We start from the raw sequence: 57,376 nt of genomic DNA on the forward strand, positions 1-57,376 counted from the left end.
GAAAATGATCGCCATCAAGGCCGCCCCTTGTGCGGCGCGAGTAGATGATCAGGCCTTCGTCATAGGCCATCTCCACCAGGTCGGAATGGGCATTCAATTCCTTTGGCAAGGGCTGCATGGTCTGCCGGTCCGCCACCAGTTCGAACGCCAGCAACAAGCCTTCCCCCCGCACATCGCCAATGAAGCCGTAGCGCTGCATCAGATTGGCGAGCCGTCCCTTGAGCACGCTGCCGACACGCGCAGCGTTGCCCATCAGGTCTCCGGTTTCAATTTCCTCGAGCACCGCCAGTCCTGCAGCGCAGGCCAGCGGATTGCCCGCATAGGTATGGCCGTGCAGAAACCCCCCGGCATCCAGCACCGGATCGATCAGCCGGTCATGTGCGATCATCGCGCCCAGGGGGGCGTAGCCGGCGCCGAAGCCTTTCGAGATGGCAATGATATCGGGCTCGACACCCCAATGATCCGCGCCATAGAACCTGCCGGTGCGGCCGCCGCCTGACATCACTTCGTCATGGATCAGCAGGATTCCATAGCGGTCGCAGATCTCGCGCACCGCCTGCATGTAGCCCGCAGGCGGCATCAGCGCGCCCGTGGACGCGCCGCCGATCGGCTCCTGGATAAAGGCGAGCACGGATTGCGGACCTTCCTCGATGATCCTGGCTTCCAGCATCGCAGCATAATACGCGCCGGTGGCAGGATCATCGATGGCCAGACCATCGAGATAGGCCCGCGGCGCCGGGATCTTCGGCATCGCCTGCAGCATCGGCTCGAACGGTGCCGACAACGGGTCATAGCCGGTCAGCGCCAGGGCGCCGAGCGTGGAGCCGTGATAGCTGGGGTGGCGGGAAATCACCTTCCAGCGTGTCCCCTGCCCGACGGTGACGGCATATTGCCGCGCCAGCTTGATCGCGCTCTCGACAGCTTCCGACCCGCCGGAAACGAAGAAGACTTTCTCCATCCCTTCGGGCGAAAGCGCCGCCACCTTGGCTGCAAGACGTTCGCTCGGCTCGGTTTCAAAATGCAGCCGATAGCCGAAGGTCGATTTTTCCATCTGCCGTCGCATCGCATCAAGCACGCGAGGATTGGAGTGACCGATATTGCTGACCATGGCGCCGGACGATCCGTCAAGATAACGCTTGCCGTCAACATCCCACATATAGACGCCACGCGCTTCCGCCAGCGTCGGACGACGGTTGCGGGTCTGATAGAACAAGTGACTCTTGGGCTTCACGAACCAACCTCCAACGGCAAGGCTGCGCAGTCTTTCGGACGGAAGGTCAGGGCAACCTGAGCACCCGCCGCAAACGGATGATCCTCGATCATGTTGATTGCCTGCATCTGATGGTCGCCGACACGCAGAAAATAGCGGGCCGATTGGCCCTGATAGTCGACATTCTCGACCGTTGCGTTGACGGAAAGCATGCCATCGGGCGCTGTTCCGGCCGGTCTCAGCAGCAGTTTCTCTGCACGGATGACCAGCTTGACCGGACCCGCTGCCGAAATCTTCGGCGCCCGTTTCTGCGCGATGATGATGCGGGGGAAATCCGCAAGGTCGAGGGCGATTTCACCGCCGGAAATATCTGTGCATTGAGCGGCCAGCAGATTTGACGCGCCAAGGAACTGGGCCACGAACTCGCTTGCAGGCGTGTTGTAGACCTCTTCTGGCGCGCCGACCTGTTCGACCCGGCCTTTCGACATGACGATGATCTGATCCGACATTGCCAGCGCTTCGGTCTGGTCGTGGGTGACAAACACCGTGGTGACGCCGATGCGCTGCTGAATCCGCTTGAGTTCAACCCGCATGTCCTCGCGCAGATTGGCGTCAAGCGCCGACAAGGGCTCGTCCAGCAACAAGACATCAGGCTCGATGACGATGGCGCGGGCCAGCGCGATGCGCTGCTGCTGACCGCCGGAGAGTTCTTTCGGATAGCGGGCGCCGAGATCGGGCAATTGCACCAGGTCCAGGGCTTCGGCCACCTTGCGCCGAGCGTCTTCCTTGCCGACATTGCGGTAGTTGAGGCCGAAAGCGACGTTCTCGGCAACCGTCTTGTGCGGGAACAGGGCGTAGTTCTGAAACACCAGGCCGAGATTGCGCTTGTGGATCGGCACGTCATTGACGCGCTTGCCCTTGATGGCAATTTCGCCCTCGGTGGGATCGAGCAGGCCGGCGATCATCCGCAAGGTCGTCGTCTTGCCACAGCCCGACGGGCCCAGCAGGGTGACGAAACTGCCGTCCTCGATATCGAGCGACATCGGATGCACCGCGGTGAAATTCCCAAAGCGCTTGACGATTTGGGTCAGGGAAACTGCGCTCACGCTCTCGTGCCTCCGGTTGAGAAAACTTCCGGCCCCGTCCCGACGACGGGGCCGGCGCCAGGCTTAGTAGCCCTTCTGGACGCGGCCGAATTCCTTCGACCATTCCGCTTCGTTGCCATTCCAGTAGCCCGGATCGGCAAAGGTCAGACCCGCAAGCGTGCCGGTGGCGTCAAATGCCGGCAGTTTCGGGATCTTGGCGCCAAGGTCGACCTTGGTCGGATCAAGCGCCGGCGGATAGCTCTGGCCTTCCGCCACCGCAATCGAGGTGTCCTTGTCGAGCATGAAGTTGAGCAGTTCTTCGCAGGCCGCCATCGGGCTGCCGCGGAGCACGAACAGGCATTCCTGCCAGCCAAAGCTGCTCGGCGGATCGTAGTAACCGATGTCGTGGCCCTGTTCCTGCAGCGCATAGATGCGGCCGGACCAGCCTTCTGTGACGTAGATCTCTTCCTCGGCCATCAGACTCATCAGTTCAGCCCCCGAAGCCCAGTATTTGAGCGCCAGGTCCCGGTGCTTGCGCACGGCATCCCAGGCTGCATCGAGATCCTGGATGTCATTGGGGTCCTGACCTGTCTGCAGCGCCGCGTACCACATCCGGGTGCGCCAGTCGCTCCAGCCGCCGATCTTGCCCTTGTACTTCTCGTCGATGAGAATCTTGGCACCCTTTTCCTTCATCTCCTCATCGCTGATGTGCTTGCGATTGTAGGCAAGTCCGGTGGTGCCATAGTCGTAGGGAGCGGCCGACAGGCTGTCCGGCGTGATCGACTTGAAGGCGTTCATCAGCGCCGGCATGACATTGGCCATGTTCGGAATGTTGGCGATGTTGAGTTCGCTGGTCAGATCGAAGCTGGCGTAGCGGGCGTAATCGAACACGCCGGAAAGGTGGGCGATGTTGTATTCGCCCGGCTGGCTGGCCCGCACCAGGGCGAGGTATTCGTCGCCGCCCGGGAAGGTGCCGTCAATGACCTTGATGCCGGTCTTTTCGGTATAGGGATCGAAGGCATGCTTGCGGAAGGCTTCCGAGACAACGCCGCCCCAGCCGTCAAAGCGGACCTGGGTGACATCACCGGCTGCCAGGGCCTGGCGGGCGAACGGCATCTGCAGGCCGTAGGCAGCGCCCGCGGCGCCGAGAAGGCCGAAAAACTTGCGGCGGCTGATGTCGCCGTTCTGGAACCGCTCGCGCAGTCGTTCATAACGTTTGGTATCGTCCATCTGTGTTCTCCATCTTGGGGTTCAGGACCTTGAGCGGTTCATACGCCGCTTCTTCTTGCGAGTATTCGAGCCACGGCTACCCCGATGAGCGGCAGCCCGACCGTCAGCACGATGATCACCGTGCCAAGAGCATTGATCTCCGGAGAGATCGAATTGCGAAGCATCGAGAATATCTGCGTCGGCACGGTTTCGATGCCGCCCGGCTTCCAGAACAAGGTCCCGGTGATATCGTCGAAGCTGATGGTGAAGGCGAACAAGCCGCCCGCCGCCACGGCCGGCATCAGCAGCGGCAATGTGACGGAGAAGAAGGTCTGCATCGGCGAGGCCCCGAGGCTCAGCGCCGCCTCCTCGACATCGCGGCGGATGCTGACCAGCCGCGCCTGCACCACCAGAATGACGAAGGGCAGCGTGAAGATGACGTGACCGGCCAACAGCAGCGTGAAGCTCTTGCCGATGTTGAGAAAATTGAGAAACAGCAGCAACGCCACCGCCAGCACCACTTCCGGCACCAGGATCGGCGCGATCAGCAGGGTGGTGATCAGATTGCGGCCGGGGATCTTGTACCGCACCAGCGCCAGGCTGGCGAGCACGCCAAGCACGGTCGAGATGGTGGCGGTCATCAATCCGAGCACGATCGAGGTGCGGAACGCGCGCAAGATCGCGTCGTTGTTCCACAGAGCCTCGAACCAGCGGGTCGACAGGCCCGTCATCGGGAAGCTGCCAAACTGGTTGGCATTGAATGACAACAGCACCACCACCACGATCGGCAGGAACATGAACAGATAGACCAGGATCGTGTAGGTGCGGATCAGACTCCAGCCCATCAGCCAAGCCCCTTCGCCAGTTGCGCCATGCCGAGGTAGCGGTTGTAGATCAGCACCAGTACCCCGAGCACGATCAGCAGGAGCAGCGACAGCGCCGAACCGAGCGGCCAGTTGAGCTGGCGGATGATGGCTTCATAGACGAGGTTGGCGAACATGGCGTCAGGTGGTCCGCCGAGAATCACCGGCGTGATGTAGGTGCCTGCGGCCAGCACGAAACACAGCAACCCGCCCGCAGCCAGACCCGGCAGCGACAGCGGCAGCGTCACCTGCAGGAACCCCTGCCAGCGGGTGGCCCCCAGCGACGACGCGGCGTCTTCGAGATTGGTGTCGATGCCATCGAGACTGACGAAGATGTTGAGCACCATGAACGGCAGCAAGAAGTGCACCAGCCCAAGGATCACGGTGGTCTGATTGTAGAGCATCTGGATCGGCTCATCGATAAGGCCGACATGGATCATGGCCGAGTTGAGCGCGCCGGAGACGCCGAGAATGTTGATCCAGCTCATGGTGCGGATGATGTAGCTGATCCAGAACGGCAGCATCAAAAGCAGCAACAGGATCATCTTGTTGCCTTTGGAGCGGGAGATGAAATAGGCCGCCGGATAGCCCAGAAGCGCGCAGGCAACGGTGGTGATGGCGGCAATCTTGAGGGTGTTGAGCAGAATGTCGCGATAGAACCGGTCCGTCAGCACTTCCGTCCAGTTGTCGAGATAAAAGCCCGGAGTGTCGGCGCCGACAGCACTTTTGAGCCAGAATGAATAGACGACAATGAACATCAACGGCACGATCAGCAGCAGGCTGATCGCCGTCAGCGCCGGTGTCAGCAGAATCCACGGCTGCCGCGCCTCGCGTTGTTCGATACTCATTGTTGTCACGCTCCCCCGCGCTTTTGTTGTCTCATGATGCGAAACCCCACGTCATTGAGCAAATAGATAATTGATATCCACGCCATTGATGATATCAATAATGAATGAGCAGCCTGACACCGCCCGAACGACTTGCGCGTGATCTCGACTGGAATCTGCTGCGCACTTTCCTGGTGCTGGCCGAGTCCCGGTCGGTCACCGAAGCTGCTGAACGGATGTCGTTGAAACAGCCCACCGTCTCCAGCGCCTTGAAGCGGCTGGAAGACAGGCTCGGCAAACGGCTCATCAACCGCAAGCCTGGAAAGTTCGAGCTCACCGCTGCCGGACGAATGCTCTATGATGAAGCCATCGACATTCACGGTGCCATCCTCCGTCTCGGAACCGCCATAAGGGATGTCGAGGATGAGGTCAGCGGTCATGTCCGTATCGTCATGGCCAGCCATGTCGTCAGCCCGCTTGTCGATACGACGCTCAACCGTTTCCACAAAAATCACCCCCGCGCCACATTGTCGATCGAGGCCATGGCCAGCCGTGCCGCTTTGACTGCAGTGGCCGCACGCCGGGCCTCGCTTGCCATCTGCCTGGTGATGGACCGCAGCCCGCAGCTTGAATACCGGCGTCTCTTCCGCGAGTATTTTGGCTTGTTCTGCGGTCCGACCCACCCGCTGTTCGGCAAGAAAGCCGTCTCCATCACCGATCTCGCCGGCCATTCCTCCGTCAGCTTCGTCACCGACCAGATGGGGGATGCGCTCCGTGCTGTCGCTGAGATGCGCGCCGAAGCGCAACTCGATTCACGCATCGTCGGCACCTCGCCCAATCTGGAGGAAGTCCGGCGGATGATCATGGCCGGCCTCGGCATTGGTCCGCTGCCGCTGCATGTCGTGCGCGAGGATGTCGAGCGGGGACGGCTCTGGCGTTTGCCGCCTTATGACTCACCGCCGGCAATTGACGTGCACGTTGTTTGGAATCCGCACGCCAAGCCAAACCGGGCTGAAACAGCGATGCTGGCCGGTCTGATCAATGCGATCGAAACCACGCCGATGGAGCGCCGCATTTACAGCTGAGCCTCGAGGGGTAAACCAGCCGCAGGACTGGCGGGATGGTCACAGCGCTGTCAGCCGGCAAATGCGGCAAAGCGTGCACCGAGCTGACGAATGGTGGCCACATCGGCATTGGCGAAAGCAACCCGCAGGTAACGCTCCAAACCTTTGCCGAAGAACGAGCCGGGAATGGTCAAGACACCTGACTCGCATGCCAGCCTGTGGGCGGCGTCATGGGCACTGAGATCGGCAAACGGATGCCGGATGAAGGCGAAATAGGCGCCAAGGGCTGAAATCTCCCATTCCGGTGCGCTGCCCATCACTTCGGTCAGTGCGGAAGCCCGTGCGGCGATCTCGATTGCATTGGCCCGGCGCCAGTCGACGAGGCTCGGAATTGCCGTGGCAAGGGCCGCTTGCGGTGGCCGGGGTGCGCAGATCTGCAAATTGTCCATCACCTTGGCGATCTGGGCAACGACAGCCTCCCCCGCCGCAACCGCGCCGACACGATGGCCGGGAATGCAGAAGGATTTGGAGAAGCTGTAGAGACCGATCAGATTGTCCTGCCAACCAGCGACGGAGAACAGGTCATGCGGTGGCCCGGCATCAAGCGGCAGAAAATCGCGATAGGTCTCATCGATGATCAACCAGATACCACGCGCACGGCACAGCTCGAAAAGGTCGCGCAGCAGACCGGCAGGATAGGTGGCGCCGGTTGGATTGTTGGGTGTGACCACCGCCAGCGCACGCACCTCGGCTGTTATCATGGCTTCGACCGCGGCCGGTGTCGGCAGAAAGCCGTCTTCAGCATGGCAGTCCACATATCCGATCTTGACGCCGGACATCGCCAATGTGGTCTCGTGATTGAAATAGCACGGATTGGTCAACAGCACGGCGTCACCAGGCCCGGCAACCGCCATCATCGACACCATGAAGGCCTGGTTGCAGCCCGAGGTGATGTGGATGTTGGCCGGTTCGACGCCGGCCGCGTAGAGGCTGCTCATCCAGTCTGCATAGGCTGCGCGCAAACCCGGTTCGCCTTCAATCTCGCCGTATCCGGCCATGGACACCGAACTTGAAGCTTCACCAAGCCAATTGAGCATATCAGGGTGCGGCGGGTATCCGGGCACGGCCTGCGACAGGTCGATCAGCGGACCATGACGGCCATCATACTCGCGCTTCCAGGCCTGCACTTCGGGGATCGGCGGCGCGGCAAGTGTCTCAACCAGAGGATTTATACGGGCGATCGGCATGATGGATGCTTTCAAGGATCCGTGACTTCGACCGGATCGGTTTCGGTTTGCTGTACTGTCTACACCTGTTGCGCCCGGCGAATGGTTCGCCGCGCCGCAATCAGTCGCTCGGCCTTGGCGTCGTCTTCCTCAAGGCTGGAATACAACCAGTCGATAAAGGCGTCGACAGCCGGCGTTGAGCGCAGATCATTGCTGCAGGCGACGTAAAATGCGTGAACGGCGGGAACCGCAAGCTTGAACGGCACGATAACCTGTCCTTTGGTCAACAGGCTCGCCGCTGTCAAGGTGTCGCCGAGGGCAATGCCGTGGCCAAGCACCGCAGCTTCAAGCGCCAGTCGGACATCGGAGAAGTAGTGCTGCTGGCCACCGGTGATGCCGCGCACATCCACTGCGGTCAGCCAGATGTGCCATTCATGTCCCCCGTCGCCGTGCAGGATGGTGTGCTCTGCGAGGTCCCTGGCGGAACGGATTGGCCGATTGTTGACCAGCGAGGGGCTGGCGATCGGGAACAGGTCGAAATGCGACCAGAGCTTGAGCCAGCAATCCGTCCAGCTGCCATCGCCATAGAGTATGGAGATATCCACATCGGAAGAGTGGATCATCGCAGGATCATTGCCGGCAGTGAAGGTCAGCCGGATTTCCGGATAACGGGCGGTGAAACTCGCCAGCCGCGGCATCAGCCACAGCGATAGAAGGGCTGAAACACAACTGATCGACAGGGAACCAGATTTGGCTGGCCGCGTCATCCGGGCGGTGGCGGCAGCAATTTCCTGAAACGCTGATGTCACAGAAGGTAACAGATCAGCGCCATGTTCGGTCAATGTCAATCGCTGGCCGCTGCGATTGAAAAGCTTGACTTTCAGTGACGCTTCCAGGGCCTTGATCTGATGGCTTATGGCGCCGTGAGTGACACAAAGCTCCCGCGCTGCCTTGCTCAGAGAGCCGTTTCGGGCGGTCGCCTCGAAGGCGCGCAATGGGTTGAGAGGTGGCAATCGCTGGATCATGGCGGAACTTTCTGGGTGTGAGAATAACTCACATGAACTGCACTAACAATATCAATTGCTTTCCTCTCTCCGCTTTGCAAGATTTCAAGCAGGAGATGGCCGCAAGGCCCGCTATGAAGAATCTGGGAAGGATGCGACCACGATGGCATGGGACAAGGCAAAGCTCGACGAGCTCATTGGCAAGTACGGCGAGAGCCACGGCGGCGAACTGTTCAACCCGAAGTTCCGGCGCGTTGCCGACAAGATTTTCACCGAGAGCGGCACGCGGCTTGCGCCCTATTCAGGCATCCCGACATTTCTGACCGCGCCCTATGTCGAGATCGACAACGACGCCCCGGATTTCGGCGATCTGCAGGTGGCCATCATCGGCATGCCGATGGATCTGGGCGTCACCAACCGCAACGGCTCGCGCTTTGGCCCCCGCGCCTTGCGCACCATCGAGCGCATCGGTCCTTACAATCACGTGCTTGATTGCGCTCCGGTGCACGAGTTGCGCGTCGCCGATATCGGTGATGTCAGTTTCCGCAGCCGCTACCGGCTGGAGATGAGTCACGAGGACATCGAGCGCCGCGTCAATCAGATTGTCGACGCCGGCGTGTTGCCGTTGTCAGTGGGCGGTGACCATTCGATCACCCACCCGATCCTGAAAGCCGTCGGCAAGAAGCGTCCGGTTGGCATGATCCACATCGACGCCCATTGCGACACGGGTGGCGCCTATGACCTGACCAAGTTCCACCATGGTGGTCCGTTCCGCAATGCGGTGCTCGACGGCGTGCTGGATCCGACGCGGACGATCCAGATCGGCATCCGCGGGGCTGCCGAATATCTCTGGGAGTTCTCCTACGAATCCGGCATGACCGTCATCCATGCCGAGGAAGTCACCGGCATGGGCATTCCGGCAATTCTCGAGCGCGCCAAGCAGATCATCGGCGACGGGCCGACCTATCTCTCCTTCGACATCGACAGCCTCGACCCTTCCTTCGCGCCGGGAACAGGCACACCGGAAATCGGTGGGCTGACGACGCGTGAAGTTCTCGATATCATTCGTGGGCTCAAGGGCATGAACATTGTCGGCGGCGACGTCGTCGAAGTGGCGCCGCAATATGATTCGACGACGAATACGGCACAGGCCGGTGCGCAGATGCTGTTCGAGATCCTCAGCCTGATGGTCTTCAGCCAGGCCATCACCGGCGGGCCCACCTGACGCCGGCCATGAGTTTGGCCATTGAACGGAATGCAATGAGCAACGGCGGCAGCCGCCGGATACAACCAACCATTCCGGAGGGGTACACCATGTCACTGCATCGCAGCCAGAAATCCTCCATCGCAGCTTCTGCACTGCTGAGTTCCGGCAAGACAATGGCCGGCAGCAAGAGCACACTGGAGAGCAATCAAATCGCCCGTTGACAGAGAAAAATTCAAGGGCAATTCAAGGGAACCCGGTCACAGACCGGCAAACAAAGGAGTAGACAATGCCAAAGTTTCTCAACTCAGCCATCAGCCGCCGGGCAGTCCTTGGCGGCACCGCCGCCGCCATAGGGGCGCTGTCGATGCCGTCGATCCTGCGCGCCCAGGACCGTTCGCTCAAAGTCGGCATCTATGGCGGGTACTTCAAGGATTCCTTCGACAAGAATATCTTCCCCGATTTCACCGCCGCCAGTGGCATTGCGGTGGAATCGATTGCCGAACCGACCGGCGAAGCCTGGCTTGTGCAACTCGAACAGGCAGCCAAGGCCGGGGTTGCGCCCGCCGATGTCTCGATGATGTCGCAGGTTGCCATGCTGAAGGGCCAGTCCACCGATCTGTGGGCGCCGATCGACACGTCGAAAATCAAGAACTATGACGATCTGCTCGAGCGTTTCGTCAACAAGTATCCCGATGGCCGTGTTGCCGGCATCGGCGCCGTGGCCTGGTACATCACGCTGGTAACCAACACCGACGCGTATCCCGAAGCCCCCGACAGCTGGGCCGCATTCTGGGATCCTGCCAATGCCGACAAGCTCGGCCTGCTGGCGCTGGTGTCGAACTCGTTCCTGCTGGAAGTGACCGCCAAGACCTTTATGGGCGGCACCAATGCACTCGACAGCGAAGAAGGCATCAACAAAGCCTTTGAAAAGCTGGCCGAGGTCAAGCCGAATGTCCGGCTCTGGTACCGCGACGAAGCCCAGTTCGAACAGGCGCTGAAATCCGGCGAAATCCCGATGGGCCAGTACTATCACGACGTCACCGGGCTTGCCGCCGCCGACGGCCATCCGGTCCGCTCGACCTTCCCCAAGGAGGGCGGCATCCAGGATTCGGGTTGCTGGGCCCTGTCGCGCGCCTCGGACAAGATCGAGGAGGCGCATGTGTTCATCGACTATATGAGCCAGCCTGAAATCCAGGCAACTCTTTCACGCAAGGTCGGCACCGCGCCGACGCTGAAGCGCAATCTGCTCGACCTGACGGATGACGAGTTCGCCAGCGTGTCATCGGACATCGATCCGATCATCCCGCGCTACGATCTCTACCAGACCAAGTCCGACTGGTTGAACCAGAAATGGACCGAGCTGATCGTCGGCTAGACATGATTGCGTCGCTTGATGCGACGTGGTTGCATAACACGGGAGGGGCCAGTTCGCCGCCCCTCCCCGACCCCGGCCAAACGGGGCAATGACAATGGGGACACGATGCCTGGATTGACGCTCGATACCGTTCGCAAGGATTTCGGCAGCTTCACAGCGGTCAATGATGTGCAGTTGAGCGTGCCGCATGGCACTTTCGTCTGCATGCTCGGACCGTCGGGCTGTGGCAAGACCACATTGTTGCGCATGATTGCCGGACTGGATCTGCCGACCAGCGGCGCCATCCGGCTTGATGGCGATGACATCACCAGGGTGCCGACGCACAAGCGTAATCTTGGAATGGTTTTCCAGTCACTGGCCCTGTTTCCGCATCTCAGCGTCGGCGAAAATATCGCCTATCCGCTGCGGATCAGAGGCGCGCCGCGTGAAGAGCAGAGAAAACGCGTCGACGAGCTTCTGGCGATGATCCATCTCTCCGGCTATGCCGACCGCCCTGTGGCAAAGCTTTCCGGCGGTCAACGCCAGCGCGTGGCGATCGCCCGGGCCTTGACACGCTCGCCGAAACTGTTCCTGCTCGACGAGCCGCTGTCGGCGCTCGACGCCAAGCTGCGCGAGGCCATGCAGGTTGAATTGCGACAATTGCAGCAGCAGCTCGGCATCACCACGATCGTCGTCACCCACGACCAGCGCGAGGCCATGACCATGGCCGACACCGTGGTGGTGATGAACAAGGGCGAGATTCGTCAGGCCGCAAGCCCGATGGAAATATACCGTACGCCCGCCGACACCTTCGTCGCCGACTTCATCGGCTCGACCAATCTCATCGACATGGACACCGACAGCACCGGCCGCGCCGTAGCGCTGGGCCAGGCCATACCGGGTCTGTCTGCGCCCGGCGGCGGCAAGGCGATCATCTCGATCCGCCCGGAAGACGTGCAGCTGACCGCGCCTGGCAGCGAGGGCGCCATCACCGGCACCGTGACCTTCGTGCGCGATCTTGGCGGCACCATCGAGACCTTCATCGATTGCGGTGGCAAACCGATTATTGCGGTGTCGACGCCGCGGGCCCGGCCCGATGTCACGGTCGGCCAGCCGGTCGGCATACAGCTTGATCCCGGCGTCTGTGTGGTGCTGGCGAAATGAGACGCGAAGCGCCGCAAAAGCTCACAGATTATGGACCGCTGGCGTTTCCGGCGATCATGCTTATCGTGTTCTTCGTCATTCCGTTCGGAACCATGATTTCGGTCAGTTTCTTCCAGCGGCTTCAGGGCGGTTTCTACACTCCGGCCTTCGTGTTTTCCAACTATGAGCGGTTTCTGAGCCTGTTCTTTGCCAATGTGCTGGGCTTTTCGCTGATGCTGGCGGTTCTGGTCGCCATCTGCTGTGTCGCTGTCGGGGTGCCGTTCACCTATATGCTGACCAAACTCTCGCGGCGGTCGCAGATCGTCTGGATGGTCGCATTGTTGTCGGTGTTGTCACTGTCGGAAGTGATCATCGGCTTTTCCTGGTCGACCTTGTTTTCCCGCACCGCCGGCATCACCAACCTGCTGGTGGCGCTGGGGTTGATGGACAAGGCGATCGCGCTGGCGCCGGGTTTTCCGGCCGTTCTGACGGCGATGGTCTACCAGGCGCTGCCTTACACCATCCTGGTTCTCTACCCGGCATTGGTCCGGCTCGACCCGACGCTGACCGAAGCCGCCCGGACGCTGGGCGCAACGCCAATCCGCGCGTTTTTCTCCGTCGTGGTACCAGCGCTCAGAACCACGATCCTTGCCACCCTGATCATGGTGTTCATCTTCGCGCTCGGCTCCTACTTGCTGCCGCAGATCCTTGGCCGGCCGCAACACTGGACGCTGTCGGTGCTGATCACCGACCAGGCAATCTATCAGTCGAACATGCCCTTTGCCGCGGCCATGGCTGTGTTTCTTGTGCTCGTCACATTGGGGCTGGTGGCGCTGACGCTGTTTGCCGGACGCAAACGGGAGGCGGTCACATGAGTGTTATTCTGCGCCGGATCTATTTCACGCTCGTCGGCCTGTTTCTGTCCGCACCCTTGATTGTCGTCGCCGGCGTGTCGGTCAACGCCAAGCAGACGCTGGCCTTTCCGCCGCAAGGGCTCTCGCTGTCCTGGTACGTCGACATTTTCACCGATACCGGCTGGCGCAATGCGCTGTTTGCGTCGCTGACACTGGCGATCCTGTCGGCAGCACTTGCCGTCTCCATCGCGTTGCCACTGAGCTGGTTCTTGTGGCGTCGCATTGCGCCCTGGGCCAATATCTTCCAGCTGCTTGGCATCGCACCGTTCACGCTGCCGCCGGTGATCACTGCGCTGGGACTCCTGACCTTCTGGGCCACCACCGGGCTATATGGCCAGCCCTGGACCGCGGTGATCAGCCACGCGATCTTCTTCGTCACCCTGCCGCTGGTAACACTGTCGCTGGGCTTCACCTCCATCGACCGCTCGCTGGTCGAAGCCGCAGCCACCATGGGCGCCGATGACCGCACCATTTTTCGCACCGTGGTGCTGCCGCTGATCACGCCCTATCTGGTCTCGGGCTACGCTTTCGCCTTCGTGCTCTCGCTCAACGAATATATCGTCGCCTATATGACGGTTGGCTTCACCATGGAAACCTTGCCAATCAAGATCTTCAACGCACTCAGATATGGCTACACCCCGACGATGGCCTCCGTCACGGTGTTGTTCGTGGTTCTCGCTGCGGTGATTTATTCGCTGATCGCGCGATATGGCGATCTGCTGAAACTGCTTGGCGCCAACTCCGAGGAAAAAACATGATTCGAATTGCGGTATCGCAAATGCAAACGGCGGGCACCGACATTAGCGCCAATCTGACACGCATCCAAACCGACGCCGAGAAAGCAGCGCAAGCAGGTGCGTGCCTGCTGGTGACGCCGGAGCTGGGTGTGACCAGCTATGCCGGCGGCCACGAGATCGTCACTCTGGCCGAGCCCGCCGATGGGCCGCTGGTCACCCGGCTGGATGAGATTGCCCGCCAATCGGGCGTCGCCATCGTTGCCGGATTCGCCGAAAAAGCCGGAGGCGCTGTCTACAATTCGGCTGTCTATACCGATGGAACCGGCGCGCCATTGGTCTATCGCAAGTCACATCTTTACGGCGATTACGAGCGCGGCCTTTTTTCGCCCGAACAACCCTCGACCTGCCTGTTCACCCATCGCGGCATGACGTTCGGCATGCTGATCTGCTACGACGTCGAATTTCCCGAAAACGTGAGGCGGCTGGCTGTGGCGGGCGCAGAGATGGTTCTCGTGCCAACAGCCACGCCAATGGGGAATTCAGGCAGGTTCATCGCCGAAAAGATGATCCCGGTGCGTGCCTTCGAGAACCAGATCTTCGTCGCCTATGCCAACAACATCGGCCGCGATGGCGCATTCGACTATGCCGGTCAATCAATCATCAGCGCACCGGATGGAACGGTTCTGGCGATGGCAGGGCTGGGGGAGGAATTGCTGACGGCAGATATCGACCCTGGGCTTTACGCGCACTCCCGGGCCGAAAACCCCTATCTGAAGGATCTTCAAGCGATGGCGGCACCGTGAATCGATCCGCCGGCACCCGGGCCTGCAGCGCCGTCTATCCGATGGGATGCGCAAATACGCTGCAGGCCAAGGGGTCAATGCGTGTCCGTTAACGTCCAAATGCAAGCATTTGAGCGCAACCTACGTCAGGTTTTCGCCATTTGATCTTACCCGGTCGCGATCGCTTCCTGCACCGCCAGCTCGGCCATCGCGAGAATCGCCTCGCGGGACTTGGCCGCGGCGATGAAGCGGCCATTGTGACAGAAGCCCGCTCCCTCAACCCCGCAAGCAGCCTCCAGATCAGCATTTGTCAGGCCAGCCCAGGCAGCGGGCAGATCCGCACGCAGCTCAAAGCCTTCATCGGCGCGGCGGATGCCGGTCAGGCACCAATCCCTGTCGCGCGGATGAACCACGAACAGCAGATGATCTGCCCCCGACTTGTTGACTGCTGAGCGGAACGGCATGCCCTGCGGCAGTTCCAGAACCCGGCTGTCGCCCGCATCGGTGATCGCCTTGAGCACGATATCCTCGGCACGCAGCTTTGCCGCACTTTCGGCGATACTGGCTTCCAGAAACTGCCGCGCAATAGCAAGTGCTGCGTGGAACGCGCGCTCCAGCGCCTCCGGATCCGGCTCGTCGAACACCGGTTTGAGGGTTTCAAGCAGAACCGGCAACGTCAGCACAGCCAGCGGCCCGGCAACGGCGGGGCTCATGGCGCCATTGTCCATCAGATCTATTGGCAAGACAAAGCTGGTGTCGAAAGCATTGTGCACAGTTTCGATATGCGCATCGGGAAGCCCTGTGGCAGCAAGATAGTCACGGCCATAATGTTTCCAGATCAGGCCGAATGAGCTGTAGGGCTGGCCATCCCCGCGCAACGGAGCGCCGCGCTGGTGGTGATCAAAAATCAGCGCATCAGCATCATAGGCGCCACCAACATCATAGATGATGCGGTTGTCTCCAGGGGTGATCCACTCCGGTGCCCGGCTGCGGACAATACGCGCTTTGGGAAAAAGCCGGGTCAGAACAACGCTGGACAGCAATTCATCAGCATGGAAGCCGCCGGAGTGAGTGATGAGAAAATCGGGGATCATGCAGCGATGCGCCTTGCTTTTCGCGGAAACTCCGCCTGCGGTAGTCACCAGATAGCCATAGTCGGCGGCCAACTCAACCCATCGGCTGTTTCCGGCCCACGACAAAACCGGACCGCAGACGCTCGATCGGGATCGCAAGTAGGCGTCAGTTGTCGGCCATTGCAAACCGCGCGTTGGAAATTTATCCGTGCAAAACAAGTCCGGGACGCAATCGGCTGCGTGGCTTCGGCTGTTCCCGTCAAGAGACGGTCGAAGCCACGATCCTCTGCTGGGGCGGTTGCTCCGGCCTACCCCAACGCCATCGGCATGAAGCGCTTCATCCGCCGTCTGCGGCAAACCCTGCTGCTTCGATTGCTGCAATGGCGCATGCTTCATCGTTGTCCGATGAATCACCTGTAATGCCCACCGCTCCCAATAGCTTGTCCTTGTGCTTTATCAGCACCCCGCCCGGCACCGGAACGAGCGATCCTGAGGCCAGGCTGTTCATCGCCTGAATGAAGTACGGTTGCGATTGGGCGCGCTCAAAGAGTGCGCGCGACCCCAACCCCATGGCGACCGCCCCGCGTGCTTTTCCCTGCGCTATATCGGGGCGAAGGTTGCTCAGCCCGTCTTCGCGCGCCAGGGCGACAAGGGAGCCAGCACTGTCGAGGACCGCAATTGCAAGCGGCTTCATGCCTTTGTCCTTGCGCCATTCCAGCGCAAACGAAATAATGAACTGTGCGGTCTGTAAATTAAGTTCCAAGCCTTGATCCCCCGAACCTGATACGGCGTATTGCGCTGACGTCCAACCGCGGCACAGGTCAGGCTGCAATGACCGCCTCGGCGCAGATCATGGTCTCAATCTCTGCTGTTTTATAGCCCATCTCAATCAGGACCTGTTTTGTATGCTGCCCCAGAACCGGTGCAGCTTGCGTGATCCTGGCTGGAGTCTCGCTGTATTTCACCGGATGCCCCAGGGTTTTGACCTGACCCGCTGTCATGTGTTCCACGTCAACGATCATCTCACGCGCCTGAGCCTGCGGATCTTGATGCATTTCGAGAATGTCCAGAACCGGCCCGGCCGGCAACTTCGCCGCTTCCATTCTGGAGAGCCAATTGGCCGTGGTGTCTTGTTCGAGAATGTCATCCAGAATCTGCACCAATGCAGGCAAGTTCTTCATGCGCTGCAGGTTTGAGGAGAACCGCGGATCGGCATCAAGTTCCGGTGCAGAAATGACATCGAGAAATCGCAACCAGTTGGTCTGATTGGCAGCGCCAACATTGACCCAACCATCACGTGTCTTGAAAGACTGATACGGCGCGTTCAGGGGATGAGCCGATCCCATCGGCTTGGGGTTTTCGGCTGTCGCGAAGGCAATGGCGGATTGCCAGTAAGTCTGGACAATCGCTGCCTCAAACAGTGAAGTGTCAACCTTCTGCCCGCGTCCGGTCTTGAGCATGTTCGCATAGGCCGCCGACACCCCCATGGCGGCCAGTATACCTGCATTGATATCGGAAATCGGAGCGGCGACCTTCACGGGTGGACGGCCAGGCCCTTCGCCGGTGATCGCCATCAGCCCTGACATGCCCTGGGCGATCAGGTCGAAACCGCCGCGCTCCGCATAGGGGCCGGTGCGGCCAAAGCCGGAAATCTCGCAATAGATCAGGCGTGGGTTGAGCTTTGAAAGCTCGTCATAGCCAAGCCCCAGCCGTTCCATTGTGCCCAGCCTGTAGTTTTCGATCACGACATCTGCATCCAGAAGCAGCTTGTGCAAAACCTCGACCGCCGCAGGGTCCTTGAGATTGAGGGCAATCCCGCGCTTGTTGCGGTTCATCATCATGTAGGCTGCGGATTCACCCGCGATTTCGGGGGGCACGAACCTGCGGCTGTCATCACCGGTCGGCTTTTCCACCTTGATCACATCCGCCCCCATGTCAGCCAGCATCAGCCCGCAGACAGGGCCGGCCATTATGTGAGCCAGTTCAATGACCTTCATACCTTTGAGCGGGCCGGACGGTGCAGTCATTTGCCTGTCCACTCCGGTCTGGTCTTGCCGAGAAAAGCCTCCATGCCGATGCGGAAATCATCGCTCATGTAGCACATCGTGATCAGGTCGGCGTCCTCTACCTTTGTTGCCATCCGGTTGCGGCGCATCGCTTCCTTGGTTGCCCGCAAGGTCAGGGGGGCCATGGAGCCAATATGATGTGCCAGTTCCTCAGCCCGGGCCAGCAATGAGGGCTCGTCTGTCAAAACCTCGCTGACCAGTCCGGCAGCCAGGGCTTCCTCAGCGGCCATGAGCCGTGCGGTGAAGATCAGCTCGCGGACCCGTCCTGCACCGACCAGATTGGAAAGGCGCTCCAGGTTTGCTGCCGCCAGACAATTGCCAAGGGTCTTGGCGATCGGGAAGCCGAACTTCAAACCGGCCGACGCGATCCGCACATCACAGGCTGCAGCAATCGCTGCACCGCCACCAGTGCAGGCTCCGTTGATGGCGGCAATCGTCGGCAACGGGCAACGCTCGACCGCATCGAGAACGCTGTTGATCCGGGCTTCATACTCCAGCGCATCCTGCGGCGTCTCAAATTCCCTGAACTGGGTCATGTCGGTTCCGGCAGCAAAAGCTCTGCCGCCTGCTCCGGACAGGACAATCGCAGTCAACGACCCGTCAGTCGGCGCGTCCCGGCAAATCTCGGCGAGCGCTTCATACATGCCAAATGTCAGCGCATTGCGGCTCGCCGGGCGATTGAAGGTGACCCAAAGCGTCTTGCCGCGCCTGTCCTGTGTAAGGTCTGGCCTGGTCTCGGTCATCGGTAGAAATACTCCACAAGGAACATCGGAACAGCAGGCACATACGTGCAGAGCATCAGCACCGCCAGAAGAACAACCACAAACCAGATATTGACCTTCGAGACCTCCCAGATATTGGCCCGGGCCACCGAGCAGGCAGTGATCAGAACCGATGCCACCGGCGGCGTCTGCTGGCCAATGGCAAGGTTGAGCGTGACAATCAGGCCAAAATGAACGGGATCAATGCCGGCAGCCGTAATCAGCGGGATCACAATCGGGATAACGAGAATGATGGCCGCTGCCGAATGCAGGAAGAAGCCAATGATGAGGAAGAAGAAGTTCAGAATCAGCAGGATCGCCCACTGCTCGGTGGTAATCGACAAAATGCTCTGGGCCAATTGCTGCGGAATCTGGGCGCGGGTCAGAAAGCCGCCCATCAGCACCGAAGCAGCAACCAGAAGCATGACAACGGCGGTCTGGATGCCACCGTCAAGCATTGCCCGCCGCAGGTGACCCCAGTCGATGTGACGGTACCAGGCTGACACGACGATGGCCGCCAGCACGGCGAGGCCTGCGGCCTCGGTCGCGGTCACGAAGCCGCCGAATATACCGCCAAGAATGATCATGGGCAGGGCAAAGGCGGGCAGAGCATCAACAAATGTTTCGCGCACACGCGGCAGGTTGAAGGCCTCTTCGGTGGGAAAATTGTAGCGTTTTGCAAAAAAGTAGGCGACGCCCATGAGACCTGCGGCCCCGAGCAATCCGGGCACGACACCCGCGACAAAGAGTTGTTCAACCGATGTATTGGCAGAGGCGGCGTAAAGGATCATCGGAATCGACGGTGGGATGATGATGGCAAGCGACGCTGACGATGAGGTGACGGCTGCAGAAAATTCCTTGCTGTAGCCACGCTTTTTCATTTGCGGGATCAGGATCGACCCCATGGCGGCAACGTCTGCGACCGCAGATCCGGAAATCTCGGCAAAGAACAGGGACACCCCGATATTGACCATGGCAAGTCCGCCGCGGACAAATCCGATAAGACTGGAGACAAAATTGATCAGCCGGTCGGTGATGCCGCCAGCATTCATGATGGCGCCGGCCAGAACAAACATCGGGATCGCAATAAGCGAGAAATTGGTCGATCCGTCATACATGTCGAGTGCTATGGTCACCAGGCTGTCGGTGCCTTCGGTCAACACGAGACCTATGACGCCACACATGGCAAGGGCCACGGCGATCGGCACATTGATGCAGATCATCAGCATCAATCCGATGAAAATGGCGAATATCAGCATCAGACCCGGTCCTTGTTTTTTTCAAGCTCAGCTTCGACTTCTTCCTCGATCTCGGCGTGCTCGAGTGAAATCCCCGCTGCGGTCGTCTTCCAGTACCCAGGCAGACTGAGCACCTGGCACAGAATGAACAGCAGCGCGCCAATCGGGATAACCGACTGCGTCACCTGCACCGGAACCCATCTGATCGAGATCAGGGTATCGCCTGCAAGCACCTCGAGAACCTGGAATCCTGCGCGCGCCATGAGGAGAAAGAACACCAGCACGATCGCTTCGCCCAAAACCAAGGCCGTCATCCGGAACGCGGGCGGCAAAGCCAGCAAAACCGTATCAAAACCGATATGACGACGGTGCAGCGCCGCCAGTGCCGACCCGTAATAGGTAATCCACGCCAGCATGATCGCCGCCACTTCATCGTACCAGGAAAAGCTTTGCCCCAGCAGACGCGCAATCACCGCAAGCGTCACGATGATGGTCAGGACGATCATGAGCGATATGGTAATCCACTCGAGAATCTTGCCCAGGACCGAGATGGTCGAAGGTAGAAAAGAGGACGAGGCTTGCTCCATTGCGGACCTGTCTGTTCTGATTTTTCAGGAAATTTCCCTGTGGTCAAACAAGGCTGTGGCGACCACATGACGACATCGTTCGAGATGGTCGGGCAACAGGCCAAAGCCTGTTGCCCGAGGACAAATCAGTTGGCCTTGGCAAGACCGAGGACCTGATCGATCATCTCCTGCCCGCCGTCGACTTCATCGGCAAAGGCCTTGTAAATCGGCTTGGAGGCTTCGATGAACGCTGCCTTGTCAGCCTCGTTGACCTCCACACCCGCAGCCTTGATGACGTCGAGCAGATCGGTCTCAAGCTGCGCCGCCGTTTCATAGGTAAAGTCCTGCGATTTGCTTCCGCAATCGGTCAGCATTGCCTGCACATCTTCAGGCAGACTGGAGAAGCTTTTGTGTGAGGCGAGGATATAGGCAGGTGTGTAGACATGGCCGGTGATGGACAGATATTTCTGCACTTCCTGGAATTTCGCAGAGGCAATCTGCGCATAAGGATTTTCCTGGCCGTCCATGACGCCGGTCTGCAAAGCCGTAAAGACGTCCGAAAACGCCATAGGCGTCGGGTTTGCGCCGTAAAGTTGGAACATCGAGACCCGCCAGACCCCGTTCGGGGTGCGCAGCTTGATCCCCTCAAGATCGGCAGGAACGTTGATCGGCCGGGTGTTGTTGGTGATATGGCGGAAGCCGTTCTCTGCAAGACCGACGATGTGATAGCCCTTTGCCTGGGCCGCAGACTGGAACGTGTCCATCATTTCGCCCTGGACCCGGCGCATATGATCACGGTCAGAGATAATGTAGGGCATTTCAAAAATGCCGAACACATCATCAACCGAAGACATGATTGATGAGGGCAAGGCAAAGTCGACCTGGCTGAGCTTGAGCTTCTGCAAAAGCTCCTTGTCCTTGCCGAGCTGCGATGACCCGAAGGTCTGAACTTCAATCTTGCCGTCGCTTGCCGAATTGACGCATTCTGCAAAATTATCTGCACTGGCTTCAAACAACGAGCCAGGTGCGCCAACATGGCCGAATTTCATTGTCATATCAGCGGCAAAAGCGCTGCCAGCGATTCCGATTGCTGCTGTCGTTGCGAGCATTCTAGTGATAAATTTCATAGTTTTTCCTCCCAGTAGACTACTTCATTTAGTCAATTTACGTCCCTGCAATTCTGGACTAGCTCCCTCCCTGAAGCACATCCATTGCAGCACTTACTCCCCCGGCCTTGTGGGGGATGTCGGCCTTGTTCAGGCCCATTTCCACACCTGCCAAAGTGGCCATCAACATCAGGTCGTTGAAATCACCAAGATGACCGATCCGAAACGCGCGGTCAGCCACTTTGGACAGACCGCTGCCCAGTGACATGTTGTAATGTTCCAGGGTTTTTGCCCGGAACCGATCAGCGCTCTGCCCTTCAGGCATGAGAACCGCAGTCAGCACACCGCTTTCCTGACCCTGCTTCGAACACAGAACTTCCAACCCCCAGGCACGAACTGCTGCACGGGTCGCCTTTCCATGGCGCTGATGCCGCGCGAACACGTTGTCGAGCCCCTCCTCATGCAACATGTCGATCGCCTCATTGAGCCCGAAGAGAAGGTTCGTATTGGGCGTATAGGGAAAATATCCGGTCTTGTTGGGCCCGACCATATCCGCCCAATCCCAATAGGTGCGCGACAATCCCGCTGTCTTGTTGGCAGCCATCGCTTTTTCGCTGACCGCATTGAACGACAGCCCAGGCGGCAGCATCAGACCCTTCTGGGATCCCGACACCGTCACATCGACACCCCATTCGTCATGATTGTATTCAAGCGAAGCCAGGCCGGAGATGGTGTCGACGAGGAACAATGCAGGGTGCCCCACATTGTCTATGGCCTTTCGAATGGCAGCAATCGGCGAGACCGATCCGGTCGATGTTTCGTTGTGCACCACACAGACGGCCTTGATTTCATGCGCCTTGTCTTCGGCCAGATAGGCTTCGATAAGATCCGGGTCTGCGCCGCCGCGCCAGTCACCCTCGATAAACTCGGCTTTCAGTTGCAGCTGCTCCGCAATCTTTTTCCACAGGGTCGCGAAATGCCCGGTCTCGAACATCAGCACCCGGTCGCCCGGTGAAAGTGTGTTGACCAGCGCCGCTTCCCATGCGCCGGTCCCCGACGACGGGTAGATGAAAACATTCTGTTCTGTCTTGAAGATCGTCTTCACGCCGTTCAGCGCTTGCATGCCGACTTTCGCAAACTCCGGGCCGCGATGGTCGATGACCTGCTGCGAGATTGCCCGCAAAACACGTCCGGGAACCGGGCTTGGTCCGGGTATCTGCAAGAAATGTTGTCCTGTCTGTCTCATGATTCCCCCCGGGAGTCTGTCTGATTCTGGCCCAACCTCATTGCTCTATCGAGGTCACGCTTCATATTTCCTGTTGTGGATATTACATTTTGAATTCATAATTAAGTCAACAAAAATTTCGTCTCATTAATTTTGGCCAGGTGGTTCAGGTGTCGCATATTGCTCAAATCCTTTCCAAACGCGTCCAGGGCGACATTCTGTTCGACCGGTTTTCCCGCGGTCGTTATGCAACGGATGCCTCCTTCTATCAGATGATGCCGGTGGGGGTTTTGTGCCCCAAATCCGAAGACGACATCAGCGCCGCCATCGATATTGCGCGGGAACAGGGCGTACCCATCCTCGCCAGAGGTGGCGGAACCTCCCAATGCGGACAGACCGTCAACGAAGCTTTGGTTCTGGACAACACGCAATATTTCAATGACATCATCGAGCTCGACGTCGAGAACAGGCGCTGTGTGGTCCGTCCCGGCATCGTCCTGGACGAGCTCAACCGGGCTCTCAAACCACACGGGCTCTGGTTTCCCGTCGATGTTTCCACCGCATCGCGCGCAACCATCGGCGGCATGGCAGCGAACAATTCATGCGGCGGAAAATCCCTTCGCTACGGCATGATGCGTGACAATGTGCTGTCGATCGAAGCCATCATGGCTGACGGCAGCAAGCATCATTTCGGAGCTGACATCGCCAACCAGTCCGAAGCCTATACCGCGCTCTCAACCGAGCTTCTGGCGCTGGGCGCACGGGAAGCAACAGAGATCGATGCCCGCTTTCCCAACGTCATGCGCCGGGTTGGCGGCTATAATATCGATGCGCTGGTGCCAATGGCCGCTCCCAACAATCTTGCCCACCTGCTGGTCGGCTCGGAAGGAACGCTTGCCTATTCGACAGCGATCGAACTGAAACTGTCTCCCCTGCTTTCAGGCAAGGCGCTCGGGGTCTGCCACTTCCCGACATTCTATCAGGCCATGGATGCGGCGCAGCACCTGGTCACCCTGCTGCCCCAGGGCGTGGAACTGGTGGATTCGACAATGATTGCGCTGGCGCGCGACATCCCGATGTTCCGCAAAACCATCGAGAACTTTGTCACCGGCGATCCTGAAGCGCTGTTGCTGGTTGAATTCATCGAGGAAGATGCCGCCGACAACGTGGTCAAACTGCGACAGCTTGAACAGATGATGGGAGATCTCGGGTTTTCCTGGTCGGGAACAGGCGACCGCTGGGGCGGCGTGACATCGGTCACCGATCCGGTCTTGCAAAACCAGATTGCCGAGCTTCGCAAGTCCGGGCTCAACATCATGATGTCGATGAAAAGCGATGGAAAGCCGGTCTCCTTCGTCGAGGATTGTGCGGTAGAGCTGCCGGATCTGGCCGAGTACACGGCCGGCCTCACCGGCATTTTCGAAAAATATGGCACCAAGGGCACATGGTATGCCCACGCATCGGTCGGTTGCCTGCATGTCCGGCCGGTTCTCAACTTGAGACTGGACAAGGACGTCAGGACGATGCGCGCGGTTGCCGAGGAATGCTTTGACCTCGTTGCGCGCTACAAGGGCTCCCATTCAGGCGAACATGGTGACGGCATTGTCCGCTCCGAATTTCACGAGAAGATGTTCGGACCGCGGATGGTGGCCAATTTCGGTGAAGTCAAAAAGCGCTTTGATCCCACCGGTCTGTTCAATCCGGGCAAGATCGTTTCCCCGCCCAAGATGGATGACCGGCGGCTGTTTCGCTATGGCCCGGACTACGCCGTTCCCGAGATGCACACGGAACTTGACTGGTCGGAATGGACCGGCAGCGGCGGCGGTTTTCAGGGCGCGGTGGAAATGTGCAACAACAATGGCGCCTGCCGCAAGCTCAAGGGCGGGGTCATGTGCCCGTCCTTTCGCGTCACCCGCAAGGAAAAGGACCTGACCCGCGGACGGGCCAACACATTGCGGCTGGCAATCTCGGGCCAGCTTGGCGCCGATGCGTTTGCTTCTGACGAGATGGCGGACACCATGAAGCTTTGTGTGTCCTGCAAGGGATGCAAGAGCGAGTGTCCCACAGGTGTGGACATGGCCCGGATGAAGATTGAGGTGCTGGCCGCGCGCGCCAGGAAAAACGGCCTCACTCTTCACGACCGTCTGGTCGGTTTCATGCCGCGCTATGCCGTCTGGGCTTCAAAAGTTCCCTTCCTGATGAATTTGCGGGACCGGATCCCCGGTCTGGCAAGACTGTCCGAGCGGCTCACGGGATTCACGGCAAAACGTGCCCTGCCGCAATGGAGCGCCGTTCCGTTCAAGGACAGCGAGTTGAAAGACAGCCCAGCGCCGCAGGCGGTGTTGTTTGTCGACAGTTTCAACCGTTATTTCGAACCGGAAAACCTGCGCGCAGCGGTCCGCGTGCTGCAGGCGGGCGGCATATCGCTGGATGTGGTCAAGGCAGCCGACGGTGGCAGCCCGCTTTGCTGCGGCCGGACCTTCCTCTCCGTCGGGCTAGTCGACAAGGCGAAGGAAGAAGCACAGCGACTGGTTGAGGCATTGCTTCCTTATGCGGAAAAAGGTTTACCTATTATCGGCCTTGAGCCGAGCTGCCTGCTGACCCTGCGTGACGAGATCCCCGCGCTCCTGCCCGGCAGGGAAACGGCATTGATTGCAAAACAGGCCTTCATGTTCGAAGAGTTCATCGCCGCTCAATCTGAAAACCCGGATTTTCGTCTGCACTTGAAATCACCAGCGGAGAAAATCGTCTTGCACGGCCATTGCCACCAGAAAGCAATGAACGTGATGTCCAGCATCGAGCAGGTCTTGGCCATGCTTCCCCATACAACCGTGGAAAAGGTTGAAACCAGTTGCTGCGGCATGGCAGGTGCATTTGGCTATGGCCTGGACACCCATGCGATATCTCTGCAAATGGGTGAGATGGATTTATTGCCGGCGGTACGCGCGGCTCAATCCGCCGCAATCATTGTTGCCGACGGCACGTCTTGCAGGCAGCAGATCAGTGACAATACGGACCGCAAGCCATTGCATGTCGCCCGTCTTCTCGACATGTCCCTAACACAGGATGCCTGAGACCAAATGACCGCAATGACTGATACCAATGTAATTGAACGAAGGTCACTCCATCTCGAATTGGTGGAGCGCATTCGCCCACTCATTGTCGAAAGGCAATTGGAACCCGGGGACAAGGTGCCCGAAAGGGATCTGTGCGAACGCTTTGGGGTGTCGCGCACGCCGATGCGCGAAGCCCTCAAGGTCCTGGCGGCCGAAGGCCTTGTCCGGCTGGAGCCCAATCGTGGCGCCTGGGTGACGGTGGTCACTGTGGAAGAAGTCGAGGAAGTGTTTCCAATCCTGGGTGCTCTCGAGGCGCTGTCGGGGGAACTTGCCTGCGCCAACATCACCGATGCGGAGCTCAGCCATGTCCGCCGGCTTCACGACCAGATGATGGACAGCTACCGCGACAGAAATCTGGCGGAGTATTTCAAGACCAACCAGAAAATCCACCGGGCGATTCTTCTGGCCGCAAAAAACCACAGCCTGACAAATGCCTGCCAGGTGCTGTCAGCGCGGATGCAAAGGGCCCGCTACGCAGCAAATCTGTCGGAGGAACGCTGGGCCGACGCCGTCAAGGAGCACGAGCAGATTATCCAGTCGCTCGAAGCGCGCGATGGCAAGCGATTGAGCCAGGTTCTGGCGCGGCACATGAAGAACAAGCAGGATTCAGTGCTGAAATGGCTCAGAAAAGCCACTGCAGCCCAGGAAACAACCCTGGTTTGATCGCACGCAAAGACAGCTCCGATCAGAGCCAAACGATTTTATTGCATCCATGACGCAAGAATCCTGATTTGAAATGACCTGGAAAGTCGTTCATCGTGATGCCCATCCTCATCGGCAATCACTGGGAGCGGGAAACTTGGCCCTCATCTGGAGCGATCTGGACGAAAGCGAACAAACAGCGCTCAAACGGCTGAACCGCGGCCCCTACCCCGCGCTGCAACCCGCCATGGCCGAACGCTTGATTGAATTCGGGCTGGCGGAGCGGCGGCCGCGGGGAGTCGGCATCAACCGCGAAGGACGCGAGTTGGTGATCAACGCCTTGCTGAACCAACGCGAGAACTGATGCGCGACCCCTGCTGTTTGCACTTGCGCCGGGCACATGCATGTCGTTGTCGCAAAACCGCTGCACAGCTTTGCGCGGCATGCATTAGTCTGATGACTTTGGCACTGTCGCGGCAGGTCCGGCGATGGCCGGCGCCGGCAGAGCAAAATCCTGTTCCGAAAGCATGATCTCGGCCAAGGTATAGGCATCGAATGTGGTTATGAAGGCAGCCAACGCCTGGTTCAGCAACCGGGGCAACCGGCAGCGGTTTGAGATCAGGCATTGATTGGCCGGGGTGAAGCACTCGACCAGCGAAAAATCCGTTTCCGTCGTCCGGATAACGGCGCCAAGATTGATCTCTTCGGGGCGACGGGCCAGTGTGAAACCACCCGAGCGACCGCGCACCCCGCGCAGATATCCGGCTTTGGTCAGCAGGTTGACGACTTTCATGAGATGGGTTTGCGAAATCCCGTAGATCCGGGCGGTCTCTTCGATCGTCACCAGCCTGTCGCCCGCAGCTCCCGCATAAAGAAGCACGCGCAAGGCATAATCGGTAAAAGTGGTCAGTTTCATGAAAGTCCTCAGTCTCGATAAGCCGTTGTCTGCCGAAGCGGACAGCGACGAACATGGCCTGGTCACGAGTTGCGACTGCTGCACCTCTCGAGGCACGATCGTCACAGCGCTGCTATAAGCGCGCATATGGGACGAGGCAGCGTCCACCCCAGCAGCCGTCACACGAACGTCATCACCACGATTGCGCCCAGCACCACCAGCACAAGACCGCCGATCAGCATCGGCAAAAGCGTGTTGTCAGGGTCGATATCGCGCGTTTCATAGGTGACCGGTTCGGTTGCTTCGGTCTTGTCTTCGGGTTCGGGCATGTTTTGGCATCCTTCATCCATGTTCACCGTCTCGGGCTTGCACCGAGCTCACGACTGTCTCACCAATTTGGTTCACGTCGTTTCATCGCATCAGGTTACGGCCCATACCGGCCAAGGAACCGTAAGCAGAAACCTAGATCATAATAGATATATTGACAATGCATCTTTAAGCGGGAACATTGCAAATGCTGGATGAGGCAGACAAACTGGCAAAGCCGGACACCGGCGCGGACCGTCTTGCCTCCCCAATCTGCTTCGGCACCGATGGAGGCTTGCCATGAAGATCGAGTTTGAAGATGGCGGCATTGTCATTGATGCAGCCATTGTCGGACCATTGCTCAACGTCGCGCCGGCCGAAGTTCCGAGGCTGATGCGCGAAGGCGCGATCACCAGCCTGTCTGAGGCAGGAATCGACGAACATGCGGGCGAGCATCGCCTGAGTTTCTTCTACCAAGGCCGCCGCCTCCGTTTGCAAGTGGCCGCATCAGGTGAAATTCGGGCGCGGTCGATTGTCGATTTTGGCGACATGCCGCTGCCGCGGGCAATGCATCGGCCTGGTGCGTGAGCTTGCCGGAGGTCAACAAAACAATGACGCACCACAACATTCGTACATCTCGACACGGCGCCGCAGCCAGACCGAGACTGCCGGAAGCGGTCGCTGCCTTTGTCACCATTCTCTGGCTCGGCCTGGTTCTCGGAGTTTCGTTCATCGCCACGCCGGTGAAATTTCAGGCCCCCTCGCTCAGCCTGCCGGTAGCGCTTGAAATCGGCAGAGCGACGTTTGCACTGTTCTCGAAAATCGAGTTGGGCATGGCCATGCTGCTGACCCTTTCCATTCTTGCCTGCAACCGCAGGGCACTCTCCACCATTCTCGGCGCGGCACTGATCACGATTGTGGTTGTCGAGACAGTCTGGCTGTTGCCTGTTCTTGATGAGCGGGTCGAAATCATCCTTTCCGGAACGGCGGCACCGGCTGGCTGGTATCATTTTTTCTATGTCGGCATTGAAACGCTGAAGGCTGTCCTTCTCGTGGCGCTGTCGGCTCACCTGCTGCGGCAACTGACAGCAACGAATGCGGAAACACGATCTGAATGAGCAAGCCCGCCCATGACGATTTCGATAGGCCTTGGCCTGATCGCGCTGGCCGCATTTCTGTGGAGCCTTCACACAAATCAGTATGAGGGTCTTGATGGCGCTGCCGTGCGGGTCCTGCTCCCGAATGCAACGCCAGTTGCTGCCGGGAAAAAGCTCTCACTTCAGACTGCCATCAATTCCGTGTTTGTCATCTCCAACGCTTCCCGATAGGTCCTGTTTCCAAAGAGCGGCTGGTAAGAATCCCGCTGCGCGCTCAAAATGCATCAATCGCACTCTATCTCTGGAGCCAAAATGTCGTCCAAATATTTCGTGCCTCGCGGGGGCCACCCGAGCCAGGACCAACTTCTCACTGACCGGGCAGTGTTTACCGAGGCCTATGCCGTCATCCCCAAAGGCACGATGCAGGATATCGTCACCAGCTCTTTGCCGTTCTGGGAGAAAACCCGATTGTGGGTATTGTCGCGCCCCTTGAGCGGCTTTGCCGAGACATTCTCACAATACATTATGGAGGTGGCACCTGGTGGCGGCTCCGACCGGCCGGAATCAGATCCCGGGGCGGAAGCAGTCCTGTTCGTGGTGGAGGGGGCGGGCTCTCTCGAGGTCAATGGTCAACGCCACGACCTGCAGCCGGGCGGGTATGCCTACTTGCCGCCCCAAACCGACTGGAAATTGCACAACCGGGGATCAGAAAACCTGATTTTTCACTGGATCAGGAAGTATTACGAGGCGGTGGATGGGCTTGAAACACCTGATGTGTTGATCGCCAATGAAAACGACATAGCGCCGACCGTCATGCCCAAGACAGATGGCAAATGGGCCACGACCCGGTTTGTCGATCCCGATGATCTCCGGCATGACATGCATGTGACGATCGTGACGTTGGAGCCGGGAGCCGTCATTCCGTTCGCCGAAACTCACGTGATGGAACACGGATTGTACGTCCTGGAGGGCAAAGCCGTCTACCGGCTCAATCAGGACTGGGTCGAGGTGGAAGCCGGGGATTACATGTGGTTAAGGGCATTCTGCCCGCAAGCCTGTTATGCCGGAGGCCCGGGAAATTTTCGCTATCTTCTCTATAAGGATGTCAATCGACACATGAGTCTGCGACCACCGGTGACAGCGCCGCGCACCCGATAGGATGGGGGTGCTTTCGCCCTTTCAATCCATGCATGTCGCTTGTCGATCCTATCAAGCCGTTTGAACGCGACAGACATTGGATTTGCCGCTCGGCCGCCTTCCTGACTCCGGATCTCGAGACAGGATTCGGGCTTTCGGTCGAAGCGGTGTCTCGGGACGTCGTTGCCGCATTACAGGGGCTGTAAGGTCTCGCAAACCTTCACAGGGGTGAGCAATTCCGCTCACTCCTGGATCAACCCCTGGCCGGTCTCGCCTCCCCGATCTCTGCCCGCTGGATAGCTTGACTTTTGATTTCCAAAGGATCAGGATTCAACTTATGCATGCGACCAGACGACAGTTTCCAACTCTTTACAGGCTATGCCCTATTGGAGGCACCTGAGCCCCGGTTCGCAGCGCCCCGGGCGAAGCGCGTGGGCTAAACTGCTCGTAGTGCAGTGACCCCAAGCCTGATCAAGACAATCCGCTCCAGACAATTCATTTCAACTGTGGTGACGCCAATAGCGTGCATGCAGCTCAATTTACAGCGATGAGGTCAGCCAATGGCTCCCAGCACCAAAAGAGTACACAAGCCCGCAATCACCATGACCCGCTCGGATCATGAACGGCTGTCGAAGCTCGCTGAGACCCTGCCCGCCAAGACATCCTTCGTAGCTGATCAGCTCTTCGTCGAGCTCGACCGGGCGCGCATCGTGGCCGACGGCAGGATTTCAAGCAACATCGTGCGCATGGGATCCAGCTTGCGCTTCACCAGCGATCTCGGTGAAGACAGGTCCGTGACGCTGGTTTTCCCGGGCGAAGCGGATATTGCCAAGAACCGGATATCGATCTTCACGCCGATAGGCACCGCGCTGATCGGCCTCTCGGCGGGACAATCTATCGACTGGACCGCGCGAGACGGGCGCGTCCATCGCTTGACCGTGGAAAGCGTGACCCCGCCGAGCGGCAATTCCACAACTTCCGAATCCGCGGAGGTAAAACCATGACACGAGCTCTGCTTCCCTGCGGCATCTCCATGTTCCGAGGTTGCCTCATCGCAGGCTCGTAGCCCCTGTGCCGCCATCTGCGGCCAGGGGAATCTCCAATCTGTTTCACCACGACAACGCTCCTCAATATGGAGCGATGGAGACCTGCGATGTCGAACGAAATCTGCATCCTGACCAACGTTGACTTCACCGTCCTCGAGTTCTTGCGCGGCCGCTGCCAAGGCGCAGACGATCCGCTCGCATCTATCCTCAAGAGGAAGATAGAGTCGGCGCTTGTGATGGCTCACAGCGACGTTCCCGGCAACGTCGCCACCCTGAACAGCCGCGTCACCTTCTCCGTCGATGGCCGCGACAGGGACACAAGAATTATCTCGAGCGCCCGTTCGGAATCACCTGCCAGCATGTATTTGCCAGTCACAAACCTGCGCGGGCTGGCGCTGCTCGGCCTTGCCGAAGGCCATGGTTTTTCCTTCCTCAACAAGGAAGGTATCGAGGAGCGTGTTCTCCTCGAAAAGGTCTTGCACCAGCCAGCTATGCCAAGACAAGAGAAGGAAGCCGTCGAGGCTGTCGCCAAGCCGGCGCAACCCAAACCATTTCTCAGGCTGGTAGGAGGCACCCTCACCGACCAGGCCCCTAAGCCCCATACCGACCCCGGAGGATTCGATGATGATCCCGGCCCGTCGGCTGCCTAGCCACGCTCGTTGCCCCCGCGAAGGCCTGTTGCGTTCAACTGGACTGCCTTGAACGCGCAACTCACCATCGCCGTGCCCGTATCAATCCATGACATGCCGGCCCGCATTAGGTGATAGCTTGCCGGCCCCTCTGATCACGGACGTGATCAGCGGAAATCGCGCCATGCAAGGCCATCGTTCATCTGCATCTCTCCCCACCCGGCACTGGAACTTCGTATCTCCCGTTGGTCTTCATCGGCAAATCCCGGGCATCGGTGGCAAATTCATGTGGATTGGAGGAGCCGGAGCCTAAGGCTTCCGCAACCAGGTGCAGTCTTGTAAACACGACCACACATGCTTTGTTTCAACGGCTTACGGCGACAAAGGCGCAGCCAATCGAAGGGGTGGCGCTGATGTCAAACGAATTAAGTCCGCCAGGTTTGTTCATCATCTCTGTCCGACAGGTTCTCCCACGAACTAAGGTCTTGATTCCGGCTGCCCGAAGCGCCATTGCAAAACCTGGCTTGCCGTAGGAGGACTGCCCTTATGAAAAATGCAGACCAGTTTCCAAACCGAAGCACGCCGTCAATCAACGCCCCGGCTGATATTATCACGGAATTCGTTGCCACAGCCCATCCTGTCGATCTGGCGGATTGGCTTGGCCAACTGCCGCGTTCGGAGATCTGGTCCCTCATTGCAGACATGGATCTGGCACGGCGCGCACTCGTGTTTTCACACCTGTCCCCGGAGCTCCAGGCAGACTTGGCAGCGGAAGTTTCACCGCAAGACCTGGCCGAAATCGTTACCCAGATGGAAACAGACGACCGCGTGGACTTTTTCAACCTTCTGACCCCGGTTGAACAGCACCGTCTTGCGCAGCACCTCGCTGATGAAGAGCGCGAAAACATACGCCGTCTTTCCGCGCATGATGCAGACACCGCCGGTGCAATCATGACAACGGATTATGCGACCCTCGGGGCAGACATGACAACCCAGGAAGCGATCGCGGAACTGCGCCGCCAGGCACCGAATACCGAGACGATCTATCGCTCTTATATTCTCGATGGCACCGGCCGCCTGATCGGGTCACTCAGGTTGCACGAGCTTATCCTGGCGGTGGACGATGCCTTGATTGGCGACATTATGGATCAGTCGCCGATTTCCGTTCCTGTCACCATGGACCGGGAAGATGTTGCAAAGACAATCGCCCGCTATGACATTCTCGCATTGCCGGTGACCGATGCGGACGGCAGGTTGTTGGGGATCGTTACGCATGACGATGCGGCCGACGCAATGCAGGCTGAGACGACGGAAGACTTCCAGAAGATATCGACGGTACTGCCATTCACCCAGAACCTGCGCGAAGCCGGAATCGGCATCCTTTATTCCAAGCGTATCGTCTGGTTGGCACTGCTTGTGTTCGGCAATCTGTTTTCCGGCGCGGGCATTGCCTATTTCGAAGAGACGATACTCGCCTATGTCTCGCTTGTGTTCTTCCTGCCGCTTTTGATCGACAGCAGCGGCAATGCCGGATCACAGTCGGCCACATTGATGGTGCGCGCGCTGGCGACTGGAGATGTGGCCTTGAAGGATTGGCGAAACCTTATCCTGCGCGAGCTCGTTGTCGCTTCGGCGCTGGGCGCAACTATGGCTCTGGTTGTCTTGCCGCTTGGCGCGGTCCGCGGGGGAGCGGAAATCGCTTTGACGGTCGGGTTGACTATGTTCATGGTGGTTATCATTGGTAGCCTTGTCGGTATGTCGTTGCCATTTTTGCTCAGCCGTTTACGGCTCGATCCGGCCACAGCTAGCGGGCCGCTGGTCACGACGATTTCAGATGGTGTGGGTGTGCTGATCTATTTTTCGATCGCGACACTGGTGCTCGCGATCTGACATTGAGCTGATGCATTTGCTTTGGCGTTCGGACGGATCCAGTTGAACGCGGTAGGATCAGGTCAGGGCCGGGCAAGGGCGATGGATCAGGACATCGCAGCCAGCATCACGCAACGGGCGTCGGGTGACGCTGGCTGTCTGTGCCCGCCGGAGCAGACCGGCGGGCCCGAAACCCGGTGCAATCAGGTCGGCACTTTGACCGGCGTGTCCTGCGCATCAGCATTCTCGGCGAGCGGTCTGCAGCACGCTGGTTCCCGGTGCGCGCCAACACCGCATCATCCTGTGGAACCATACCAACTGCCGCAAGGATGCTGTTCGCAATTGCCAGGCAGCCTCCGCAGCACGGTTGAGGCGATCGGCATCAGGATGCCCGTATCATGCGTTGATGTCCCGAGCGTCCATCATCTGATCGTAGGTCGCAAGCAAGCTCGAAGCCACGACATGGGTCGCTGCGGCAGTCGTGGCAGCAAATGCAAGTCCTGCTCGCGCCGGATCCGCCATGGCGATGGCCACACCGGCTGGCGTGCTGGCAAATGAAACGGGCGCGGACTCCTCGTCCAAGACGAGGCCTCCATCATCCTCCCAGCGTGCGATGCAGGCGGCGTTTGACTGTGGTGCAGCGGTTTGCGTGTCATTTGCCTGGTCCGGAGCAAACGATTCAGGAAACAAGTTTTCGAAATCTGCTTTACAAAGCATCATGGTGCGAGACTCCCGTGTCTGGATTGGTCAATGGAATGGTGAGGGGCGGTCGCGGTGCCGAAATCCGACGGTGCGACCAGGCCGGAGACGGCTGTCATGCAGCTTGCCTGAACCCCTCATCATCCAGCACGGGGGCTGGCTGCGCGGGGCTCACCGGAGCCATTCGCAACTCGCGATCATCAAACTGCTTTACAAGATGTTTGATGTCTCCGCGGTAGATGCCGATGTCGCGAAGCAACCGGTCATCAAGCGCATCCAGCGCCGCGATCATCTTGCGGCGTCTCCACCTGCGGAGAACAAGCCGGAACAACCTGCGGAAGATTGCCAGCCGTGCGCGCGGCTCTTGAGGCTTGAAATTGGGATCGAGCATTTGGCGTGTGAGATAAATGGACATGATATCCTCCAGTCCTGAATGGCTGAAACCGGGACACAGCATTGCAGGCCAGCGCAGGAGGAACGGATACCCGTCATCACTGCCGCAGGGCGCGCAATTGCCTTTGTCATGTAGTGTGATCGTTATGAGATCGGGCAAAACCCCGAGACATGGACAGGCGCAATACGCCCGGCCCGCTCGGGGCTACCGGCGGTTCAGGAGTTGTCCTGCTGAAAGCAAGAACTTCTTATGAAGTCTGAACATCATCATGCATAGGATCTGGCCATCGAATTGCGGTCTTTCAATGGCGCAAAATCGAGTTGCGGCTTTACGTCACAGGAGATGGTGCTGCTGACCCAAATCCAGCGATCCAGGCCCTGCGAGGCACTCAATCACTTCCGACAATTGACTAACGCATGCCCCGTACCTAGCTATAGAGTCATGTTGGCACACGTTGATCAGATTCGGTTTCTCCTGCTGATCCGCTCTCTTTTCGGGACGGATTAGGTAGATCACTGCCTGCCACATTTCCGGGACCCGTCTGCTTATCGTGAGAATGACCACCTGACGACCTGTTCGGCCGACGAAAGGTATCAGCGGCTCAAGCCTTGCGCGATTTGCGCATCTTGAGCTTGGCTTTGCCCGGCGGCCGTGGACGGCGCAGCCTCACTCGATCCGCAACGGAAACGGGTTCATCACAGAGTAATTTCAGTCTGCCGCCAAGCCGCGGCCTGCCATATTTGCGAGAAAAAATTGTTGCCTCAGTCAGAAGCGATCACAACACAGTGCCCGATGCAGGGCGTGAGCCGCATCAGCAGGGTGGATCTCTCATCCATCAAACAAGGCGAGTGCGATGGCGTGACGACCGGTCCGGTCTCAGCCGGCCTCCTCCCGACCACATTATCGGCGCACATAAGCGCCAAAAAGCCTTGCTGGCCGGCTCCGGTGATTCGCCTGATCGCCGTGTCCCCCTTGAACCCGGACATGGCAGCTGATCGTGACTGGAACAGACGCAGCAGGTCCAGATCAGCGGCGGCATTGAGCATTGCTGGCACGATCCTTGATCGTTGGAGGAACGCGAATTGACCATGCACATACCTGCCTGGGCGGCCGCGACCGCACATGCCGAACCCGAAGGAAGACACCTGTGACCTGACCCGGTCATGTAGCTTCCTTCGGGCAAAACAATCCGTGCCACGAACAGCTTATATCCGGAGCAACTCAGATGATCCCTTCCATCACCCGCATCAATTGTGCCAACTGCTATGAAACCCTGCCCCGCGCTGCCTCGCACCGGTGCCCGTTCTGCCGTGCGCCGGTGTCGCAAACCGGTTTCGGCGCCACGAGCGTCTGTCTCCGTTGCAATGCCCTTATCCCCCGCGCCCACGCGGGACAATGCCCGTCCTGCACCGTCCCAAGTTTCGCCAGACCCGGCGCGGGGTTGCCGGGAGGTCAGAGGCCATGACCGCGAAGCAGCACATCAGACGCCTGGCCTGGCCAAGTGTCTCCCTGGTTCTCAGCCTGGCCCTCGTGTTGTTCCGCGCCGACCTCACCAGATATTTTGAACTCGATGAGACGGTTTCGCTCGGCCTGAAAGCCCTGGCATATTTTGCGGCCGCTTGGCTTGTCAGCCGGGTGTTCGCCATGGCCTTGGACAGGGCAGGGACACGCAGCCGACCCTACCCGCGTTTGCTCAACGACATCATTGCAGCCATCCTCTTTCTGGTCGCGTTCGTCGGAACCACCTCCTTGTTCATGGGACAGGGCGCATTCGGCGCACTCGCGGGCTCCGGACTCGTGCTCGCTATGCTGGGCTTCGCCATCAGGAACGTCGTGGCCGATACTTTGTCTGGCGTGGCGCTCGGAATCGAAGGCCCGTTTCGCATCGGCGACTGGGTCGACATTGACGGTCTGGCGCGCGGCAAGGTCGTGGAAATTGGATGGCGCACGACGCGGGTCCTTACCCGGGATTCAATGTATCTTATCTTGCCCAACAGCCAGATCGCCCGGCAGCGCATCACCAATTACTCCGCGCCCAAACCCCATTACCGCGCCCAGGTTACCATCACGCTCGACCACACGATGCCGATCGAGCAGGCCCGCAAGATTTTGCTTGGTGCCGTGCGTGAGGCGAAACTGATCCAGCACGATCCAGCGCCTGACGTGCGTGTTTTCGCGTATGAGGATGTCGGCATCATCTATGCCGTGCGTTACTGGTTGTCCCGGTTCGACAGGGATATCGATTGCCGTGATGAAGTGTACGGTCTCGTTGACGATGCGTTACGCCGCGCTGGGACAACTGCCCCCCGTCGCAGGATAGAACTGATGAATACAGAAACAGCCACTGACGCGGCACGCGCCACTGATCAGCCACCAGCGATCCTGCACCCGTTTCCCAACGCTCCGATGCCGAAGCCCTGAACTCATCGGCAACTTCACCCCCCGGAACAGGGTAACAAGACGATGTATCCCAAATATAAGCAACCTAGCCAGGAAAAGGACTCAAGCTCTCAACACATAATCTGCATTAATCTGCCGGCAATCGGCACTCCGTTACATCAATAAACCAAATATTTTACTTCAGCACGCACCATTTAGACTAGGCCAAATCAGAACACCTTCCAGTCGATGCGGATTTCTGCCTTTCCATTCCTCCACTGAAGGATGGCGGACGCGAAAGCGTCTGTTCGAGCACGGACTCTACATCATATCGCGAATCTGCTATATATTGCCGATTCTATGGAGGTTCATCTGATGAGACATGTCGCAATGGGTTTTGTTGCTGTTGGCGTTGCGCTGATGGCGCTTGCAGGCTCGCCCGCCGCCGAGGATCTGGAGGTCGGCATCACATCGGAGATGCAAAGCGTGACAGTCGAGACCATCGACGGACCGGTGGAGATCCGGCGCATCCAGGATCAGAACCACGAGATCAGGGGTGATTTCGCCAGGACCTCGCGGGCGTGCCCCCCATTTTGCATCCAGCCATTTACGCCGGCGGAAGGCGTGACGACAATCGGAGAAGTCGAGCTGATCGAAATGCTCAACGACCCGGCCGCGCTGGTCGTCGACAGCCGTACCGTCGACTGGTTTAAGGGCGGAACGATTCCCGGTGCCATTAATCTGCCATACACCGAGATGGGCGACCGGCTTACCCGGCTTGGCTGCGAGCCGGATTTCGACGGCTGGGATTGTGCCGAAGCAAAACGCGTGGCCTTGTTCTGCAATGGCCTGTGGTGCGGCCAGTCGCCGACCGCCATTCGCGCAATGATCGCCGCAGGCTACCCGGCCGAGCGCATCTTCTACTATCGCGGCGGCATGCAGAGCTGGCGCATTCTCGGCCTCACGGTAACCGGCAAGAACGAATAGAGCGTGCAAAACAGGCTTTCAAACGACGGCCTACATGCTGCATCAGTTCATGGCCGCCAGACACTTCATTTGCTGCGCATCGGCGGAATTGCAAGCACATCGATCGATGAGCTGAGCAGGACTTTTTCTGTGACGCTGCCGATGAGCAGCTTGGCAAGTCCTGTCCGGCCATGGGTCGAGACCACAATCAAGTCTGCCTTTTCTGATTCCGCCGCCGTCAGAATCTCGAGATGGGTCACTGCCGCCTCGTAGCGGACCTTTGGCAGGACATTGCCGAGCTTTGCCGTGACGACAAACTCCTCCAGATCACGTGACGCCGCTTTTTGTTCATCCGCCAGATAACGGTCCCGCTCACCCTTTGGCATGGCGTGCGACATCACAAGCCGCAGCGCCGGCGCATTGAAAATATGGAGCAAGGTGTTTCGGGCCTCCTTGCCTATCCCGAGCGCGGGGAAGCGTTGCAACGCATCGCAAGAGCTCTCGGACAGGTCGGTCGTCTGCATCACGTGCCGATAGCGTCCGGCGGGGGGCGCGTTCACCATCAGCACCGGGCAGCTCACCAGCCGGATAAGACGCTCGGCGGTGGTGCCGATGAAGACATCCTTGAGCACCTGTCTGCGGTGCGGACCGATCACCAGCAGATCCGGCCTCATGTTTTCAACCGCCTCGATGATCCCGGCGAAGGGTGACGCCAGGACAACATGCGATTCGCACTCGACGCCATCGACCTCCAGCAGCGTTGCAGCCATCTGCTGCAACAGGGTTGAAGCGGCGGCGTGCTCGGCATCGACAATGCGTCGCGGGTGATCGTCATCAACGACATGGATGAGTGTGATGGTGGCCCCAAACTGCCGCGCAAGCAACGTCGCGCGCCTCAGCGCCCTGTCCGACCGCTCGGAAAAATCCGTTGCAACCATGAGTTTCTTCATCGCATCAAATCCTTCTGCGGTGGTCTCTCCAGCCGCGTCATCTCAGCAAGGCTACACCACGTCACACCCTGTCCCAGTCTGCCTTCCACATCTGTATTACGCTAGTATAACCCGAACTTGACAAACAGGGGCTAGCGACCCTGCGAACGACGTCAGCCGCTCCCGGTGATCGCCGTCAGTCTCAGGGGCTGACGTGGCCACCCGGTGTAGAAGCAAAGTTTGAAATCTGCACGCGATCAGCCTTGGCCAGAAAGAGCCGTGCCGCTCATCGTTCTGCCCGACTGTCTCAATGGACGATTGTCACCGGGCATGCGGATTTTCTCAGTACTTCCTGAGACACAGAGCCGATCAAAAAGGATTTGAAGCCACCCTTTCCCGACGCGCCCATCACGATAAGGTCCGCACCCTTGTCGATGGCAACGTCCACAATCTTGAAGGCAGCGTCCCTGGATTTCTCCAGAATGAAGTTTCGCGCCGGGTCACCTGCTGCCAGAACAATCTCTCTTGCCTTGTCCTGAATTGCCTTGACCTCCTCCTCAGTGAGGAAATCATAAATACCCTTGCGGCTCACGATAAACTCGCGAATGATGAGTATCGAAAGTTGCGCTCCAACCGCTTTCGCCAGCGTGGCGGCATGTTCCAGTGCACGGTAGGATGGCTCCGAGCCATCGATTGCAGCCATAATATGCTTCATTCTGGTGTTCTCCGGTGTTTCAGATCCGATGCGAGATCATCTCAATCTAACCCTGCTGAGCGGGGTAAGATTTGATTTGGAACAAAGCACGCAGCGTTGCCTGGATCCTGCGCAAGCAGGATGACCCAGCAATCCCCCAGGTTGCGGCAATCTACACTTTGTCCGCTGTCGACGGGCGTGGCGCGGCAAGGATCGGCGCAAGGGTTGCCTTCGGTTTCAAACCCCTGATCGCCACCATGCCTTTACCGCGCCTGTGGCACACGACAGCGCCGCGCACCCAGTTGGATGCGCGGCGCTGAAACGTTTCAGCAAGAGGCAGGCAGATTACTGCCGCTCAAACCAACCCGTTGAATGCGACCTGTATCAGGCGGCGGCACCAGCCCGGACACGTTCCTCGATACGGCGCCCGACATCCGGATCGATGCTCTTCCAGTAATCGAATGCCCGCTCCAGCACTGGGGAGCGCACGCCGCCAAGCAGAGCGCCGCTGACCGTTTCAACCAGTTTGGCGCGCTGATCGTCATTAAAGACTTCGCGGACCAGGATACCCGGCTGGGTAAAATCGTCGTCGTCGGGACGAAGCGTATACGCGCTGCGAACCATCTCGCCGTCCGTTTCCCACCTGTCCTCGGCAGGACCGGTCTCGTCCGCCCAGCTCCGGTCGCCGCTGTTGGGCGCATAGACCGGTGCATTGCCGCTGTGTTCATAGGCCATCTGGCCATCGAACATATAGGTGTTGACCTTCACCTTCGGGCGGTTGACCGGCAACTGATGGAAATTTGTCCCAATCCGGTTGCGCTGCGCATCATTATAGGCAAAGGCGCGGCCAAGCAGCATCTTGTCCGGCGACAGGCCAATTCCCGGCACGGTATTGCCCGGCGAGAACGCAGCCTGTTCGATTTGCGCGAAGAAGTTCTCCGGGTTGCGGTTGAGTGTCATGGTGCCGACTTCGATCAACGGATAGTCCGCATGAGGCCAGGTCTTGGTCAGATCGAACGGGTTGATGCGATAGGTCTTGGCCTCGGCATAAGGCATGACCTGGACCGACATGGTCCAGACAGGATGTTCACCGCGCGCAATCGCATCGAACAGGTCACGGCGATGGAAATCGGCGTCCGCCCCTGACATTGCCGAGGCTTCCTGGTTGGTGAAGAACTCCATGCCCTGATGGGTGTGGAAATGGTATTTCACCCAGAATTTCTCGCCCGCGGCATTGATCCACATATAGGTGTGCGAACCATAGCCATTCATGTTGCGCCATGTCCGCGGCAGACCGCGCTGCCCCATCAGATAGGTTACCTGGTGGGCCGATTCGGGGTTGTTGGTCCAGAAATCCCATTGCATGTGGTTGTCGCGGAGGCCGGAGTCGGGCAGGCGTTTCTGGCTGCGGATGAAATGTGGAAATTTCATCGGATCGCGAACGAAGAAGATCGGCGTGTTGTTTCCGACCAGGTCGTAATTGCCTTCGTCGGTGTAAAACTTGAGCGAGAAGCCGCGGACATCCCGCCAGGTGTCGGGGCTGCCGGACTCCCCTGCCACGGTAGAAAACCGCGCCAGCATATCCGTGGATGCGCCCTTCTGGAACAAGGACGCCTTGGTGTAGGCAGAAACGTCCGCAGTTGTCTTGAACACCCCGAAGGCGCCCGAGCCCTTCGCATGCGGCTGGCGCTCCGGAACCTTCTCACGGTTAAAATGCGCCATTTGCTCGAGAAAGTGGACATCGTGCAACACGATTGGGCCATCGGGGCCGATCGTCAGAGAGTTGCGATCACTTGCCGCCGGAGCACCGGTGCTCATCGTTGAGCCAGTACCGTGCTTCTTGTCTTTATCTGTCATGTCCGTTTCTCCATTACGCTTAATGCCACGCATCGTTCATCGGCACCATCGGGTGCCGTTCTCTTGAAGGTAGTAAGGCCATCCACCTTTGCCAAGGGTACCAGATACCATGCCCGGCACGTGTCCGGAATAGCCACCTGTTGTTCACATCGCAATCGCTGCAATGTGCCGCATCACCCCAGTCTCATGCGATGGCGATGCTGTGACCGGGCTTTGTCAGCCATGTCTGGTGTGAGTGATACCCGCCACCGAAACACCAGGCTTCCCGCCGCCGTGTGCAAGTTGCTTGCCGGCTCTAAGATTACACCCTAGGTTGATCTTACCTGTGTGCACCGCGCGACGGTGGCCAGGCGCGGTTTTCTCAACAAAGAGAGGATACATCATGTCAACCTGGCTCCCAAGCCTCATCACCGAGACCCCGCAAGACGGGTATGATCTGGCCGTCAAACTGTCACGTGTCGCTGTCAAGCTGACGCAACCCGACCCGGCAGCCCGCGAGCGCATGCGCCCGGTCTACGCCGAAGATGCCGACTCGCTGATCGCAGTCAGCCAGGTCGTCGCCACCCATTTTGCCACGGTTGCAGCCGCCAATGGCTATTGGAAGGGTGCACCGTAACACCGCTGGTAATTCCTGCGCCATTCGCGACACAACCGCCACCCGCATGCGGCGGCTGGCCCTCGTTCAGATGATGCCCATCGCCCGCATGGCATCCGCCACGCGCACGAAGCCGGCAATATTTGCCCCCAGAGCATAATCGCCCGGCGCACCGAACTCCTCTGCAGTCTGATCACAGGCCGCATGGATTCCGCGCATGATCTCGGCCAGCCGGTCTTCCGTCTTCTGAAAGGACCAGCTGTCGCGGCTTGCATTCTGCTGCATTTCCAGCGCCGATGTGGCGACACCTCCCGCATTTGCGGCCTTGCCGGGAGCGAACATGATACCGGCGGACCGGAAATGCTGCACCGCTTCGGGGGTGCATGGCATGTTGGCTCCTTCAGCGACGACGATCACACCATTCTTGACCAACGCCTTGGCATCTGTGCCGTTCAGCTCGTTCTGGGTAGCGCACGGCAACGCGATCTCGCATGGAACCTGCCAGACCGAACCACACTTTACGTAGGTGCAGCCTTGTCCTTTGAGATCCGCATATTCGGAAATCCGGGCGCGTCGCGATTCCTTGATCTGCTTGACAAGCTCGAGATCGATGCCGTTTTCATCGACAATGTAGCCGCTGGAATCGGAGCAGGCGACGATCTTGCCACCGAAGGACAGGATCTTCTCCATGGCATAGATGGCAACATTGCCAGAACCCGAGACGACGCAGCGCTTGCCTTCGAAATCGGTGCCCTTCTTCTCAAGCATCGATTGCACGAAATAGGCCAGACCAAATCCGGTCGCCTCTTTCCGCGCCCGCGATCCACCGTAGGCCAGGCCCTTGCCAGTCAGAACGCCGGCTTCGAAACGATTGTTCAAGCGCTTGTACATGCCGAACATGTAGCCGATTTCCCGCGCACCGACGCCAATATCACCAGCAGGAACGTCGACATACTCGCCGATATGCCGGTGCAGTTCGATCATGAAGGATTGGCAAAAGCGCATGATTTCACGGTCCGAGCGCCCCTTCGGATCAAAATCCGAGCCGCCCTTGCCGCCGCCAATGGGCATACCTGTCAGCGCGTTCTTGAACACCTGTTCAAAACCGAGAAACTTGATGATTCCGACATTGACCGACGGGTGAAAGCGAACGCCCCCCTTGTAAGGGCCCAGTGACGAATTGAACTGAACGCGAAATCCGCGGTTGATCCGCACCTGGTTGTTGTCGTCGATCCAGGGAACTCGAAAGATGATCTGCCGCTCCGGTTCGCAGATCCGCTCGATCAGCGCCTCATCCGAATATTCGGGATGCCGCGCGACAACTCGTCCCAGACTTTCCAGCACCTCGCGGACCGCCTGGTGAAATTCCGGCTCACCGGCATTGCGGTGCAGAACGGTGGCAAGGATAGGTTGTAGTTTTTCATCAATTCCATTCAACGGGGTAAGTCCTCTTCTTGCGGTTTGGAATGTGTTTGGCGCACGATTGTGACAAACGCAATGGTGGATCCGCATTGCTATCACGATTGCAGGCTTCAAGATTCGCTCTCGTCCTGGTTTAAATCTCGCTTTCCTTCACTTTCAAAAGAGGCAATGACGATGACTTCCTCACACTGCCACTCCGACTGGAGAAGGCGCAAAGGAAGTGGATCGGCCTCTGCGCCGGTCCCCGGCGGCGTCAAAACTTCTTCCCTGCTTCGATGGCTGGTCCACGAACGCAGATCTTCGTCTTCCGATCGCGACATCGGCGGAACCAAGCTTCACAAAACAAACCGGAATTTGACCCGGCTGAGAGGAAAGCGCTGCTCGGACCTGCGAGCTCTCGTCTGGAACCTAAAGTCATACGGTGCATATCATTATTCGGCATAGACATTTCCCCAAATGGCAGATTATGGTCGCACCGATGCGGTCTTTCAGAGTGTCAGACCCGCTCATTACGAGCCTTTTCAATTTTGGAGGAACCAGCATGGATCGTCGGTCTTTTATTCGTAACGCAGGGGTTGTGGGAGTGGGCGCCGTTGCGACCAGCCTGGCGGCTCCCGCAATCGCCCAAGGCAACATCACCTGGCGAATGGTCACAACCTGGCCAAAGAATTTTCCCGGTCTGGGTGTTGGCGCACAGCGCCTCGCCGATCGCATCACGACCGCGTCAGGCGGCCGGCTGACGGTTCAGGTCTATTCCGCCGGCGAGTTGGTTCCGCCACTCCAGTCTCTGGACGCCGTGATCGACGGCACTGCGGAAATGAGCCATGGCGCGGCCTATTACTGGCAGAACAAGTCACCTGCCCTGTCTTTCTTTACAGGCGTTCCCTACGGCATGACCACACCCGAATTGACGGCCTGGGTCCGCTATATGGGCGGTCAGGAAATCTGGGACGAGATCTATGACCAGTTCGGCGTGCAGGGCTTCTTGTCGGGCAACACCGGCACACAGACCGGTGGCTGGTTCCGCGACGAGTTGAAAAGTCTCGAAGACGTCAAGGGCATCCGGTTCCGCACGCCGGGCCTGGGTGGTCAGGTCTGGGAAAAGCTCGGCGCCACTGTTACCAACATGGCCGCAGGCGAGATTTTCCAGGCGTTGCAGTCCGGTACACTCGATGCGGCCGAATTCGTCGGCCCCTACAACGATCTGGCGCTCGGCTTTTACCAGGTCGCCAAGAACTACTACATGCCGTCTTTTGTTGAAGCGGGTCTGGCGACTGAACTTGTCGTCGACAAGAAGAAGTACCAGGAACTGCCTGCGGATCTTCAGGCGATCATCCGCGACATCTCCCAGGCGGAATATGATCAGGTCTCATCCGACTTCATCGCCAACGACCCGCGCGCGCTCAAGACGCTGGTCGACGATCATGGCGTGATCGTGCGCAACTTCCCCGACGACATCATGGAAGCGGGCGCCAAGGCGTCGGTCGAAGTGATCGAAGCACTGCGCAACAGCGATGATCCACTGGTCAAGAAGACGGCAGAGAGCTTCATCGAAGCGATGAACCTGGTGCGCATCCGCACTGAAAAGATCGACGCGCCTTATGTGTCGGCGCGCGAAAAGTACCTCAAGTACTGAAGATCAAAGCTCAGCGAAGCAATCAGGGCCCGGTGCAAAACACCGGGCCCGTTTTTTTTGGCTCACCCCGCCACCAGACGAGGCAGCCAGGTGACGATTTCGGGAAAGATAAACAGGATGGCGATTGCCACGATCTGCAACGCGACAAATGGAAGGATGCCTTTGTAGATGGCGCTGGTCGGCAAACCGTCTGGCGCCACGCCCCGCAGATAGAAGAGCGCAAAACCGAAAGGCGGCGTCAGAAAGGATGTTTGCAGGTTGACCCCGACCAGCACGCCCAGCCAGATCGGATCGATATCCAGCGCCAGCAGGACCGGTGCGGTGATCGGGATAACAATGAAGATGATCTCGAACGTGTCCAGGATGAAACCCAGAAAGAACATGATCACCATCACCACAGCGACCGCCGCCAAAGGTCCGCCGGGCAGATTACCCAGGAATTCATGCACCAGATTGTCACCACCCATCATCCGGAACACCACCGAGAAAACGGATGCACCGAGCAGGATGACGAACACCATGCTGGTGATTGTCGCCGTGGAAATGACCGTTTCCCTGATAATCTTGTAGGACAGACGCCAGCGCAGCGCTGCGAGAACCATCGCGCCGACCGCGCCGACAGAGGCAGCCTCGGTGGGAGTGGCAATCCCGCCGAGAATGGACCCCAGCACGGCGAGGATAAGCAGCAGCGGCGGAACCAGCGCGACGAGTATCTCCCGGATCAGATCGCCCTTTTCCTCGGGCGGGACCGGCGTGGCTGGGCAAGAGGCGGGATCGGTCACTGCCTTGAACAAGACCCAGATCAGATAAAGTGAAACCAGCAACAGGCCCGGCAGCAGCGCTCCGGCAAACAGATCGCCCACCGAAACCGGCATCGGAGCGAAATTGCCCTTGGCCATCTGTACCTGGCTGTTGATGCCGGAGAGCATGTCTCCCATGAAAATCAGCACGGTGGAAGGCGGGATGATCTGGCCAAGCGTGCCGCTGGCACAGATCACGCCGGTGGCCAGCTTTGGATCGTAACCGGCCCGCAACATCGCAGGAAGCGAGATCAACCCCATGGTCACCACTGTCGCACCGACGACGCCGGTTGAGGCGGCCAACATGGCGCCGACAAGGATCACCGAAAAACCGAGCCCGCCGCGCAGGTTTCCGAACAGTTTGCCCATGGTCAGCAAAAGCTGCTCTGCAATCTGGCTTCGTTCCAGCATCACCCCCATAAAGATGAACAGGGGCACGGCCACCAGGACCTCATTGGTCATGAAGCCGATATAGCGGTTGGGCAGCGACCCGAAATTCGAGGGATCGAAGACGCCCAAGACCAGGCCGACGCCACCGAACAACAGCGAGACACCGGCCAGCGTGAAGGCAACAGGAAAGCCAATCAGCAAAAAGCCGATCACGCCAAAAAACATCAAGGCGGCGAGAATTTCGCCAATCAGTATCGGATCCATCAGGCAGCTCCCTTGGGCAGATCAGAGAGAGCCTGGTCCGAACCGTATTGAATTGACTTGGGCACCAGTTGCTCATTTCCCGAAAGCACAAGGATTGACCGGATAGCCATTGCCAGCCCCTGAAGCGCAAGCAGCACCGCAAAGGCTATAATGAAGGTCTTGAGGATGAAAAGCCCCTGCATCCCGCCAACATTCGCGGAAGCCTCACGATAACTCCAGGCGCGAACCACAAAGGGCATGGAATACTGGTAAACCACCCAGGTAAACGGCAACAGAAAAAGGAAGACGCCGATGAGATCGGACCACGCCTTTGTCCTCACCCGTGCCGGCCGATAGAAAATATCCACCCGAACATGATCGTTGCGGAGCAGGGCAAATCCCGCCACCGCTGTAAACATTGCTCCATTCAACCAGACATAGAGGTCCTGCATCCAGAGATGACTGACCGAAAACAGGTAGCGCTGGACGACCACCGTGAAGCACACGACGACGATGCCCAGCGACAGCCAGGCGAAGGTTCGGCCAATGAACAGGTTGACCGCGCATATCGAAGCGGCAATTCCAGCAAGAAAACGCACCTTTCTCCCCTTTTCTGATCATTATTTTTGTCTGGACTGTAATCAAAGTGCGAGGCGCAAAAGTCAAGAATTAGATATCCGGAAATCCGTCTCGATCGTTTCGCAAAACGCTCTACAGATTGCGGGACAGCCCGCAGGCAACACACTCCGGCTCACAAGCTCACACCATAGCGACAACCCCAAGACACATTGCGTTGGAGAATACTCGCCGTTGGAGAGAGGGAGCTTCTGATGGAAGTGGTGACAGACGGGGGGGGTCGACAGCGGCGTTGTGATCAATTTCAATATGGCCTGGTTCAAGATCTCAGCGCCGTCTATCGGCCCATGCTGAAAGCCATGACACCGCAGTCTGAGCGTATCATCGGCTCAAGATCGGCCATTCTGGCGGTCGTGGTCCGCGTCGGCTCGAAGCGGACAGCCGCGCCGGGCTTGGGTAAGCGTCGTTAGGGGTCGTATTTTCGATATGACCACCCAGAAATTTATCCTATCGTCGTCAAGAGTCAGGGAGTTGCTGGAATATGGACGTGAAACGGAAAGACGGCGTATGGAAATCGGGCGGTGGACGTGGCCGCAGGACTCCGAAGGGACGCCAGCTTGAAGATCAGGCATGGGCAGAGGTAAAGGCGCTGCTGGGGGATGAACCACGCCGCCGCGACCTTCTGATCGAGTATCTTCACCTCATCCAGGACACCTATGGCCATCTTTCCGCTCGTCATCTGCGTGCGCTCGCTGAAGAACTGCGTACGGGAATGGCCGAGATCTGGGAGGTCGCCACGTTTTATGCGCACTTTGATCCGGTCAGGGAAAACGAAACGCCGCCGCCCGGCCTGACGATCCGGGTCTGCGACTCGCTGTCCTGCGAGATGGCTGGATCGGAAGCCCTGACGGCCGCCTTGAAAGCAGGGAACGACCCCGACAGGATTCGCGTCCTTCGCGCTCCCTGTATGGGCCGTTGCGACACGGCACCGGTGCTGGAAATCGGCCACCGGCACGTCGATCATGCAACGCCCGAAAAGGTCGAGAGCGTCGTGGCGGAGGGCAATTTCCACGCCGAAATTCCTCACTATCAGGACCTGGCCGCCTATCAGGCAACCGGCGGCTACGCCAGGCTCGCCGAATTGCGCAAATCCGGCAACTGGGAAGAAGTGCAGGAGACGGTCCTCTCTTCCGGACTGCGTGGGCTCGGTGGAGCCGGTTTTCCATCAGGCCGCAAATGGGGTTTTGTTCGCGCCAATCCCGGGCCGCGTTATCTCGCGGTCAACGGCGACGAGGGGGAGCCGGGAACGTTCAAGGACCGCTACTATCTCGAACGCACGCCCCACATGACGCTCGAAGGCATGTTGATCGCCGCCTGGGCGGTCGAGGCGGATCGCTGCTTCATTTACATGCGTGATGAATATCCGGCAGTGCTGCATATCCTGCGCAACGAGATCGCGGCACTGGAAGCGGCAGGCATCGTTGCGCCCGGGTTTATTGAGCTCCGCCGCGGCGCCGGCGCCTATATTTGCGGCGAAGAAAGCGCCATGATCGAGAGCATTGAAGGCAAACGTGGCATTCCACGCCTGCGCCCGCCCTATGTCGCCGCTGTGGGCATTTTCGACCGGCCGACACTGGTGCACAATGTCGAGACGCTGCACTGGATTGCGCGAATTTGCCGTGAAGGACCGCAAATCCTCTCTTCCATCGAGAAGAATGGCCGGAAAGGTCTCCGCTCCTACTCGGTTTCGGGTCGCGTGGCGCGCCCTGGCGTCCACCTTCTGCCTGCCGGGTCGACGATCACCGATGTCATTGATGCCTGTGGCGGAATGGCTGAGGGGCACGAATTCAAGGCCTATCAGCCGGGCGGCCCCTCCTCCGGCCTTCTGCCGGCGTCGCTCAATGATGTGCCGCTCGATTTCGATACGCTGCAGCCGCATGACAGTTTTATCGGCTCGGCTGCCGTGGTTGTTCTGTCCGACCAGGACAGCGCCAGACAGGCGGCGCTCAACATGCTGCGATTTTTCGAAAGCGAAAGCTGTGGCCAGTGTACGCCGTGCAGGGTCGGTTGCGAAAAGGCGGTAAAGCTGATGCAGGCGCCGAAATGGGACGCAGGGCTTCTCGAGGAGCTCTGCGAGGTCATGGCCGATGCCTCGATCTGCGGACTCGGACAAGCGGCGCCCAATCCGATCCGTCTGACGATGAAACATTTCCCCGAGGAGATCTGACGTGACCGAGCAAATCCGCTTCACCCTGGACGGCCAGGAAGTCTCGGCAGCACCCGGCGAGACGCTGTGGGAAGTGGCCAGGCGCCATGGCACCAACATCCCCTATCTGTGCCACAAGGACCAGACCGGCTACCGCCCTGACGGGAATTGCCGGTCCTGCGTTGTCGAGATCGAGGGCGAGCGTGTCCTGGCGGCTTCCTGTTGCCGGCAGCCATCGGACGGCCTGGTGGTCAAGACCGGCAGCGACCGTGCAAAGAAATCCCGGCAGATGGTCATGGAGCTTCTCCTCGCCGATCAGCCGGAGCAATCCAGCGCTCACGACGCTTCGGCGCATTTGTGGGCCATGGCAGCGGCCAATGATGTGCAGTCCAGCCGATTTCCCAAGCTTGAGCCCGACCATATTCCGTTGCTTGATGACAGCCATATAGCAATGCGGGTCAATCTTGATGCCTGCATCCAGTGCGGGTTGTGCGTTCGCGCCTGCCGTGACGTGCAAGTCAATGACGTGATCGGCATGGCCGGCCGGGGGCATCAGGCCTATCCGGTGTTCGACATGAATGATCCGATGAGGGAGTCGACCTGCGTCGCCTGCGGCGAATGCGTGCAGGCCTGCCCCACCGGCGCGCTGATGCCGGCAACTGTGGTCAACGAAGATCAGGTCGGCGACCGCGCCGATTTCGACAGCGAAGTCACCTCGGTGTGCCCGTTCTGCGGGGTCGGCTGTCAGGTTTCGCTGAAGGTCAAGGACGACAAGGTCAAATATGTCGAGGGCATCAACGGCCCGGCAAACGAGGGCCGGCTCTGCGTCAAGGGCCGTTTCGGTTTCGACTACATCCACCATCCCCACCGGCTGACCAAACCTCTCATCCGCCGCGACGATGCGCCGGCCAAGGGGCTGAACGTGGACCCTGCCCACTGGCAGCAATTCTTCCGCGAAGCGACCTGGGACGAAGCCCTCGACAAGGCCGCCAATGGCTGGAAGGCGTTGACCGCCAAGCATGGTGGCGAAGCGGTCGCCGGCTTCGGCTCGGCAAAATGCTCCAATGAGGAAGCCTATCTCTTCCAGAAGCTCATCCGGCAGGGCTTTGGTCACAACAATGTCGACCACTGCACCCGGCTCTGTCATGCCTCGTCGGTTGCCGCTTTGTTGGAAAATGTCGGCAGTGGCGCCGTGACGGCGAGCTTCAACGAGGTCAAACACGCCGACGTGGTCATCCTCATCGGCTGCAATCCGGTGGAAAACCATCCCGTCGCCGCGACCTATTTCAAGCAATTCACCAAGCGTGGCGGCAAGCTTATCGTCATGGATCCGCGCGGCGTCGGGCTGAGCCGGTTTGCCACCTCGATGCTGAAGTTCCGCCCCGGCGCTGACGTGTCGATGCTCAATGCGATCATGCACACCATCGTCGAAGAAGAGCTTTACGACAGGCAGTATATCGAGGCCTATACGGAAAACTGGGAGGCGCAGAAGGCGCACCTTGCCAATTTCCCGCCAGAAAAAATGGAGGCGTTCTGCGGTATTCCTGCCGTCACGCTGAGACAGGTCGCGCGCGACTTCGCCACCGCGAAATCTGCCATGATCTTCTGGGGAATGGGCGTGTCACAGCACATCCACGGAACCGACAATTCGCGGTGCCTGATCTCGCTGGCACTGATGTGCGGCCATGTCGGACGGCCGGGCACGGGTCTGCATCCGCTGCGCGGCCAAAACAATGTGCAGGGTGCCTCGGACGCCGGCCTGATACCGATGTTCCTGCCCGACTACCAGACAGTCACCGACGATGCCATCAGAGAGCATTTTTCGACATTGTGGGGTTCGGGCGACTTCTCAAACGAGAAGGGCCTCACCGTCACCGAGATCCTCGACGCGGTTCACGCCGGTCAGATCAAGGGCATGTACATTCTTGGCGAAAATCCGGCGATGTCGGATCCGGATCTCAATCATGCCCGCGCGGCACTGGCCAAGCTCGACACGCTGGTCGTGCAGGACATCTTCCTGACCGAGACCGCGAACTATGCTGACGTGATTCTGCCTGCCGCCGCTTTTTACGAAAAGAACGGCACCGTGACCAACACCAACCGGCAGGTCCAGATGGGCCGCGCCGCGGTTCCCCCTCCGGGCGAGGCGCGCGAGGATTGGGCGATCACCGTGGCGCTTGCCAACCGGCTTGGCCTCGGCTGGACCTACAGCCACCCGCGCGAGGTGTTCGCCGAGATGAAAGCGGGGATGAAGTCTCTCGATAACATCACCTGGGACCGGCTGGAGCGCGAAGGCGCCGTCACCTACCCGTCTCTTTCGCCCCAAGACCCGGGCCAGGTTATTGTCTTTGGTTCAGGCTTTCCGCGCGAAGGTGGACGGGCCAGGTTCACACCGGCCAGCATCATCGCGCCCGCGGAATTGCCGGATGCAGACTATCCGATGATCCTGACCACGGGCAGGCAGCTCGAACACTGGCATACCGGATCGATGACACGCCGCTCGGCGGTGCTCGATGCAGTTGAACCGGAAGCCAATTGCTCACTCAATCCCGCCACCTTGCGCAGGCTTGGCGTCGAGCCGGGCGGGCACGTGCGGTTGACCACGCGGCGCGGCACGATTTCGCTGATGGCCCGCGCTGACCGCGCTATCGCTGAGGACATGGTGTTTGTTCCCTTCGCCTTTGTCGAAGCGGCGGCCAATGTGCTGACCAATCCCGCGCTCGATCCTTACGGGAAGATTCCGGAGTTCAAATTCGCAGCGGTCCGGGTAGAGCAGGGGTAGACCGGCCCTCGGGATGAGGATCAAGGAACGTCATCCAATTGCTGACGTTCCTTGTCTCATCTCAACTTCGATTCCGAACCATCGGCTCATGCCTGCCGCGCTCGATTGGATTCAACTGAGCGCGGCAGGCTTTTGACCAAGCTCCAAGTCACCAAGCCCGGTTTGGCGGTCCTTCAAAGTGCCAAGGTGCTGTCACACAATTCGGAAGCAGCCGCCTGCTCGCTTTCGCCAATGCCGCCGAGAAACACGCGAATGGCGAGCTCAAGGCGGCAGTTGTAGGCATCGGGATACCGACGAGCCGGCGGAGAGATCACAAGTTTTTCGAGCACGTTCTCGTGAGCCATGTCAGCCAGCAATCGTGCCGCCGCGCCCGTGTCGCTGATGCGGATCTCACCCCGGGCAACCGAACGGTCAAGCTCCGCGCGGATCATGGCGTAGAGCGCATAGGGTCCTTCCTGCAGAAATTCATGGGCAAGGTCCGGCTGCCTTTCCGCCTCCGTGATCATGGCGCGAAGTATCGCCAGGGGCAGGAGATCGGCCCGCTCTTCGCCCGACGGCGTCAACAACAGATGCAGGCGTTCAGCCAACGGTCGCGCAAGTTCATCGCGGGTCAGTGGCCGCGTGAACATGTTTTGCATGCGCCGGATGATCGCTGCAAAAAGTGCGGTGCGACTCTCGAACACTTGATAAAGCGTGCGTTTTGACATGCCGGCCTCTTGCGCGATTGCCGCCATCGACGCACCTGCGAGCCCTTGGGCGACGATGATCCTTTCGGCTGCATCAATGATGATTGTCTCGCGTTCCGACGAATCCAGCTGACGCGGTCTGCCGGGACCACGCCGGGAAGTGCGGCACTTTGGCAACAAGTCTGATCTCCCGTTTTTGCGGTCACAGTGTTGTGCTTGGCATTGCCCTTGCGTCCGGCAAAAAAACCAATATAAAACCGCTTGGTTTCCATAATATCCGGTGCGTGCGAGTTCGCCAAGCGGGCACTCCAAATTTAACGGAGATTTTCCATGAGGTTTGCGGCTTACGCCCTCAATTCGTTCCTGTTTGTCACCCTGATGACAACCGGCACCTTTGCCCAGCAACAAGAACGCCCGCCCACGCCCGTCACTGTTGTCACGGTGAAGGCCGAGACGGTCACCGTGACCTCCACCCTTCCCGGGCGGGTCGCGGCGTCCGGTGTTGCCGAAGTCCGTCCTCAGGTAAACGGCATTATTGTCGAGCGGCTGTTCGATGAAGGTTCGGCAGTCAAGGAGGGCGATGTTCTCTATCGCATTGATCCGGCCGCCTACAGGGCGCAGGTGGTCGCGGCGGAGGCCGCGGTCAATCAGGCCCAGGTCGGCCTCGATTCAGCAAATCGCGAACTCAAGCGCATGCAGACGCTGCGCGAAAGCAATGTCACGAGCGAGCAGGCACTGGAAACCTCCATCACCACGCGGGACGCGGCAGATGCCAATTTGCAGGTTGCCAATGCACAACTGCTTGCAGCCAACATCGACCTCGATCGCACCACCATCCGCGCCCAGATCTCCGGCGTCATAGGGCTTTCGCTCACCACGCAGGGCGCGCTCGTTATTTCCGGGCAAACCAATCCGCTGGCTGTGATTCGCAAGCTCAACCCGGTCTATGTCGACGTTGCCCAGTCAGCCGCCGATCTGGTGCGCTGGAAGCGCAAGGGACCAAAGGCCGCCGGCCCGAATGTCGACACCAAGGTCAAGCTCACACTGGCCGATCGCTCCGCCTACGATCACACCGGTGAACTGACCGCAGCCGAACCGCATGTCGACGAGCAAACCGGCGTCGTCACCCTGCGCCTGACATTTCCCAACCCGGACGAAATGCTGTTGCCCGGCATGTATGTCCAGGTCGAGATGCCCCAGGGTGTGATCGAGGACGCTGTCCTCGTCCCGCAGGAAGGTGTCTCGCGTGACCGTCGCGGCAATCCGACAGCGATGGTTGTCGGCGCTGACAACATTGTCGAGCAGCGCACCCTGACAATTGTCAGCGATCGCGGTTCGGAGTGGATCGTGACAGACGGGGTGAAGGAAGGTGACAGGGTAATCGTCGAAGGACTGCAGAAGATTGCGGTCGGCGCCCCTATCGCCCCCGAAGAACGCGCCGAACAGCCGTCCAAGAACTAAACCCGCGGAGGCCGTCATGGCACGTTTCTTTATCGACCGGCCGATCTTCGCATGGGTGATTTCGATCATCATCATGGGTGCCGGCATACTCTCCATCATGACCCTGCCGATATCGCAGTATCCGCAGATCGCACCGCCGACCATATCGATCTCGGCGAACTATCCCGGCGCGTCAGCCCAGACCATTGCCAACACGGTAACCCAGGTGATTGAGCAGCGGCTGACCGGTCTCGATGGCCTGCGGTATTTTTCCTCGAGTTCAACCTCTGCCGGCACGGCCTCCATCACGCTGACGTTCGAAACCGGCGTTGATCCCGACATCGCCCAGGTTCAGGTTCAAAACAAGATTTCGCAGGCCACCTCGCTGTTGCCGGAAACGGTGCAGCGGCTGGGGGTGACGGTTCAGAAATCGTCGGCCAGCTTCCTTATGGTCATCGGGCTCATCTCGGATGACGGCAAACTCGACCAGACCGACCTGTCCGACTATCTCAACACCAGCCTTGTCGATGAATTCAGTCGTCTCGAGGGTGTTGGTGAAGTCCAGGTGTTCGGCGCCAAATATGCCATGCGCATCTGGCTCGATCCGGTCAGGCTTGCCGCCTATGGCCTCGCACCCAGCGATGTAGTGGCCGCCGTGTCAACGGAAAATGCCCAGATCTCGGCTGGTGCATTCGGTACGCTGCCATCGGTAGAAGGCCAGCAGCTCAACGCCACCATCACCGCACAATCTCTGCTGACGACGCCTGAAGACTTCGAGGGGATTGTCATCCGTGCCGCAACCGATGGCGGTCTGGTGCTTCTCAACGACGTCGCACGCGTGGAAATCGGCTCAGAAAACTATTCCACCATCGCCCGTTACAATGGCAAGGCATCAACCGGCATGGCCATCCGCCTGGCTGCTGGCGCAAATGCGCTGGCAACCGCGGAACTCGTCAAAGCCAAGATTGAGGAGGCCTCCGCCTTCTTTCCCGAGGGCGTGAGCTACGTTGTTCCCTACGACACCACCCCTTTCGTCGAAATCTCGATCGAAGAAGTGGTGAAGACGCTTGTTGAAGCCATCGTGCTGGTCTTCCTCGTCATGCTGGTGTTCTTGCAGAATTTCCGCGCCACCTTGATTCCGACGCTTGCAGTCCCGGTGGTTCTGCTCGGGACCTTCGGCATTCTTGCCGCCGCGGGCTTCTCCATCAACACTCTGACCATGCTCGGCATGGTGCTCGCCATCGGACTGTTGGTGGATGATGCCATTGTTGTGGTGGAAAACGTCGAGCGGATCATGGAAGAGGAAGGGCTCAGTCCGGTTGAGGCAACACGGAAATCGATGGGTCAGATCACCAATGCCCTGATCGGTATCGCGCTGGTGCTCTCGGCCGTCTACGTGCCGATGGCGTTTTTCGGTGGCTCAACCGGGATCATCTACCAGCAGTTTGCGATCACAATCGTTTCGGCGATGGGGCTCTCTGTTGTCGTGGCGCTGACGCTCACGCCCGCCCTCTGCGCCACGCTGCTGACACCCAAATCGGCCAACCACGTCAAACGCGGCCCGGCCGGCTGGTTCAACCGCACCTTCGACCGCATCAGCAATGGCTATGGCAGTTCCGTCGGCTGGCTCGTCCGCCGTCCGTTGCGCGTCGGCGCAATCTATCTCGCACTGGTCGGCCTCATGGCCTGGAGCTTCGTGCAGACACCGACCGGATTTCTGCCCGACGAAGACCAGGGTATTCTCCTGGCGTTGATTCAGGCGCCGACAGGTGCGACGGCCGAGCGCACGCTGGAAGTTCTTGAGCAGGTGGAGAGCCATTTCCTCGAAACCGAAAAGGACACTGTCGACAGCATGTTCGGCGTTGTCGGCTTCTCCTTCTCCGGTCAGGGCCAGAATATGGGACTCGCGTTTGTCCGTCTCAAGGACTGGTCTGAACGGCAGTCGCCCGAACAAAGCGCCCAGGCCATCGCCGGCCGTGCCTTCCCGGCCTTCATGGGCATCAAGGACGCCATGGTGTTCCCCATTGTGCCGCCATCGGTGCCCGAACTCGGCATCATGAGCGGTTTTGACTTCTATCTCGAAGCCCGTGACGGTCAGTCCCATGAGGATTTGCTTGCCGCGCGCGGACAACTGCTCGGCATGGCGGCGCAAAGTCCACTGATCGGTTCGGCGCGTCCGTCCGGCCTGGAGGATGCCGCCCAGTATCACCTCGACATCGACTGGCGTGCCGCTGGCGCGATGGGCATTTCCGCCTCCAATGTCGCGCAATTGCTGCAGGTCGCCTGGGCCGGAACCTATGTCAACGACTTTATTGACCGCGACCGCATCAAACGCGTCTATATACAGGGTGAAGCCGATGCGCGGGCGTTGCCATCCGACATGTCCAAATGGCAGGTCCGCAATGCCAGCGGCGGCCTGGTTCCCTTTGCCAACTTCGCCGAGGGCAGCTGGACCTTTGGCCCGCAGGGTCTCAACCGCTACAATGCAGTCAGCTCGATGCAGATTCAGGGAACTCCCGCACCGGGCGTGACCACCGGTGAAGCCATGGCGGAAATCGAGCGGCTGGCCTCGCAACTGCCCGGCTACGGCGTATCCTGGACCGGCCTGTCGCTGGAAGAGCGTGAATCCGGCAATCAGGCGCCGCTGCTCTATGCCTTGTCGCTTGCGGCCGTCTTTCTCTGCCTGGCAGCTCTGTATGAAAGCTGGTCAATCCCGTTTTCTGTCATGCTGGTCATGCCGGTTGGTGTCCTGGGTGCGCTTTTGTGGACCCTGTTCGGAGGTTACCAGAATGGTGTTTTCTTCCAGGTGGGGCTGCTGACCGTCGTTGGCCTGACCGGCAAGAACGCCATCCTGATCGTGGAGTTTGCCCGCGAGCGTTTCGAATCGGGGGAACCTCTGTTCGAAGCGGTGCGCACAGCGGCGCGCCAGCGCTTTCGGCCGATCATCATGACGTCCATGGCTTTCTCTCTTGGCGTCTTGCCATTGGTCATTTCCACGGGCGCCGGGTCAGGCGGCCGCAACGCCATCGGCACCAGCGTGCTGGGCGGAACGATCTCGGGCACGGTTCTCGGCATTCTCTTCGTGCCGTTGTTCTTTGTCCTGGTGACCCGGCGCCGCAAGACAAGCCCGTGACGATCCAGCCACCGCCACTGCACACCATAAATGATGTGGTGTGCAGTGGCCCATTCTTCGCATAAGAGCCGCGATCAGCCTAAGACATGCGCGTCACCCGGAACCGGTTTGATGCGACGCGTTTTAGTGTTTCCTGGCTGGCCGCACCCTGA

General features: G+C 59.1%; 55 protein-coding genes (2 of these 55 only partly in view). 27 read left to right on the forward strand and 28 right to left on the reverse strand.

Features of this window, described 5'->3' with window-relative positions; all coding sequences use genetic code 11:
• The 5 genes from PZ897_RS13990 to PZ897_RS14010 all read right to left on the reverse strand — a co-directional run.
• Positions 1–1,231, reverse strand: the 5' portion of a protein-coding gene (locus tag PZ897_RS13990; protein WP_275753056.1) for an aspartate aminotransferase family protein. Its footprint begins 116 nt before the window's first position; the window shows 1,231 of its 1,347 coding nt (coding positions 1–1,231); its start codon is at positions 1,229–1,231; its stop codon lies off the left edge, out of view.
• Entirely contained in the window at positions 1,228–2,316 is a 1,089-nt protein-coding gene (locus tag PZ897_RS13995) for an ABC transporter ATP-binding protein (protein WP_275753057.1), read from the reverse strand. Before PZ897_RS13995 ends, PZ897_RS13990 begins: the two co-directional genes overlap by 4 nt.
• 63 nt (positions 2,317–2,379) lie before the next feature.
• Positions 2,380–3,525 (reverse strand): extracellular solute-binding protein, encoded by a 1,146-nt coding sequence (locus PZ897_RS14000; protein ID WP_275753059.1) that lies wholly within the window; start codon positions 3,523–3,525, stop codon positions 2,380–2,382.
• 38 nt (positions 3,526–3,563) lie between these two features.
• On the reverse strand, positions 3,564–4,349 hold the full coding sequence (locus tag PZ897_RS14005) for an ABC transporter permease (protein WP_275753060.1): 786 nt from the start codon (positions 4,347–4,349) through the stop codon (positions 3,564–3,566).
• Positions 4,349–5,215 carry an ABC transporter permease gene (locus PZ897_RS14010; RefSeq protein WP_275753062.1) on the reverse strand — a complete coding sequence of 289 codons (867 nt, stop codon included), beginning with the start codon at positions 5,213–5,215 and terminating at the stop codon, positions 4,349–4,351. The genes PZ897_RS14005 and PZ897_RS14010 overlap by 1 nt, the downstream gene beginning before the upstream one ends.
• 104 nt (positions 5,216–5,319) lie before the next feature.
• Here PZ897_RS14010 and PZ897_RS14015 point away from each other — a divergent pair, with 104 nt between their 5' ends.
• Positions 5,320–6,279, forward strand: coding sequence for a LysR family transcriptional regulator (locus PZ897_RS14015; protein ID WP_275753064.1), 960 nt, complete (start codon positions 5,320–5,322; stop codon positions 6,277–6,279).
• Between the two features lie 50 nt (positions 6,280–6,329).
• On the opposite strand, the gene PZ897_RS14020 is transcribed toward PZ897_RS14015, so the two are convergent.
• Together PZ897_RS14020 and gcvA are read right to left on the reverse strand one after the other, a co-directional pair.
• Positions 6,330–7,505: an aminotransferase gene (locus PZ897_RS14020; RefSeq protein ID WP_275753166.1), complete on the reverse strand. Its 1,176-nt coding sequence runs from the start codon at positions 7,503–7,505 to the stop codon at positions 6,330–6,332.
• A gap of 59 nt (positions 7,506–7,564) precedes the next feature.
• Positions 7,565–8,509, reverse strand: coding sequence for a transcriptional regulator GcvA (gcvA, locus tag PZ897_RS14025; RefSeq protein ID WP_275753065.1), 945 nt, complete (start codon positions 8,507–8,509; stop codon positions 7,565–7,567).
• Between the two features lie 142 nt (positions 8,510–8,651).
• Here gcvA and speB point away from each other — a divergent pair, with 142 nt between their 5' ends.
• The 7 genes from speB (at position 8,652) to PZ897_RS14060 (ending at position 14,646) form a co-directional block, all read left to right on the forward strand.
• Positions 8,652–9,713, forward strand: a complete 1,062-nt coding sequence (gene speB / locus PZ897_RS14030; protein ID WP_275753067.1) for an agmatinase — start codon at positions 8,652–8,654, stop codon at positions 9,711–9,713.
• 8 nt (positions 9,714–9,721) lie between these two features.
• Complete coding sequence (locus PZ897_RS14035) at positions 9,722–9,916, forward strand: hypothetical protein (RefSeq protein WP_275753069.1); 195 nt, start codon at positions 9,722–9,724, stop codon at positions 9,914–9,916.
• A 65-nt stretch (positions 9,917–9,981) separates the two neighbouring features.
• Entirely contained in the window at positions 9,982–11,070 is a 1,089-nt protein-coding gene (locus PZ897_RS14040; RefSeq protein WP_275753071.1) for an ABC transporter substrate-binding protein, read from the forward strand.
• Between the two features lie 105 nt (positions 11,071–11,175).
• Positions 11,176–12,213 (forward strand): ABC transporter ATP-binding protein, encoded by a 1,038-nt coding sequence (locus PZ897_RS14045; protein ID WP_275753073.1) that lies wholly within the window; start codon positions 11,176–11,178, stop codon positions 12,211–12,213.
• Positions 12,210–13,067, forward strand: a complete 858-nt coding sequence (locus PZ897_RS14050; protein WP_275753074.1) for an ABC transporter permease — start codon at positions 12,210–12,212, stop codon at positions 13,065–13,067. Before PZ897_RS14045 ends, PZ897_RS14050 begins: the two co-directional genes overlap by 4 nt.
• Positions 13,064–13,864, forward strand: coding sequence for an ABC transporter permease (locus PZ897_RS14055; RefSeq protein ID WP_275753076.1), 801 nt, complete (start codon positions 13,064–13,066; stop codon positions 13,862–13,864). The genes PZ897_RS14050 and PZ897_RS14055 overlap by 4 nt, the downstream gene beginning before the upstream one ends.
• Positions 13,861–14,646: a carbon-nitrogen hydrolase family protein gene (locus tag PZ897_RS14060; protein WP_275753078.1), complete on the forward strand. Its 786-nt coding sequence runs from the start codon at positions 13,861–13,863 to the stop codon at positions 14,644–14,646. Before PZ897_RS14055 ends, PZ897_RS14060 begins: the two co-directional genes overlap by 4 nt.
• Before the next feature lie 146 nt (positions 14,647–14,792).
• Here the strand turns inward: PZ897_RS14060 and PZ897_RS14065 are convergent, their stop codons facing one another.
• The 8 genes from PZ897_RS14065 to PZ897_RS14100 all read right to left on the reverse strand — a co-directional run bounded on the left by PZ897_RS14065 (position 14,793) and on the right by PZ897_RS14100 (position 22,684).
• Positions 14,793–15,719: an MYG1 family protein gene (locus tag PZ897_RS14065; protein ID WP_275753080.1), complete on the reverse strand. Its 927-nt coding sequence runs from the start codon at positions 15,717–15,719 to the stop codon at positions 14,793–14,795.
• A gap of 316 nt (positions 15,720–16,035) precedes the next feature.
• Entirely contained in the window at positions 16,036–16,461 is a 426-nt protein-coding gene (locus PZ897_RS14070; protein ID WP_275753167.1) for a heme-binding protein, read from the reverse strand.
• 58 nt (positions 16,462–16,519) lie between these two features.
• A complete protein-coding gene (locus PZ897_RS14075) occupies positions 16,520–17,725 on the reverse strand; it encodes a CoA transferase (protein ID WP_275753082.1) in 1,206 nt (401 codons plus the stop codon).
• The gene (locus tag PZ897_RS14080) at positions 17,722–18,507 is read right to left on the reverse strand and encodes an enoyl-CoA hydratase (RefSeq protein ID WP_275753083.1); all 786 of its coding nucleotides are present in this window, start codon (positions 18,505–18,507) and stop codon (positions 17,722–17,724) included. The genes PZ897_RS14075 and PZ897_RS14080 overlap by 4 nt, the downstream gene beginning before the upstream one ends.
• On the reverse strand, positions 18,504–19,784 hold the full coding sequence (locus tag PZ897_RS14085; RefSeq protein WP_275753086.1) for a TRAP transporter large permease: 1,281 nt from the start codon (positions 19,782–19,784) through the stop codon (positions 18,504–18,506). The genes PZ897_RS14080 and PZ897_RS14085 overlap by 4 nt, the downstream gene beginning before the upstream one ends.
• Positions 19,784–20,350 (reverse strand): TRAP transporter small permease subunit, encoded by a 567-nt coding sequence (locus PZ897_RS14090; protein ID WP_275753087.1) that lies wholly within the window; start codon positions 20,348–20,350, stop codon positions 19,784–19,786. The genes PZ897_RS14085 and PZ897_RS14090 overlap by 1 nt, the downstream gene beginning before the upstream one ends.
• Positions 20,351–20,475: 125 nt before the next feature.
• Positions 20,476–21,456, reverse strand: a complete 981-nt coding sequence (locus tag PZ897_RS14095; RefSeq protein ID WP_275753088.1) for a TRAP transporter substrate-binding protein — start codon at positions 21,454–21,456, stop codon at positions 20,476–20,478.
• A gap of 58 nt (positions 21,457–21,514) precedes the next feature.
• On the reverse strand, positions 21,515–22,684 hold the full coding sequence (locus tag PZ897_RS14100) for an aminotransferase class V-fold PLP-dependent enzyme (RefSeq protein WP_275753169.1): 1,170 nt from the start codon (positions 22,682–22,684) through the stop codon (positions 21,515–21,517).
• Positions 22,685–22,830: 146 nt separating this feature from the next.
• Here PZ897_RS14100 and PZ897_RS14105 point away from each other — a divergent pair, with 146 nt between their 5' ends.
• The 3 genes from PZ897_RS14105 to PZ897_RS14115 all read left to right on the forward strand — a co-directional run bounded on the left by PZ897_RS14105 (position 22,831) and on the right by PZ897_RS14115 (position 26,782).
• Complete coding sequence (locus tag PZ897_RS14105) at positions 22,831–25,734, forward strand: FAD-binding and (Fe-S)-binding domain-containing protein (protein WP_275753090.1); 2,904 nt, start codon at positions 22,831–22,833, stop codon at positions 25,732–25,734.
• A gap of 6 nt (positions 25,735–25,740) precedes the next feature.
• Positions 25,741–26,439, forward strand: coding sequence for a GntR family transcriptional regulator (locus tag PZ897_RS14110; protein ID WP_275753091.1), 699 nt, complete (start codon positions 25,741–25,743; stop codon positions 26,437–26,439).
• Positions 26,440–26,575: 136 nt separating this feature from the next.
• A complete protein-coding gene (locus tag PZ897_RS14115; protein WP_275753093.1) occupies positions 26,576–26,782 on the forward strand; it encodes a hypothetical protein in 207 nt (68 codons plus the stop codon).
• Between the two features lie 84 nt (positions 26,783–26,866).
• On the opposite strand, the gene PZ897_RS14120 is transcribed toward PZ897_RS14115, so the two are convergent.
• Positions 26,867–27,334, reverse strand: coding sequence for an Rrf2 family transcriptional regulator (locus tag PZ897_RS14120; RefSeq protein ID WP_275753095.1), 468 nt, complete (start codon positions 27,332–27,334; stop codon positions 26,867–26,869).
• Between the two features lie 158 nt (positions 27,335–27,492).
• Entirely contained in the window at positions 27,493–27,642 is a 150-nt protein-coding gene (locus PZ897_RS14125) for a hypothetical protein (protein WP_275753096.1), read from the reverse strand.
• A 277-nt stretch (positions 27,643–27,919) separates the two neighbouring features.
• Between PZ897_RS14125 and PZ897_RS14130 the strand changes: the two genes are divergently transcribed.
• The 7 genes from PZ897_RS14130 (at position 27,920) to mgtE (ending at position 33,418) form a co-directional block, all read left to right on the forward strand.
• Positions 27,920–28,207: a DUF6522 family protein gene (locus PZ897_RS14130; RefSeq protein ID WP_275753099.1), complete on the forward strand. Its 288-nt coding sequence runs from the start codon at positions 27,920–27,922 to the stop codon at positions 28,205–28,207.
• Between the two features lie 23 nt (positions 28,208–28,230).
• Positions 28,231–28,737, forward strand: coding sequence for a hypothetical protein (locus tag PZ897_RS14135; RefSeq protein ID WP_275753101.1), 507 nt, complete (start codon positions 28,231–28,233; stop codon positions 28,735–28,737).
• A gap of 12 nt (positions 28,738–28,749) precedes the next feature.
• Positions 28,750–28,947, forward strand: a complete 198-nt coding sequence (gene ccoS, locus PZ897_RS14140) for a cbb3-type cytochrome oxidase assembly protein CcoS (RefSeq protein WP_275753103.1) — start codon at positions 28,750–28,752, stop codon at positions 28,945–28,947.
• Positions 28,948–29,028: 81 nt separating this feature from the next.
• Positions 29,029–29,874: a bifunctional allantoicase/(S)-ureidoglycine aminohydrolase gene (locus PZ897_RS14145; RefSeq protein WP_275753105.1), complete on the forward strand. Its 846-nt coding sequence runs from the start codon at positions 29,029–29,031 to the stop codon at positions 29,872–29,874.
• Between the two features lie 539 nt (positions 29,875–30,413).
• Positions 30,414–30,857: a nucleoside diphosphate kinase regulator gene (gene rnk / locus PZ897_RS14150; protein WP_275753107.1), complete on the forward strand. Its 444-nt coding sequence runs from the start codon at positions 30,414–30,416 to the stop codon at positions 30,855–30,857.
• Positions 30,858–31,006: 149 nt separating this feature from the next.
• Positions 31,007–31,549 carry a nucleoside-diphosphate kinase gene (locus tag PZ897_RS14155; RefSeq protein ID WP_275753108.1) on the forward strand — a complete coding sequence of 181 codons (543 nt, stop codon included), beginning with the start codon at positions 31,007–31,009 and terminating at the stop codon, positions 31,547–31,549.
• Positions 31,550–32,074: 525 nt separating this feature from the next.
• Positions 32,075–33,418 (forward strand): magnesium transporter, encoded by a 1,344-nt coding sequence (mgtE, locus tag PZ897_RS14160; protein WP_275753109.1) that lies wholly within the window; start codon positions 32,075–32,077, stop codon positions 33,416–33,418.
• Positions 33,419–33,793: 375 nt separating this feature from the next.
• Here mgtE and PZ897_RS14165 read toward each other — a convergent pair whose 3' ends face one another.
• The 3 genes from PZ897_RS14165 to PZ897_RS14175 form a co-directional block, all read right to left on the reverse strand.
• The gene (locus PZ897_RS14165) at positions 33,794–33,979 is read right to left on the reverse strand and encodes a hypothetical protein (RefSeq protein ID WP_275753111.1); all 186 of its coding nucleotides are present in this window, start codon (positions 33,977–33,979) and stop codon (positions 33,794–33,796) included.
• Between the two features lie 232 nt (positions 33,980–34,211).
• A complete protein-coding gene (locus PZ897_RS14170; protein WP_275753112.1) occupies positions 34,212–34,511 on the reverse strand; it encodes a DUF1127 domain-containing protein in 300 nt (99 codons plus the stop codon).
• A 740-nt stretch (positions 34,512–35,251) separates the two neighbouring features.
• Positions 35,252–35,536 (reverse strand): hypothetical protein, encoded by a 285-nt coding sequence (locus PZ897_RS14175; protein WP_275753114.1) that lies wholly within the window; start codon positions 35,534–35,536, stop codon positions 35,252–35,254.
• Positions 35,537–35,951: 415 nt separating this feature from the next.
• On the opposite strand from PZ897_RS14175, the gene PZ897_RS14180 reads away from it, so the two are divergent.
• Both PZ897_RS14180 and PZ897_RS14185 read left to right on the forward strand, forming a co-directional pair.
• A complete protein-coding gene (locus tag PZ897_RS14180) occupies positions 35,952–36,911 on the forward strand; it encodes a mechanosensitive ion channel family protein (protein ID WP_275753116.1) in 960 nt (319 codons plus the stop codon).
• 333 nt (positions 36,912–37,244) lie between these two features.
• A complete protein-coding gene (locus PZ897_RS14185; RefSeq protein WP_275753117.1) occupies positions 37,245–37,856 on the forward strand; it encodes a rhodanese-like domain-containing protein in 612 nt (203 codons plus the stop codon).
• A 65-nt stretch (positions 37,857–37,921) separates the two neighbouring features.
• Here PZ897_RS14185 and PZ897_RS14190 read toward each other — a convergent pair whose 3' ends face one another.
• The gene (locus PZ897_RS14190; protein ID WP_275753119.1) at positions 37,922–38,785 is read right to left on the reverse strand and encodes a universal stress protein; all 864 of its coding nucleotides are present in this window, start codon (positions 38,783–38,785) and stop codon (positions 37,922–37,924) included.
• Positions 38,786–39,071: 286 nt separating this feature from the next.
• Complete coding sequence (locus tag PZ897_RS14195) at positions 39,072–39,479, reverse strand: universal stress protein (protein ID WP_275753121.1); 408 nt, start codon at positions 39,477–39,479, stop codon at positions 39,072–39,074.
• Between the two features lie 71 nt (positions 39,480–39,550).
• Between PZ897_RS14195 and PZ897_RS14200 the strand changes: the two genes are divergently transcribed.
• Positions 39,551–39,778: a hypothetical protein gene (locus PZ897_RS14200; RefSeq protein WP_275753123.1), complete on the forward strand. Its 228-nt coding sequence runs from the start codon at positions 39,551–39,553 to the stop codon at positions 39,776–39,778.
• 64 nt (positions 39,779–39,842) lie between these two features.
• On the opposite strand, the gene PZ897_RS14205 is transcribed toward PZ897_RS14200, so the two are convergent.
• On the reverse strand, positions 39,843–41,315 hold the full coding sequence (locus PZ897_RS14205) for a catalase (RefSeq protein ID WP_275753125.1): 1,473 nt from the start codon (positions 41,313–41,315) through the stop codon (positions 39,843–39,845).
• 379 nt (positions 41,316–41,694) lie between these two features.
• On the opposite strand from PZ897_RS14205, the gene PZ897_RS14210 reads away from it, so the two are divergent.
• On the forward strand, positions 41,695–41,931 hold the full coding sequence (locus PZ897_RS14210; RefSeq protein ID WP_275753170.1) for a hexameric tyrosine-coordinated heme protein: 237 nt from the start codon (positions 41,695–41,697) through the stop codon (positions 41,929–41,931).
• A gap of 66 nt (positions 41,932–41,997) precedes the next feature.
• Here PZ897_RS14210 and gdhA read toward each other — a convergent pair whose 3' ends face one another.
• On the reverse strand, positions 41,998–43,347 hold the full coding sequence (gene gdhA, locus PZ897_RS14215; protein ID WP_275753128.1) for an NADP-specific glutamate dehydrogenase: 1,350 nt from the start codon (positions 43,345–43,347) through the stop codon (positions 41,998–42,000).
• A gap of 526 nt (positions 43,348–43,873) precedes the next feature.
• On the opposite strand from gdhA, the gene PZ897_RS14220 reads away from it, so the two are divergent.
• The gene (locus PZ897_RS14220; RefSeq protein WP_275753129.1) at positions 43,874–44,968 is read left to right on the forward strand and encodes a TRAP transporter substrate-binding protein; all 1,095 of its coding nucleotides are present in this window, start codon (positions 43,874–43,876) and stop codon (positions 44,966–44,968) included.
• 62 nt (positions 44,969–45,030) lie between these two features.
• On the opposite strand, the gene PZ897_RS14225 is transcribed toward PZ897_RS14220, so the two are convergent.
• Both PZ897_RS14225 and PZ897_RS14230 read right to left on the reverse strand, forming a co-directional pair.
• Positions 45,031–46,422 carry a TRAP transporter large permease subunit gene (locus tag PZ897_RS14225; RefSeq protein ID WP_275753131.1) on the reverse strand — a complete coding sequence of 464 codons (1,392 nt, stop codon included), beginning with the start codon at positions 46,420–46,422 and terminating at the stop codon, positions 45,031–45,033.
• Positions 46,422–47,000 carry a TRAP transporter small permease subunit gene (locus PZ897_RS14230; protein WP_275753132.1) on the reverse strand — a complete coding sequence of 193 codons (579 nt, stop codon included), beginning with the start codon at positions 46,998–47,000 and terminating at the stop codon, positions 46,422–46,424. Before PZ897_RS14230 ends, PZ897_RS14225 begins: the two co-directional genes overlap by 1 nt.
• A 524-nt stretch (positions 47,001–47,524) precedes the next feature.
• On the opposite strand from PZ897_RS14230, the gene PZ897_RS14235 reads away from it, so the two are divergent.
• Both PZ897_RS14235 and fdhF read left to right on the forward strand, forming a co-directional pair.
• Complete coding sequence (locus tag PZ897_RS14235) at positions 47,525–49,204, forward strand: NAD(P)H-dependent oxidoreductase subunit E (protein WP_275753134.1); 1,680 nt, start codon at positions 47,525–47,527, stop codon at positions 49,202–49,204.
• Between the two features lies 1 nt (position 49,205).
• Positions 49,206–51,965, forward strand: coding sequence for a formate dehydrogenase subunit alpha (fdhF, locus tag PZ897_RS14240; RefSeq protein WP_275753135.1), 2,760 nt, complete (start codon positions 49,206–49,208; stop codon positions 51,963–51,965).
• A 173-nt stretch (positions 51,966–52,138) separates the two neighbouring features.
• On the opposite strand, the gene PZ897_RS14245 is transcribed toward fdhF, so the two are convergent.
• A complete protein-coding gene (locus PZ897_RS14245; RefSeq protein WP_343217462.1) occupies positions 52,139–53,059 on the reverse strand; it encodes a TetR/AcrR family transcriptional regulator in 921 nt (306 codons plus the stop codon).
• Here PZ897_RS14245 and PZ897_RS14250 point away from each other — a divergent pair.
• Together PZ897_RS14250 and PZ897_RS14255 are read left to right on the forward strand one after the other, a co-directional pair.
• Entirely contained in the window at positions 52,982–54,112 is a 1,131-nt protein-coding gene (locus PZ897_RS14250) for an efflux RND transporter periplasmic adaptor subunit (protein ID WP_275753136.1), read from the forward strand. The two genes, PZ897_RS14245 and PZ897_RS14250, sit on opposite strands and share 78 nt — an antisense overlap.
• 16 nt (positions 54,113–54,128) lie before the next feature.
• On the forward strand, positions 54,129–57,224 hold the full coding sequence (locus PZ897_RS14255; protein WP_275753138.1) for an efflux RND transporter permease subunit: 3,096 nt from the start codon (positions 54,129–54,131) through the stop codon (positions 57,222–57,224).
• A 123-nt stretch (positions 57,225–57,347) separates the two neighbouring features.
• Here PZ897_RS14255 and PZ897_RS14260 read toward each other — a convergent pair whose 3' ends face one another.
• Positions 57,348–57,376: the 3' portion of a DUF5060 domain-containing protein gene (locus PZ897_RS14260; protein WP_275753139.1), read on the reverse strand. 1,495 nt of this gene lie beyond the right edge of the window; the window shows 29 of its 1,524 coding nt (coding positions 1,496–1,524); the start codon falls outside the window, past its right edge; the stop codon is at positions 57,348–57,350.

The sequence above is a fragment of the Hoeflea sp. YIM 152468 genome, assembly GCF_029210485.1.
Lineage (GTDB): Bacteria > Pseudomonadota > Alphaproteobacteria > Rhizobiales > Rhizobiaceae > Hoeflea.

What these genes read in the sequence shown, in the direction of transcription:
- PZ897_RS14205 (WP_275753125.1), bottom strand. Translation starts at nt 41,315, where the DNA reads ATGACAGATAAAGACAAGAAGCACGGTACTGGCTCAACGATGAGCACC.
- PZ897_RS14145 (WP_275753105.1), top strand. Translation starts at nt 29,029, where the DNA reads ATGTCGTCCAAATATTTCGTGCCTCGCGGGGGCCACCCGAGCCAGGAC.
- PZ897_RS14155 (WP_275753108.1), top strand. Translation starts at nt 31,007, where the DNA reads ATGTCGAACGAAATCTGCATCCTGACCAACGTTGACTTCACCGTCCTC.
- PZ897_RS14110 (WP_275753091.1), top strand. Translation starts at nt 25,741, where the DNA reads ATGACCGCAATGACTGATACCAATGTAATTGAACGAAGGTCACTCCAT.
- PZ897_RS14060 (WP_275753078.1), top strand. Translation starts at nt 13,861, where the DNA reads ATGATTCGAATTGCGGTATCGCAAATGCAAACGGCGGGCACCGACATT.
- PZ897_RS14185 (WP_275753117.1), top strand. Translation starts at nt 37,245, where the DNA reads ATGAGACATGTCGCAATGGGTTTTGTTGCTGTTGGCGTTGCGCTGATG.
- PZ897_RS14180 (WP_275753116.1), top strand. Translation starts at nt 35,952, where the DNA reads ATGACCGCGAAGCAGCACATCAGACGCCTGGCCTGGCCAAGTGTCTCC.
- PZ897_RS14035 (WP_275753069.1), top strand. Translation starts at nt 9,722, where the DNA reads ATGAGTTTGGCCATTGAACGGAATGCAATGAGCAACGGCGGCAGCCGC.
- PZ897_RS14075 (WP_275753082.1), bottom strand. Translation starts at nt 17,725, where the DNA reads ATGACTGCACCGTCCGGCCCGCTCAAAGGTATGAAGGTCATTGAACTG.
- PZ897_RS14055 (WP_275753076.1), top strand. Translation starts at nt 13,064, where the DNA reads ATGAGTGTTATTCTGCGCCGGATCTATTTCACGCTCGTCGGCCTGTTT.
- PZ897_RS14040 (WP_275753071.1), top strand. Translation starts at nt 9,982, where the DNA reads ATGCCAAAGTTTCTCAACTCAGCCATCAGCCGCCGGGCAGTCCTTGGC.
- PZ897_RS14095 (WP_275753088.1), bottom strand. Translation starts at nt 21,456, where the DNA reads ATGAAATTTATCACTAGAATGCTCGCAACGACAGCAGCAATCGGAATC.
- ccoS (WP_275753103.1), top strand. Translation starts at nt 28,750, where the DNA reads ATGACGATTTCGATAGGCCTTGGCCTGATCGCGCTGGCCGCATTTCTG.
- PZ897_RS14135 (WP_275753101.1), top strand. Translation starts at nt 28,231, where the DNA reads ATGACGCACCACAACATTCGTACATCTCGACACGGCGCCGCAGCCAGA.
- PZ897_RS14050 (WP_275753074.1), top strand. Translation starts at nt 12,210, where the DNA reads ATGAGACGCGAAGCGCCGCAAAAGCTCACAGATTATGGACCGCTGGCG.
- PZ897_RS14010 (WP_275753062.1), bottom strand. Translation starts at nt 5,215, where the DNA reads ATGAGTATCGAACAACGCGAGGCGCGGCAGCCGTGGATTCTGCTGACA.
- PZ897_RS14125 (WP_275753096.1), bottom strand. Translation starts at nt 27,642, where the DNA reads ATGCCCGAACCCGAAGACAAGACCGAAGCAACCGAACCGGTCACCTAT.
- PZ897_RS14000 (WP_275753059.1), bottom strand. Translation starts at nt 3,525, where the DNA reads ATGGACGATACCAAACGTTATGAACGACTGCGCGAGCGGTTCCAGAAC.
- PZ897_RS14130 (WP_275753099.1), top strand. Translation starts at nt 27,920, where the DNA reads ATGAAGATCGAGTTTGAAGATGGCGGCATTGTCATTGATGCAGCCATT.
- speB (WP_275753067.1), top strand. Translation starts at nt 8,652, where the DNA reads ATGGCATGGGACAAGGCAAAGCTCGACGAGCTCATTGGCAAGTACGGC.
- PZ897_RS14090 (WP_275753087.1), bottom strand. Translation starts at nt 20,350, where the DNA reads ATGGAGCAAGCCTCGTCCTCTTTTCTACCTTCGACCATCTCGGTCCTG.
- PZ897_RS14250 (WP_275753136.1), top strand. Translation starts at nt 52,982, where the DNA reads ATGAGGTTTGCGGCTTACGCCCTCAATTCGTTCCTGTTTGTCACCCTG.
- PZ897_RS14005 (WP_275753060.1), bottom strand. Translation starts at nt 4,349, where the DNA reads ATGGGCTGGAGTCTGATCCGCACCTACACGATCCTGGTCTATCTGTTC.
- PZ897_RS14085 (WP_275753086.1), bottom strand. Translation starts at nt 19,784, where the DNA reads ATGCTGATATTCGCCATTTTCATCGGATTGATGCTGATGATCTGCATC.
- PZ897_RS14225 (WP_275753131.1), bottom strand. Translation starts at nt 46,422, where the DNA reads ATGGATCCGATACTGATTGGCGAAATTCTCGCCGCCTTGATGTTTTTT.
- gcvA (WP_275753065.1), bottom strand. Translation starts at nt 8,509, where the DNA reads ATGATCCAGCGATTGCCACCTCTCAACCCATTGCGCGCCTTCGAGGCG.
- PZ897_RS14020 (WP_275753166.1), bottom strand. Translation starts at nt 7,505, where the DNA reads ATGCCGATCGCCCGTATAAATCCTCTGGTTGAGACACTTGCCGCGCCG.
- PZ897_RS14065 (WP_275753080.1), bottom strand. Translation starts at nt 15,719, where the DNA reads ATGATCCCCGATTTTCTCATCACTCACTCCGGCGGCTTCCATGCTGAT.
- PZ897_RS14015 (WP_275753064.1), top strand. Translation starts at nt 5,320, where the DNA reads ATGAGCAGCCTGACACCGCCCGAACGACTTGCGCGTGATCTCGACTGG.
- mgtE (WP_275753109.1), top strand. Translation starts at nt 32,075, where the DNA reads ATGAAAAATGCAGACCAGTTTCCAAACCGAAGCACGCCGTCAATCAAC.
- PZ897_RS14195 (WP_275753121.1), bottom strand. Translation starts at nt 39,479, where the DNA reads ATGAAGCATATTATGGCTGCAATCGATGGCTCGGAGCCATCCTACCGT.
- PZ897_RS14080 (WP_275753083.1), bottom strand. Translation starts at nt 18,507, where the DNA reads ATGACCGAGACCAGGCCAGACCTTACACAGGACAGGCGCGGCAAGACG.
- PZ897_RS14255 (WP_275753138.1), top strand. Translation starts at nt 54,129, where the DNA reads ATGGCACGTTTCTTTATCGACCGGCCGATCTTCGCATGGGTGATTTCG.
- PZ897_RS14045 (WP_275753073.1), top strand. Translation starts at nt 11,176, where the DNA reads ATGCCTGGATTGACGCTCGATACCGTTCGCAAGGATTTCGGCAGCTTC.
- PZ897_RS14190 (WP_275753119.1), bottom strand. Translation starts at nt 38,785, where the DNA reads ATGAAGAAACTCATGGTTGCAACGGATTTTTCCGAGCGGTCGGACAGG.
- PZ897_RS14170 (WP_275753112.1), bottom strand. Translation starts at nt 34,511, where the DNA reads ATGTCCATTTATCTCACACGCCAAATGCTCGATCCCAATTTCAAGCCT.
- PZ897_RS14175 (WP_275753114.1), bottom strand. Translation starts at nt 35,536, where the DNA reads ATGCTCAATGCCGCCGCTGATCTGGACCTGCTGCGTCTGTTCCAGTCA.
- PZ897_RS14120 (WP_275753095.1), bottom strand. Translation starts at nt 27,334, where the DNA reads ATGAAACTGACCACTTTTACCGATTATGCCTTGCGCGTGCTTCTTTAT.
- PZ897_RS14220 (WP_275753129.1), top strand. Translation starts at nt 43,874, where the DNA reads ATGGATCGTCGGTCTTTTATTCGTAACGCAGGGGTTGTGGGAGTGGGC.
- rnk (WP_275753107.1), top strand. Translation starts at nt 30,414, where the DNA reads ATGGCTCCCAGCACCAAAAGAGTACACAAGCCCGCAATCACCATGACC.